The following is a 57671-nucleotide window of genomic DNA, read 5'->3' as shown; positions in this document are numbered from 1 at the left end:
GCGATATCGCTTCCACGACATCACCCGCCCGTTCGCCCGCGAGAAGTTCGTCGAGGAGGGCCCCGAACAGCGGCGGGCCGCTCTCGAACGCTGGTTCGGCGCGCTGCTGGCGCTGGCCGGTGAGGCGCACCGCCGGGAGTACTCGGACGACGTCCTCGCCCCGAACAGCGGGGCCAGCCGTTGGCCGCTGCCAGCGCCGTTGATGGACCGGTTGCTGGCGGATCCGCTGGCCTGGTTCGAGCAGGAGCGCGCCACCATCGTCGCCGCCGTCGCCCAGGCCGCCGCCAGTGGGATGGTGGAGCACGCCTGGGACCTGGCGTTGACCGCGGTCACGCTGTTCGAGTCCCGCTCGTACCTCAACGACTGGCGGCAGACCCACGAGGTCGCGCTGAACGCCGCCTGCCGCGCCGGCGACGTGCGGGGTGAGGCGGCGATGCGCTACTCACTCGGCTCGCTGCACATGTTCGCCCAGCAGAACGCACCGGCGGCCCGGCAGTTCACGCGTTCCTACGCCCTCTTTGAAGAGTTGGGTGACCGGCTCGGCATGGCACAGGTGCTGCGGAACTCGGCCTACCTCGACCGGGTCAACGGCGACCTGGCCTCGGCCCGCGACCGCTGGGGCCAGGCGCTTGAGGCCTTCCAGCTGCTCGGCGACCGGATCGCCGAGGCGCACGTGCTGCACAACCTGGCTCAGATCCACCTTGACTACGGCGAACAGGACGCGGCCTACGAATTGCTGGTCCGGGCCGGGCAGATCTGCGAAGAGCTCGGCAACCGTCGGGTCGGTGCGCAGGTCCGGCACCGGCTGGGTGAGCTGCTGCTACGCCGGGGGGACCTTGAGGCAGCCGGGGTGGCCTACCGCGGGGTGCTCGACTCGGTGCGGGCCGCCGGCGACCAGATCGGTGAGTGTTACGCCATCCTCGGGTTGGCGGCGGTCGACCATCGACGTGGCGACCTGGCGTCCGCCGCCACACGGCTGGCCCGGGCCCAGGCGCTCGCGGTGGCCGCTGGTGACCGGATGGCCGAGAGTCGGGTGGCCCACGCGCTCGCCGACGTCGCGTTGGATGCAGGGGAGCTGGGTTCGGCCGCCGAGCACGCCGATCGCGCGGTGCGGATCTTCGGTGAGATAGGGGCCGCGCTGCTCGGTGCCAGCGCGATGGCGTTGCGCGGGCGGATCCACGTGGCCGCCGGTGAGCGGGCCGCCGCCCGGGCCGGTTGGGAGTCCTCCAAGGCGGTGCTGTCCGGGCTCAGCCTGCGCGGTGCGGTCACGCTGCAGGCGCAGCTGCGGCGGGATTTGTCCGCACTGGGCGGCGCGGATGCCGATCGGCCCGTCACACCGGTTGGATCAGGCGGTGTTCACGCCGGCCGGCCCGCCGGCGGCGAGGAGGCGACCGGGTCCGGGCCGGCCCCACGGGCCTGAGAGCGCCGCCGCGCCGGGATGGTCGTCCCTGACCATCCCGGCCATCCGGTCTCAGCCCCAGATCGTGTTGCGCTGCGGATCCGCGGGCGGGGTGGGAGATGCCGTGGGCGCTGGCTCCAGGGGTGCCGTGGGAGGTGCCGACGGGGCGGGCTGGTGACCGTGGCCGGGATCGGCCGAGGTGATCGGAGCGGCCCAGGACAAGCCGACGTATGCCACCGGTCCGGCCGCCACGGCGCCGAGGAGCACGACGCCGGCAAGGAACCTTCGGGAAACGTTGAACGCCATGGGTACCAACTCTCTGTGCGATAGCCGGCGTTGCCTACGACGGCTCGAACTGGATTGGCTCAGACGCTAGAAAAGCTGGCTATGGTTTCGCTAAAGGCCGGTTTTCGGTCCGGTATCGCCGCCGGCGTTGGTGCCATAGCCCACCAGGTGACGCCACTGGCTGAGGTTTGGCGCCGTCCCCACGACCAACCCAACATTCCATGAGGGACAACGAACGGCCAGTTTCTGTCGTCCACCCGGGTATCGATAACAAATCGATGAGCGAACGATATCGGCGTAACCGACCATCGTCCCTGCGGACGCCACCGGCGGCCGACCGGCAGCCGGACCGGCTGCCGGCAACGAGAGGTGGTCATAGCTCATGGTGCTCTCCGTCGAGGTCGTCGACTGTTCGTTCGGCATGGCCGCCGCAGACGTGGGCGTCGTGCTCACCCGGCAGGTCGGGCTGCGGTGGCGAGACCTGGCCAGTGGCCGCACCGGAACCGATGGTCGGCTCGCCATCTGGACCGAGCCGACCATCGACGCCGGCATCTACCAGCTGGCGGTCGACCTGGACGGCTACTACTCGATCCTCGGCGCCGTACCGCTGCACCCGAGAGCGGTGGTGGAGTTCCGCGTCGCGGACCCGGACGCCGACCTGCACCTGCCGCTCATGGTCACCGTGAACTCGTACCTGAGCTATCGGGGCTGCGGCTGACGGTGCCGGCGCCCGGACCGGCGCCGCGGGTCGCGGTACCGGTCCGGCCGTGCTCGACGTGGCGTCGCCGGAGTGGTCGCCGGTGCTCAGCGACCGGCCGGTGCCGGGCCCTGGCCGGGAAAGAGCGCCGGCTCCGGTACGACGGTGCCGGCGTCATCGAGGCTGCCGAGGCGGGCCTGTGGATCGGTGACCGAGCGTCGCACGGTCTCGGCGATCACCCGCAGGGCCCGCACGACCGCGTCCGCGCCGAGCACGTCGGGATCGACCCGCAGGGTGACGCCGATCCACTGCTGCCCGTCGCCGTGCACCCGGGCGTAGAACGGATGCCCGGCATTTCGCGGCGGAACGTCCCAGCTCAACTCAGCGGTACCGGCGGAGCGGGCGTCGTCCGGAACCTCGCGCGGCGGCTCGGAGATGTAGTTGAACCAGCAGTCGTGCGTGAACCGGGTGCCGTCCGGGCTGCCGATCTCCTTGGCCAGTTCCTCGGCCCGGTCGACGTCGTAGCTGCCGCTGCGGTAGGCCAGCATCGCGTTGAAGTGGGTTCGCTTCAGGTACTGCGCCAGCGTGCTGTCCGGATCGACCCGGCAGACCAGCGGGACCAGTTGGTTGAGGGTGCCGATCAGCGGCTGCCACTCGGGATCGAACCGGTTCGCCGACATCAGACTCATCATGATCCGGTCCCGGTCGACGAACTGGGCGAGCGCGACGGCGGTCGCCGCCATCACCACGCTCTGCTGCGAGACACTGTGCGCCTTCGCCGCCTGGGCCACCAGCACAGCGAGGTGGTGTGATCGGAGGGTGGCCTGGATCCGTCGCTCGGCCGCGCGGCCTGCCGGCGGTGCGGGCAGGTTGCGTACGGGGCCGTCGGTCAGCAGCCGCCGCCAGTAGGTCTCGGCACGTCGGCGACGGGACTGCCAGGAATCGCTGCGCTGCGCCAGGGCCAGCTCACGGCTGCGCGGCGCCGGTGCCGAGCCGGCACCGGGGTCGGTCACGACGGCCCGGAACTGCTGCTCCAACTCCTGGATCGCCCACAGGTCGACGACCATGTGCGACAGCGACAGGGCCAGGAACTGCGGCTGCCCCGCCACGCTGACGAGCCGGCCGTGCCAGCCGGGATCGTCGAGCACCGGGAACGGCAGCTGGTGCAGCGCGCGCAGGGTGGCGGCCGGGTCCGCCGGGTCGCGTACGGCGTGGTCGACCTGCTCGATCCGCAGCGGCAGCTGGTCGTGGATCCGCTGCACCGGCTGGTCGTCGACGACGTGATAGGTGGTCCGTAGCGACTCGTGCCGTCGCGCCAACGCGCCCAGCGCGCCGAGCACGGTGTCGGCGGTGAGCCCCCGGACGTCCCAGGTCGCCGAAACGTTGACCTCCATCAACCGGTCGGTGGCGAACGTCTCCATCGACCGCCAGGTCGACAGCTGTCCGTAGGTGAGTGGAGCGTCGATCGCCACGGTGACTCCTTCGAGGTCGGGGGTGGCCGCGCCCGGTCGAGACCCGGGCCTCGCCGGGCGCGGCGACGAGGTGCGACGGTCACCCGGCGAGGCTGGGCGACCGTCAGGTGCAGACGACCAACGACCGGTGTCCGGCACTGCGCATGTTCATCACCTCCTCCGCGGTGATCCGTGTCCGGGAACCGGACCGGCCACTACGGCCGGCGGTATCCCATCGGCGGTGCGATACGCATGTTAAGACCTACTCATAAGGCATTTGGTCAGGTCAACAGCGGCGCTCTGGCAGCTTGTTACCGTCGCTTAATTGCCACTCGGAACAAGGCTGTACCAGCCTTGACGCCCACGCTGGCGGAGCAGACGATTCAAGCGCGTCTTCCAGGTCGGAGAACGGCCGGCGCGAAACATCTCCTCGGTATGACCGGATCGGTGCGGCGTTCCTTCTGGCCGTAAATCGGAAACGAACCGGGGCGGTGGCTGTTCACGAATGCACTGCGACGGGTGGGTGAGCGGATGTCTTCCTCGGTCAGCGGATCTGCGGCCATGGAGCCGGTGGCCGTCATCGGTATGTCCTGCCGGCTGCCTCGCGCCGCGGACGCCGACCAGTTCTGGCAGCTGCTGCGTGCCGGCGGGGACGCCGTCGCCGACGCTCCGGCGCACCGCTGGGCCGAGCAGTCCGAGTTCCGCCGTGGTGGCTTCCTCGACGAGGTCGACCGGTTCGACGCCGGCTTCTTCGGCATCTCGCCGCACGAGGCGACGGCGATGGACCCGCAGCAGCGCCTGATGCTCGAACTGTGCTGGGAGGCGCTGGAGCACGCCCGGATCGCGCCGAGCGTGCTGCGTGACGCCGCCGTCGGAGTCTTCGTCGGTGCCATCGCGGCGGACTACGCGAACCTGCACGACCGGCTCGGTGCCCGTACCCTCGGCCCGCACACCCTCACCGGCACCCAGCGTGGCCTTATCGCGAACCGGCTGTCCTACCTGTTCGGACTGCGCGGGCCGAGCCTGACCGTCGACGCCGGTCAGTCGTCGTCGCTGCTCGCCGTGCAGTTGGCCTGCGACGAGCTGCGCCGCGGCGGTGCGACGGTGGCGATCGCCGGCGGGGTGAACCTCAACCTGCTGCCGGAGACCAGCGCGGTGATCGGCCGGTTCGGCGCGCTCTCCCCGGACGGCCGTTGCTACACCTTCGACCACCGCGCGAACGGCTACGTCCGCGGCGAGGGTGGTGGGCTGGTCGTGCTCAAGGCGCTCTCCGCGGCGCTCGCCGACGGCGACCCGGTGCACTGCGTGATCCTCGGCGGCGCGGTCAACAACGACGGCGGCGGTGCCGGGCTGACCGTCCCGAACCCGGTCGCCCAGACCGAGGTGATCCGGTTGGCCTGCCACCGGGCCGGGGTGGCCCCGGCCGACGTGCAGTACGTGGAGCTGCACGGCACCGGCACCCCGGTCGGCGACCCGATCGAGGCGGCGGCCCTGTCCGCCGCGCTCGCCGCCGACCGGCCGGCCGACCGGCCGCTGCTGGTCGGCTCGGTCAAGACCAACATCGGTCACCTGGAAGGCGCCGCCGGCATCGCCGGCCTGCTCAAGACCATCCTCGCCATCAGCCACCGACGACTGGTGCCCAGCCTCAACTTCGAGGCCCCGCACCCGCTGATCAAGCTCGACGAGCTCAACCTGCGGGTGGTCTGCGCCGAACGCGACTGGCCCGCCGCCGACCGGCCGCTGGTCGCCGGGGTCAGCTCCTTCGGAATGGGCGGCACCAACTGCCATCTGCTGCTGGCCGAGGCACCGCCCCGCCGCGCGGTGCACTCCGACCGCGCCCCGAGCGCCGACGCGCCGTGGTTGCTGTCGGCCCGTACCGCACCGGCGCTGCGCGCCCAGGCCGCCGCGTTGTCCGGCCACGTCACCGCCGACCCGTCGGTCGAGCCGGCCGACATCGCGTACTCGCTGGCCCGCACCCGGGAGCGGTTCGAGCACCGGGCGGTCGTGCTCGGCGCCGATCGGCACGAGCTGCTCGCCGGCCTCGATGCGCTCGCCACCGGCCGCCCTGCCGACGCTGTCGTCGCCGGCCGGGTGGCCGCCGGCCGGCGGGTGTTCGTCTTCCCCGGCCAGGGCTCGCAGTGGCCGGCGATGGCCCGCGAACTGCTCGCCGACTCGCCGGTCTTCGCCGACCGGCTCACCGCCTGCGCGCAGGCGCTCGCCCCGTACGTCGACTACCCGCTGCTCGACGTGCTGCGCGAGGTGCCCGGCGCGCCGAGTCTGGACCGGGTCGACGTGGTGCAGCCCGCGCTCTGGGCGGTGCTGGTCTCGCTGGCCGAGCTCTGGCGCTCGCACGGGGTCGAGCCGGACCTGGTCGTCGGCCACTCGCAGGGCGAGATCGCGGCCGCGACCGTGGTCGGCGCGCTGTCGCTGGCAGACGGGGCGCGGGTGGTCGCGCTGCGCAGCCGGGCCATCGCCGCGGTCTCCGGCGGCGGCGGGATGGCCTGGATCGGCGCCCCGGTCGACCTGCTCGTCGAGCGGCTGCGGGCCACTCCCGGGGTGAGCCTGGCGGCGGTGAACGGGCCGCGCTCGGCGGTCGTCTCCGGCGACCTGCGACAGATCGGGCGGCTGCGCGAGACGATCGAGGCGGACGGGCACCGGACCAGAGACGTGCCGGTGGACTACGCCTCGCACTCGCCCGCGGTCGACGGTCTGCGCGACGAGATCGTCGAGGCGTTGGCACCGATCCGGCCGCGCTCCACCACCGTCCCGTTCGTCTCCACCGTGACCGGCGAGCCGATCGACACCGCCGAGCTCGACGCCGACTACTGGTTCCGCAGCCTGCGCCAGCCGGTCCGGTTCGACCAGGCGACCAGGACCGCGCTGCGCCTCGGCGGCGCGCTGTTCATCGAATGCAGCCCGCACCCGGTGCTCACCGCCAGCATCGAGGAGACCGCCGAGGAACTGGAGTCCGACGCACTGGCCGTGGGCACCCTGCGCCGCGACGACGGCGGCCAGGCCCGACTGCGGCACGCGCTGGCCCGGGCGTACGTCGGTGGGGCCGAGGTCGACTGGGACGCGTACTGCGTCCGGCCCGACGCCCGGCCGGTCGACCTGCCGACGTACCCGTTCCAGCGGGAGCGGTACTGGCTCGGCGACGCCGCGCGCCCGATTGGTGAGGACGTCGCCACGGTGGTGCCGCAGACCGCCGCGCCGGCCGGGACAGCACCACCCGCGGGATCCCGGCGGGAACTGCGTGACCTGGTACTGGCGACGGCGGCGGCCGTCCTCGGGCATCGTGACGCCGCCGAGCTCGACCCGGTACGCACCTTCAAGGAGCTGGGTTTCGACTCGGTGAGCACGGTCGAGCTGCGGCACCGGCTGCGCGCCGCGACCGGGCTGCGCCTGCACACCACCGTCGTCTTCGACCACCCCACCCCGAACCGGCTCGCCGAACACCTGCACGCCGCGCTGGGCCAGCCCTCGGCGGGCACCGGCGGAGCCCGGGTCGACACCGGCCACCGCGCCGGACGCGACAGCGAACCGATCGCCGTCGTGGCCATGGGTTGCCGCTACCCCGGTGGGGTCAACTCCCCCGAAGAGCTGTGGCGGCTGATCTCGACCGGCACCGACGCGATCTCCGCGCTGCCCACCAACCGGGGCTGGGACCTGGACACCCTCTACGGCGCCGGTCCGGAGCGGCCCGGCACCTGCGCCACCCGGTACGGCGGCTTCCTGCACGACGCGGACCTCTTCGACGCGGCGTTCTTCGGTGTCAGCCCCCGCGAAGCGCTGGCCATGGACCCCCAGCAGCGGCTGCTGCTCGAGGTGGCCTGGGAGGCGTTCGAGCGGGCCGGCATCGACCCGGCCGACCTCGCCGGCTCGTCGACCGGGGTGTACGTCGGCGCGATGGCCACCGACTACGGTCCCCGGCTGCACCTGCAGACCGGGGCCGCCGAGGGGCACCTGCTCACCGGGACCGCGCTGAGCGTGGCTTCCGGCCGGATCGCCTACACCTACGGTTTCCAGGGCCCAGCGGTCACCGTCGACACCGCCTGCTCCTCGTCTCTGGTCGCCATCCAGCTCGCGCTCGAGGCGTTGCGTCGCGGCGACTGCCCGCTCGCCCTGGCCGGCGGGGTGACCCTGATGGCTAACCCGGGCAACCTGGTGGAGTTCAGCCGGCAGAACGGGCTGGCCACGGACGGCCGGGCCAAGGCGTTCGCCGCCTCGGCCGACGGGACCGCCTTCGCCGAGGGCGCCGGGGTGCTGCTGCTGGAACGGCTCGACGACGCACGCCGCAACGGGCACCCGGTGCTCGCGGTGCTGCGCGGTGGCGCGGTCAACCAGGACGGCGCCAGCAACGGGCTGACCGCGCCGAACGGCCTGGCCCAGGAACAGGTCATCCGGCTGGCACTGGCCGACGCCGGACTCGGCGCCCAGGACGTGGACGTCGTCGAGGCGCACGGCACCGGCACCGTGCTAGGTGACCCGATCGAGGCGCACGCTATCCAGGCGACGTACGGCGAGAACCGGACCGGGCAGCCGCCGGTCTGGCTCGGCTCGGTCAAGTCGAACATCGGGCACACCCAGGCCGCCGCCGGGGTGGCCGGTGTGATCAAGATGGTGCAGGCGATGCGGTACGGCGTACTGCCCCGCTCGCTGCACTGCGAGGAGCCGACCACCAAGGTCGACTGGGACTCCGCCGGGGTCAGGCTGCTGACCGAGCAGCGACCCTGGCCGGCGACGGGGCGGCCGCGGCGCGCCTCGGTGTCGAGCTTCGGCATCAGCGGTACCAACGCGCATCTCATCCTGGAGTCGGTCGAGCCGGCCGAGCACCCGGACGAGGCCGGGCCGGCGACCGGCGACCCGCTGCCCTGGGTGCTCTCCGCGCGGACCGGTGACTCGCTGCGCGCGCTGGCCGAGCTGCTGCGCGGGTACGCCACGGACGCCCCGGACGCGGATCTCGGTGCCGCCGCCGCCGTACTGGCCGGCCGCGTCGCCTTCCCGCACCGGGCGGTGGTGTTCGGCGCCGACCGGCCCGGACTGTGCGCCGCGCTGGCCGATCTCGCCGCCGGTACGCCGAACCCGGCGGTGCTGACCGGCGTCGCCACGAACCGTGCCGGGCCGGTCGCGGCGGACGGCCAGCCAGCCGAGGCCGAGCCGGGCGTCGACGGGACCGGTTCCGCCGCCCTCAGCGCCGCCGCCCGGGCCTGGGTCGACGGCGAGCCGGTCGGCTGGGCGCGGCTGCTCGGTCTTCCGACGCATCGTCCCGAGCTGCCGAGCTACCCCTTCGAGCGCCGGCGCTACTGGCTCTCCGACGCGGCCCAGCCGGCCACCGAGACGCTCCGGCACCCGCTGCTCCGCTCGGCGGTGCCGGTGGCCGAGAACGGCGGGCTGCTGCTCGGTGGGCGGCTGTCCGACACCGACACGCCCTGGCTGGTCGACCACATGATCGCCGGGCGGGTGCTGCTGCCCGGTACCGCCTTCGTGGAGTTCGGGCTCGCCGCCGCCGCCGCGGTCGGCGCCGACCGGCTCGCCGAGCTGACCCTGCACGCCCCGCTGGTGCTGGCCGAGGCGGCAGCCGTGGAGCTGCAGATCTGCCTCGGCGAGGCCGAGGCGGACGGTCGCCGTACGCTCAGCATCCACTCCCGGCCGGTCGGTGAGGCTGAGGCCGAGTGGACCCGGCACGCCAGCGGGTCGGTGGCCCCCGCGACCGCCGACCCGACGTCCGAACCGCTCACCGTCTGGCCGCCGGCCGGTGCCGAGCCGATCGATCTGGCCACCGCGTACGCCGACCTGGCCGCGGCCGGGTACCAGTACGGCCCGGCGTTCCGGGGACTGGTCGCCGCCTGGCGGTGCGGCGCCGACCGGTACGCCGAGGTCCGGTTGCCCGATGTCGGCGGCGCGCGTGACTACCGCATCCACCCGGCCCTGCTGGACGCCGCCCTGCACCCGCTGGTGCTCGACACCGGGGCCGGCGACGGCGAACTCCGGCTGCCGTTCGTCTTCTCCGACGTGCGGGTCACCGGAGCCGGCGCCGACCGGCTGCGGGTCCGGCTGAGCCCCGGCGCGGACGGCGCCGTCGCGCTGACCCTCCACGACGGCACCGGCCAGCGGATCGGTGCGGTGGCCGCGCTCAGCATGCGCAGTGTGCCGCCGGGCACCGAGCTGACCGCACCGGGCGCCTTCGGGCCGGGCCTGCACGACCTGCGCTGGGTCCCCGCCGGTACGCCGCAGGCGCAGCTCGCCGGCCGGAGCTGGGCGGTGCTCGGCGACACCGGAGCGGCCGACGCGATCCGCGCCGAGCTGGACGCCGCCGGGGTGACCGTCTCCCGGCACCACGACCTCGCCGCGCTGGCCGGGCCGGACGCCGGTACGGTGCCGCCGGTCGTGCTGGTGCCGCTGCCCACCGGCGACGACGAGGACGACCTCGATCCGGCGGGCCAGGCCCGGACCCACCTGCACCGCGTCCTCGGGCTGCTGCGCCAGTGGCTGGGCGAGGCCCGGTTCACCGGCGCCCGGCTGCTCATCCTGGCCGGGCACCGGTCGGTGGGCACGGCCGCGGTGTGGGGGCTGGTACGGACCGCGCAGGTCGAGCACCCCGGCCGGTTCGTGCTGGCCGACCTGCCCGGCGGTGGCGGCTCCGCCGGCCGGTGGCAGCGGCTGGCCGCCGCGTTGGACGCCGGTGAACCGCAGTTCGCCGTGGCCGACGGCGCACTGCTGGTGCCCCGGCTCGCCCGCCGGGAGTCCCGGCCCGGCCCGCTGGTGGACCTCGGCTCGGGGACGGTCCTGGTCACCGGGGGCACCAGCGGCCTGGGCGCGCTCGCCGCGGCCCGACTGGTCGAGCGCCACGGCGTGCGCGACCTGCTGCTGACCTCCCGTCGGGGCGAGAGCACCGACGGCGTCGCCGAGCTGGTACGGCGGCTGACCGGGCTCGGTGCGTCGGTCCGGGTGGCGGCCTGTGACGTCGCCGACCGGGCGGCGTTGACCGGGCTGCTGGCCACGATCCCGCCGCGGCGGCCGCTGGTCGGCGTGGTGCACGCGGCCGGGGTGCTCGGTGACGCCACGGTGGACCGGCTCGATGCGTCCGCGCTGGACCGGGTGCTCCGCCCGAAAGTCGACGCCGGCTGGCTGCTGCACGAGCTGACCGCCGAGCTGCCGGTACGGATGTTCGTGCTTTTCTCCTCGGTGGCCGGCCTGTTGGGCAACGCCGGACAGGCCAACTACGCCGCGGCCAACGCCTTCCTCGACGCCCTGGCCGGTCACCGGCGCGACCTCGGCCTGCCGGGTACCTCGATCGCCTGGGGCCTGTGGGGCGTCCGGACGCAGATGACGGAGGGTCTCTCGGCCGCCGACGAGGCCCGGCTCGCCCGCGCGGGTCTGGCCGGCCTGAGCCAGCGGCAGGGACTGGAACTGTTCGACGCCGCGCTGCGCGACGCCGGGCAGGGCGACCCGCTGGTGGTCGCCGCCCGCTGGGAGCCGGCCGGCCTGCGGGCCCGGCTGGACGCAGGTGGCGAGTCACCGGCGATCCTGCGGCAACTGCTGGGTGCCGGCCGTCGGGCGGCGCCCGCCAGCCCGGCCGGCACCGTGCTGGCGGGTGCCGCCGGTGTCGTGCCCGGCGCCACCGGCCCGGCGGCCGCCGCCAGGCTGGCCGACCAGCTGGCCGGGCTGGACCACACCGAGGGCCGCCAACTGGTGCTGGACCTGGTCGGGCGGACCGTGGCGCTGGTGCTGGCCTACGGCCCGCAGGACACCGTCGAGGCCGACCGGCCGTTCACCGAACTCGGACTGGACTCACTGTCCTCGATGGATCTGCGCGACCGGCTCGCGGCCGACACCGGTCTGCCGCTGCCCGCGACGCTGGTCTTCAACGAGCCGACCACCGAGGACGTGGCCGACTGGATCCTGCGGGAGCTGATGCCCGCCCCACCAGCCGCCGACGAGCTGCTGCGCGAGGCGCTGGACCGGGTCACCGCCCGCCTGGCCGACGCCGACCCGGACGAACAGGACCGGGCGACGGCCGTGCTGCGGGCCGCGCTGCACCGGTTCGACGGCGGGCGCGAGCAGGAACCGGACACCCCGGCCCTGGCGCCGGTACTGACGTCGGCCCGTCTGGGCACGGCCTCTGACGAGGATCTCTTCAATTTCATCGACAGCCAGCTCTGAAACCACACCGGACACACGAAGAAGGGGAGGGACAGCCATGGCGATCGAAGACAAGCTCCGTGACTATCTCAGGCGGGTCACCGCTGATCTGGCCGATGCGAAGCAGCAGCTGGCCGTGGCCGACGAACGGCACCACGAGCCCGTCGCGGTCATCGGCATGGCCTGTCGCTACCCCGGCGCCGTGACGACCCCGGAGCAGCTCTGGGACGTCGTCGCCGGCGAGGTGGACGCCACCGGCGAGTTCCCGACCGACCGTGGCTGGGACCTGGAGAAGCTCTACAACCCGGACCCGGACGCGTACGGCACCTCGTACACCCGCCGGGGTGGCTTCATCGACGACCCGGCCGGCTTCGACGCGCCGTTCTTCAACATGAGCCCCCGGCAGGCCCTGGCGACCGATCCGCACCACCGACTCTTCCTGGAGATCACCTGGGAGGCGTTCGAGCGGGCCGGCATCGACCCTGCCACGGTGCGCGGCGACCGGGTGGGCATCTGGTCGGGGATGATGTACGACCACTACTCGACCCAGTTCCTCGGTGACATGCCGACGAGCGTCGAGGGCACCCTGATGGTCTCCAGCGTGCCGAGCGTGCTCTCCGGCCGGGTGGCCTACACGTTCGGGCTGGAGGGCCCGGCGGTCACCCTGGACACCGCCTGCTCGTCCTCGCTGGTCGCGCTGGACCTGGCCGTGCAGGCACTGCGGTCCGGGGACTGCCCGATGGCGCTCGCCGGTGGGGTCACCGTGATGGCGGTACCTGACCCGTTCGTCGAGTTCTCCCGCCAGCGGGCCCTGGCCACCGACGGCCGGTGCAAGGCGTTCTCCGACGACGCCGACGGTGCGGTGTGGGCCGAGGGAGCGGGCGTGCTGCTGCTCGAACGGCTCCGCGACGCGCGACGCAACGGTCGCCGGATCCTGAGCGTCATCCGCGGCATCGCGGTGAACCAGGACGGTACGAGCAACGGGATGACCGCCCCCAGCGGGCGCGCCCAGGAGCGGGTCATCCGGCGGGCGCTGGCCGACGCGCGGCTGGAGCCGGCCGCGATCGACCTGGTCGAGGCGCACGGCACCGGCACGCCGCTGGGCGACCCGATCGAGGCGACCGCCATCCTCGCCACCTACGGGCAGAACCGCCCGGCCGACCGGCCGCTGTGGCTGGGCTCGTTGAAGTCCAACATCGGGCACAGCCAGGCCGCGGCCGGCGTCGGTGGCCTGATCAAACTGATCATGGCGATGCGGCACGGCACGATGCCCCGGACGGTGAACGTCACCGAGCCGACGCACCACGTCGACTGGAGCTCCGGCGCGGTGGAACTGCTCACCGAGGCGCGGCCCTGGGCCCGCCTGGACGAGCAGCCGCGCCGGGCCGGGATGTCCTCGTTCGGGATCAGCGGGACCAACGCGCACGTGATCCTGGAGGAGCCCACCGAGGCGCAGGCGCCCGCACCGGCAGCCGGGCACCCAGGCCCGCACGCCTGGGTGATCTCCGCCCGCACCCCGACCGCGCTGCGCCGGCAGGCCCGGCGACTGCACGACCGGGTGCTCGCCGACGCCGCCGTACGGCCTGCCGACATCGCCTTCTCGCTGGCCGACACCCGAGCCCGTTTCGACCACCGGGCGGTGGTCGTCGGCCGGGACCGGGCCGAGCTCGTCGACCGGCTGGCCGGGTACGTCGACGGCCGGCCCGGCGCGGTGGTACCGGCCGGCGTCGCCCGGGGCCAGGTGTCGACCACCTTCCTCTTCACCGGGCAGGGTGGCCAGCGCCCCGGCATGGGCCGGGACCTGTACCGGGCGTTCCCGGTCTTCGCGGCGGCCTTCGACGAGGCCTGCGCGGCGCTCGACCCGTACCTGGAGCGGCCGCTGCGCGAGGTGATGTGGGCCGAGCCGAACACGGCCGGCGCGGCGGCGCTGAACCAGACCCTCTACACCCAGCCGGCGCTCTTCGTCTACGAGGTGGCCGCCTTCCGGCTGCTCACCTCGCTCGGGGTACGCCCGACCAGGCTGGCCGGGCACTCCGTCGGCGAGATCGCCGCCGCGCACGTGGCCGGCATCTGGACGCTGGCCGACGCCGCCCGCCTGGTCGCCACCCGGGCCCGGCTGATGCAGAACCTGCCCGCCGACGGCGCGATGGTCGCGGTGGCGGCACCGGCCGCCGAAGTACGCGCCTCGCTGGCGGGGCTGGAGCACCTGGTCGGGATCGCCGCGATCAACAGCCCGGGTGACGTGGTGGTCTCCGGCGACGAGCAGTCCTGCCTCGCGGTGCAGGCGCACTGGCGCGCGCTCGGCAAGCGCACCGGACGGCTGCCGGTCAGCCACGCGTTCCACTCGCCGCTGATGGAGCCGATGCTCGACGAGTTCGCCCGCGAGCTGAAAGCGACCAGTTTCGGCGCGGCCCAGCTGCCCTACGAGACCAACCTCGGGCCGGAGCGGTCCTGGACCGACCCCGACTACTGGGTGGACCAGATCCGCCAGACCGTCGGCTTCGCACCGATGATCGAGCGGCTGGAGGCCGCCGGCACCGACGTCTACCTGGAGGTCGGTCCGTTGCCGGTGCTCTCCGGGATGGCCGGCAACTGCCTCACCGACCAGCGGGCGGTCGTGACCGCCACCTACCGACGCAAGCAGGAGGAGCTGGAGGCGCTCCACGGCTGCCTCGCCGAAGCGTTCGTGGTCGGCGTGCCCGTCGACTGGACGGCCCTGGCGGCCGGTGGTCGCGCCGTCGACCTGCCGACCTACGCCTTCGAGCGGGAGCGCTACTGGCTGATCCACCGGCGCTCCAGCGCGGACGTCGCCTCGGCCGGGCTGCGCCCGGTCAACCACCCGCTGCTGCGCGCCGCGGTCGACGTCGCCGACGGTACCCGGGTGGTGGTCACCGGCCGGGTGTCACTGACCGAGCTCCCCTGGCTCGCCGACCACGCGGTCGGTGGCGGGGTGGTCGTGCCCGGCGCCGCCCTGCTCGACGTGGTCGGCCAGGTCGGTGCCCAGGCCGGACTGGCCGAGGTGGTGGAGCTGACCTTCGAGGCGCCGCTGGTGCTGCCCGCCGACGGCGGACTCTCGCTACAGGTGGTGGCCGACGGTGACGACGGCACGGTGGGCGTCTACGCCCGCGCCGACGGCGACGACACCTGGGTACGACACGCCAGCGGCATCCTCGCCCCGGACGGCGGCGGCACCGACAGCCGGTGCGGCTGGGCGACCTCGTGGCCGCCGGCGGGTGCCGTCCCGATCGCCTTCGACGGCGCGTACGACCGGCTGGCCGAACTCGGCTACGAGTACGGTGACGCGTTCCGCGGCGTGCAGGCCGCCTGGCGGGCCGACGACGCGCTCTACGTCGACGTCGCCCTGCCGCAGGCCGCCGAGACCGAGGGCTTCGGACTGCACCCGGTCCTGCTGGACACGGCGTTCCACCCGTACATCTTCGAGGGTGGTTCGGACGAGCTGCGGTTGCCGTTCGTCTTCCGCGGGGTCCGGCTGGCTGGCCACGGCGCCTCGGCGCTGCGGGTCCGGCTCAGCTCCGACGGCGCGGACAAGCTCGCGGTCGAGGCCGCGGACGCGGACGGCCGGCTGGTACTCGCCATCGAGGAGCTGCGGGTCCGGCCGGTCTCCATCGCCTCGATGGTCACCGCGATGGGCCGGGCCACCGGGCCGGCCGGGTTCTTCGGCCTGGACTGGGTGGACCTGCCGGTTGCCGACGCCGACGAGGCGCCGACCTGGCGGTACCTCGGCGAGCCGGTGGCCGGGCTGCCCGGTCACCCGACGGTGGCCGCGCTGGCCGCCGCGGTGGCTGGCGGCGAGCGGTGCGACTTCGCGGTCTTCTCCGGCGCCGGCACCGAGCCGGACGTGCCGACCGCCGCCCGCGAGCTGACGGGGCGGGCGCTGGAGGCCATGCAGCAGTGGGTCGCCGACGAGCGGCTGGCCGGATCCCGGCTGGTCTTCCTGGCCGACCCGCTGTCGGTGCGCACCGGCGCGGTGTGGGGACTGGTCCGCGCCGCGCAGGTCGAGCACCCCGGCCGGTTCGTGCTGGCCGACCTGCGGGCCGACGCCGGTGACGCGCCGTGGGGCCGGCTGGCCGCCGCGGTCGGCAAGGGCGAGCCGCAGTGCCTGGTCGAGGCGGAGAAGATCCTGGTGCCGCGGGTCAGCCGACGCTCGCCCGCCCCGGTGGACGAGCTGGACCTGGCGGACGGGACGGTGCTGGTCACCGGCGGTACCGGCGGTCTCGGCGCACTGGTCGCGACCCGGCTGGTGCAGCGCTTCGGCGTACAACATCTGCTGCTGACCTCCCGGCGCGGTCCGGCGGCCAGCGGCGCGGCCGAACTCGTCGCCCAGTTGGAAGGCCTCGGCGCCTCGGTCCGGGTCGCCGCGTGCGACGTCGCGGACGCCCCGGCGCTGGCCGAACTGCTGGCCTCGGTGCCGGCGGACCGGCCGCTGACCGCCGTGGTGCACGCCGCCGGGGTGCTCGACGACGCGTTGCTGGAGGGGCTCACGCCGCAGCGGCTGGAGTCGGTCTTCCGGCCCAAGGCCCAGGCCGCCTGGCTGCTGCACGAGCTGACCGCCGACCTGCCCCTGCGGGCTTTCGTGCTGTTCTCCTCGATCGCCGGGGTGCTCGGCAACGCGGGGCAGGGCAACTACGCGGCGGCGAACAGCTTCCTCGACGCGCTCGCCGCCCACCGACGGGCGTCCGGGCTGCCGGCGCTCTCCATTGCCTGGGGCATGTGGTCGATGTCGACCGGGATGGCCGCGGAGCTGACCGCGGCCGACGAGGCCCGGCTGTCCCGGGCCGGCGTGGCGGCCATCTCGGCCGAGCAGGGCCTGGACCTGTTCGACACGGCGCTGCGCGAAGCCACGACCGGCGACCCGCTGGTGGTGGCCTCCCGCTGGGACCTGGCGGCGCTGCGCTCGCGGGCCGAGAGCGGCGACGACATCCCGGTGGTGCTGCGCGGCCTGGTCCAGCCCGCCCTGCGACCGCAGGGCGGCAGCGCGGCGAGCGCCTTCGGCCCGGTCGCCCGGCTCGCCGCACTGCCGACCGACGAGGCCCGGGCGGAGATCGTGACGGCGCTGCGTTCGCACGTCGCCCGGGTGCTGGCCCACGGCTCGGCCGCCGCAGTGGAGATGGACCGGACCTTCAGCGAGATGGGCTTCGACTCGCTGACCGCGGTCGAACTGCGCAACCGGCTCAACTCGGAGCTGGGCATGCAGTTGCCGGCGGCGTTGGTCTTCGACCACCCCACCGTCGACGCGCTGGCCGACTACCTGCTCGGCGAGCTGGCGCCGGCGGCGCCAGCGGTCAACGACGTGCTGACCGAGACCCTCGACCGGATCACCGCGCAACTCGCCGACGACGACACCGGGGAGCGGGACCGGGTGGTGGCGACGTTGCAGGCGGCCCTGCTCCGGCTCGGCCTGGGGACCAGCGCGGAGGCGTCGAAGGCGCAGCTGGATGCCGCCTCGGACGAGGAGATCTTCCAGTACATCGACACCCAGCTCTGACGATCCAGCTTCCCACCACCCACGCGCTAGGACAGGGGATTTGACAGATGGCAGCCGAGAACAAGCTCCGCGAATATCTCAAGCGGGTCACCGTCGACCTGACTGAGGCGCGCCGGCAGCTCGCCGAGGCCGATGCCGGCCGGCACGAGCCGATCGCCATCGTGGGCCTGTCCTGCCGGTTGCCCGGCGCGCAGAACGTGGACGCCTACTGGGAACTGCTCCGCGACGGGCGTAGCGCGGTGCTCGACGACGCGCCGGACGGCCGGTACGACCTCGACCCGTACGTCGCCGACCACGGCGTCTACACCCGTCGCGGAGCATTCCTCTCCGACATCACCCGCTGGGACTCCGAGTTCTTCGGCTCGCCACCCCGCGAGGCGCTGCGGATGGACCCGCAGCAGCGGCTGCTGATGGAGCTGACCTGGGAGGCGCTGGAGGACGCCGGCACCCCGCCGGCCCGGGTGGCGGGCAGCCGCACCTCGGTGATGATCGGCTTCTCGGACACCACCCAGTACGGCCGGTTGCAGTCGGAACTGCAGGGCGCCGCCGCCTTCACCGACCCGTACGCTGGGCAGGGCAGCTCGGCGAGCGTGGTCGCCGGCCGCCTCGCGTACCACTTCGACCTGCGCGGCCCGACCGTCACCCTGGACACCGCGTGCTCGTCGTCGCTGGTCGCGGTGCACCTCTCCAGTGCGGCGCTGCGCCGCGGCGAGTGCGACCTGGCGGTGGCCGCGGGCGGCTTCCTGCTCATCCAACCCGACCTGTACGTCAACGCCTGCGCCACCTCGATGCTCTCCCGGGACGGGCTGAACAAGACCTTCGACGCCGACGCCGACGGTTACGTGATGGGCGAGGGCGCCGGGGTGGTGGTGCTGGAGCGGCTCTCCGACGCGCTGCGCAACGGCCGTCGGATCCACGCGGTGATCCGCGGCTCGGCGGTCAACCAGGACGGTCACAGCAACGGGATGACCGCGCCGAACCGGGGCGCCCAGGTGGACGTCATCCGCCGGGCGCTGGCCGCCGCGCGGACCAGCCCGGACGAGATCTGCTACGTGGAGGCGCACGGCTCCGGCACCCGGCTCGGCGACTCGATCGAGCTCGGCGCGCTGGGCGACGTCTTCGGCGGCCGGTCCCCGGCGACGCCGCTGCACGTCGGGGCGGTGAAGACCAACATCGGGCACACCCAGGCGGCGGCCGGCATCGCCGGGCTGATCAAGACGGTGCTGGTGCTCAAGCAGGGTGTGGTCCCACCGAACCTCAACCTGGTCAACCCCTCCGAGGCGGCCCTGGCCAGCGACACCGTGCGGCCGGCGACGACGACGCTGGACCTGCCCGAGCAGGACCGGCCCCGGCTGGCCGGGGTCAGCTCGTTCGGCTGGTCGGGCACGAACGCGCACCTGGTGCTGGAGGCCGCCCCGCAGGCCGAGCCGGTCGCGGAGGCACCCGGCCCGTACCTGCTGCCGGTCTCCGCGCACCACCCGGCGGCGTTGCGTGAGAAGCTCGGCGCGCTGGGCGGCGCGCTGGACCGCTGCACCGTCGCCGACCTGGCGTACACCCTGCAGAGCGGGCGGGCCGAGCACCGCTTCCGCCGGGCGGTCCTCGCCACGGACACCGCCGACGCCACCGGGCGGCTCACCGCCGCGGCCGGCGCGGCCGGTGTGCGCAGCCTGCGTGACCGGCCGCGGGTGGCCTTCCTGCTGCCCGGCTCCGGTGCCGGTCACCGCGGGCTCGGGGGCGGGCTCTACCGGCGTGAGCCGGCCTACGCGGCCGCGGTGGACAGCTGCGTCGAGATCGCCGCCGAGCATTGCGGGCTGGACCTGCGGCCGTTCCTCCACGCCGGACCCGGTGCCGAGGCCGACCGGCCGGAACTGGCCGAGTCGTTCCACTTCGTCGTCCAGTACGCGCTCGCCCAGCTGCTGCTGCACCGCGGGGTCCGGCCGGACGTGCTGGTCGGCCAGGGGATCGGCGAGCAGGTCGCGAACTGCCTGGCCGGGGTGCTCACCCTCACCGACGCGCTTCGGCTCACCAGCCTGCGGGTCCGGCCGACCGACGACACGGCGAGCGGCACCGAGGCGGCCGAGGTGCCCGACCCGGTGACCCGGCAGGCGCCGGCGATCCCCGTGGTCAGGGTCGCGACCGACGGTACCGACCTGGCCCGGCAGTTGCCGCGGGACGTCGACGTCCTGGTGGAGTTGGGCGCGGGCACCGTACTCGGCGACCTGCTGGCCAGCCAGCTTCCCGATCAGCCGGACACCGTCCTGCTCGGCACCCTGCCCGCCGGGGCGACCGGCGGGGACGCGGCCGACGTGGCGAGCCTGCTGGACACCTGCGGGCGGCTGTGGGAGATCGGGGTGACCCTCGACTGGTCCGCGCTGCGCGGTGGTCCGGCCCGGCTGGCGGACCTGCCGACCTACCCGTTCCAGCGGCAGCGGCACTGGTTCGAGCGACCGGCCGGCCCGGCCGTGGCCCGGCCGGGCACCGAGGCGGTCGAGGCCGAGCCCGCCCCGGGCGACGAGCACGTGCGGTTGCTGACCCAGCAATGGCGAGCGGCGCCCACCGGTGCCGCCACCGTCCCGACCGCCGGGCGGTACGTGCTGCTCGCGCCGGCCGGTGCCGGTACCGCCACCGAGGTAGCCGACGAACTCGCCACCCGGCTGCGCCGCTCCGGCGGCGACGTGGTGCTGGCGACCTGCCCCGGCGACCTCGTCGCGCTGCTCGGCACCGGCCCGAACACGGTGGTCGACCTGTCGATGACGCAGCCGGTGCCGGCCGACGCGGCCGCCGCCGCGGTGCACGGCGCATCGGCGGTGCTCGCCGCCTGCGGCGGTAGCGGCCACAGCGGTACCCGCGTGATGGTGGTCACCCAGGGCGGCCAGGCGGTGCCGGACGGTGCCGGGGTGACCGTCGGTGGCGCCGCGCCGGCCCAGGCCGCGGTCGCGGTGCTGCCGGTGGTCGCCAATCAGGAGTACCTGGACCTGGAGAGCGTCAACGTCGACCTCGACCCGGAGTACGGCCCCGGCGCGATGGCCGACGCCCTCGCCGCCGAGCTGGGCCGCCGCTCCGACGAGGTGCTCGTCGCCCACCGGGGCGGCACCCGGTTCCTGCCGACGTACGAGGCACCGGCGACGCCGCTGGAGACCCACCCGGTGGCCAGCGGCGGCACCTACCTGATCACCGGCGGTCTCGGCGACATCGGTCTCACGATCGCCGGGCACCTGGTGCGCAACGGCGCGGCCGGGCTGGTGCTGACCAGCCGGCGTGGGCTGCCCGACGACCCGGCCGACCCCCGGCACGCCGCCGTGGCGGCCCTGCGCGCGCTCGGCGCGACGGTGCGCACCCCGCGCGTCGACGTCACCGACGAGTCGGCCATGCGGGCGCTCTTCACCGACGTCCGGATCGACGGCGTGGTGCACGCGGCGGCTGACGCCGGCACCGACACCTTCGTGGCACTGCGGGACCTCGACGGGGCCGCGGTGGCCCGGCAGTTCGGGGCCAAGGTGGACGGCGCCCGGGCGATCGCCCGGATCGTCGCCGGACTGGACGACCGGCTGGTACCGGACTGGTGCCTGCTCTTCTCCTCCACCTCGGCCCTGCTCGGCGGGGTGACCTTCGGTGGCTACGCCGCGGCGAACGCGGCGCTGACCGCGCTCGCCCACGCCGGCACCGACGGACGCAGCCGGTGGATCTCCGCCGGCTGGGACACCTGGGCCTGCACTTTGCAGCGGCTGCGCGACGGGATCGGCGCGAGCATGGCCAGCCACGCGATGAGCGACGCCGAGGCCCTGGCCGCCTTCGACCGGCTGGTCGGCACCGCGCTGCCCGCCGTGGTGGTCGCCGCCGGCGGCCTGGACGACCGGCTGCCCCGCCTCGGCGGCGCGACCGTCGAGCCGGTCGGCGGAGACGCGATCCGCCACCCGCGCCCGGATCTGCCGCAGCCCTACACCCCGCCGCTGACCGGCACGGAGCGGGCGCTGGCCGAACTCTGGTCCGACGTGCTCGGCATCGAGCCGGTCGGCATCCACGACAACTACTTCGACCTCGGCGGCACCTCGCTGCTGGTGCCCCGGCTGCTGGGGCTGGTCAAGAACCGGTTCGCGGTGGCGGTACCGACCGTGTCGCTGTTCGAGGCACCGACCGTCCGGTCCTTCAGCGCGCTGCTCGAGCAGCAGCGTGGCCCGGCCCCGGCGGTGCCGGCCCGGACCGGAGAGCCGGCCGTCGCGCCGGCCGCCGTCGCCGCGCCGGTGGCACCCGTGTCGGTCGCCGCACCGGCCGCGCCCAGCGGCGCCGAACTCGTCGTGGCGGCATCGACCGCGCCGGTGCTCGACGGGGAGCAGCTGGACCGGCGGATCGCCATCGTCGGGATGGCCGGGCGGTTCCCGGGCGCCGAGGACGTGGCCGCCTTCTGGCGCAGCCTCTGCGCCGGTGAGGAGCTGATCAGCTTCTTCACCCCGGAGGAGCTGGTCGAGGCGGGCGTGCCGGCCGAGCTGGCGCACGACCCGGCCTACGTACCGGCCCGCCCGATCCTCGACGACATCGCCGGCTTCGATGCCGGGTTCTTCGGCATCAGCCCGCGGATGGCCGCGCTGACCGACCCGCAGCAGCGGCTCTTCCTCGAGGTCTGCTGGGAGGCGCTCGAACAGTCCGGCTACTGCCGGCCGGAGCACCGGGGGCGGGTGGGGGTCTTCGGTGGCACCAACATCAGCACCTACCTGCTCGGCGCGCTCGGCCAGCTGAGCATGCACGAGGACCTGAGCGAGTACGAGCTCATCATGGGCAACGACAAGGACGCCCTGACCACCACCGTGTCGTACCTGTTCGACCTGCACGGCCCGAGCGTCGCGGTGCAGACCTTCTGCTCCACCTCACTGGTCGCGGTGCACCTGGCGGTCCGCAGCCTGCGCAGCGGCGACTGCGAGATGGCGCTGGCCGGCGGCGTGTCGATCCGGGTGCCGGACAAGCAGGGCCACCTGTCCACCCCGGGCGGCATGGAGTCGCGCGACGGGCACGTGCACACCTTCGACGCGCAGGCCAGCGGGACGATGTTCGGCGACGGCGCCACCGTCGTGGTGCTCAAGCGGCTGGACGCCGCGCTGCGCGACGGCGACCACGTCTACGGAGTCATCCGCGGCTCGGCGATGAACAACGACGGCGCGCTGAAGGTCGGTTACACCGCGCCGAGCGTCGCCGGGCAGGCCCGGGTGATCGCCGCCGCGATGGCCGACGCCGGGGTGAGCCCCGAGGAGATCAGCTACGTCGAGGCGCACGGCACCGCGACCGAACTGGGTGACCCGATCGAGGTCGCCGCGCTGACCCGGGCGTTCGGCAGCACGGAGCAGCGGCAGTACTGCCCGATCGGCGCGGTCAAGACCAACGTCGGGCACATGAACCACGCGGCCGGTACCGCCGGCCTGATCAAGACCGCGCTGTCCCTGCAGTCCCGGGTGATCCCGCCGACCCTGCACTACACGCAGGCCAACCCGGCGATCGACTTCGAGAACAGCCCCTTCTACGTCAACGTCGACCTCGCCGATTGGCCGGCCATCGAGGGCCGGCCCCGCATCGCCGGGCTCAACTCCATCGGGATGGGAGGCACCAACGTGCACGTCGTCGTGCAGGAGCCACCGGTACGCCCGGAGGTGCCGGAGACCGACGAGCTCACCGGCCCGGCGCACACCCGCCGGTACCAGGTGGTGCCGGTGTCGGCCCGGACCGCGAGCGCGGCGGACCGCGCGGTGCGGCGCCTCGGCGAGCACCTGGACTGCCAGCCGCACGCCAGGCTGGCCGACGTGGCGTTCTCGTTGCAGGTCGGACGCAAGACCTTCGAGCACCGGCGGGTGGCGGTGACCGCCACCCTGGACGAGACGGTCGGTACCCTGACCGGACGCGACGGCGCCCCGCCCCCGATGGGCCGGGTGGAGGCGGTACAGGGCCGACCGGTGGCGTTCCTGCTCGCCGGCGTCGGCGAGCAGTACCCGGGACTGGTCGGTGAGCTGTACCGGCGTGAACCGGTGTTCCGCGCCGCGCTGGACGAGTGCCTGGCCCCGATCGCCGCGGCACTGCCCGAACTGGACCTCACCGACCTGCTGACCGGGCCCCGCGGCGGCGGCTCCGACCTGGCGGCGCTGCTCGGCCGGGGCGGCGGCACCGATCCGCGTACCGCCGCCCTGCGCCGCACCGAGGTGGCCCAGCCGCTGCTCTTCGCCGTGGACTACGCGCTGGCCAGCACGTTGTTGGCCTGGGGGCTGCGGCCGACCGCGATGCTTGGTTACAGCCTCGGCGAGTACGTCGCGGCCTGCCTGGCCGGGGTGCTGTCGCTGCCCGACGCGATCGCCCTGGTGGTGCACCGGGCCAAGCTGATCGGGGCGCTGGAGACCGGCTCGATGGCTGCGGTGCCGCTGGCCGCCGACGAGCTGCGCCGCCGGTTCCGGCTGGAGCAGCGCGGGCTGGACATCGCCGCGATCAACGGGCCGGAGACGGTGGTGGTCGCCGGTCCGACCGCCGCGCTCGACCAGCTCGCCGCCGACCTGCGTCAGGCCGAGATCCCGTGCCGGCCGCTGGAGACCAGCCACGCGTTCCACTCCCGGATGCTGGCCGGGATCAGCGACGAGCTGACCGCCTGGGTGGCCGCCAACATCCGGCTCGACCCGCCCCGGCTGCCCTACATCTCCAACGTCACCGGCGCGCTGGCCGACGCCGCGCTGGTGCGCGATCCGGCCTACTGGGCCCGGCACATGTGCCAGCCGGTGCAGTTCGAGGCGGGCGTGCAGGTGCTGCTCGCCGACCCGGAACTGGCCCTGGTCGAGATCGGCCCCGGCCAGTCGCTCGGCGCGCTGGTGCGCTCCGCCGGCTGCCCGCCGCAGCGCTGGCCGTTGATCACCGCGACGCTGCCGGCCGGCAGCGACCCGCGCCCCGCCGACCTGGTGCTCACCGACGCGCTGGCCCGGCTCTGGCTGACCGGCGTCGAGATCGACTGGGCGGCACACCATGGCCGCGGCGACGGGGCCACCCCGGTCTACCGGGCCGCCCCCGGCCGGATTCCGTTGCCCACCTACCCGTTCGAGCGGCAGCGGTACTGGATCGAGCAGACGCCGATGACCGCCGGGCGGGAGGGCGGCGCCGAGCTGCCGGCCGAACCGACAAGCCTGGCCGAGATCGGCCGGATCCCGCGGCTGCCCGAGGAGCAGTGGCTGCACCTGCCGGTGTGGCGGCAGACCGCAGCCCCGGCCTCCGACGAACGGCAGCCCGACTCGTGGCTGGTCTACGCCGGTACCGGCGCCACCGCCGACGGGGTGCTCGCCGAGCTGGAGCGGACCGCGGCGGCCACCGGCGCGCGGTTGACCGTGGTGCGGGCCGGCGCGGAGTACCACGCGGCCGCCGACGGCTACACCGTCCGGCCGGGAGACCCGGCGGACGCGCTCACCATGCTGCGCGCCCTGCGGGCGGCCGGGGTCGGACTGGACCGGGTGGTGCACCTGTGGACCGTCGGCGAGCTGCCGGACGAGGACCGGACCGTGGCGCTGGGCCTGCACACCCTGGTCGCACTGGCCCGTGCGGCGGCCGAACTCGGCCTGGACCGGTGGGCTCTGGACATCGTCAGCACCGGCTCACAGCAGGTGCTCGACGGCGCCGAGGCCCGGCCGGCCAGCGCCACCGTGCTCGGCCCGGCCCTGGTCATCCCGCTGGAGTATCCGTCGGTCAGCACCCGGCTGGTCGACGTGGAGCCGGCCACCCCGGCCGGCGCGGTCGTCGCCGAGCTGCGTCGCCCGCGGACCGAGCCGACGGTGGCGATCCGCGCCGGTCGGCGCTGGGTGTGCGGCTACGAGTCGATCCCGCCGGCCGACCTGGACACCGCCCGCCAGGTGCTCCGCGACGGCGGGGTGTACCTGATCACCGGTGGGCTGGGCGGCATCGGGCTCGGCCTGGCCGCGCAGCTGACGCAGGACTGCCGGGCCCGGCTGGTGCTGTTCGGGCGTACCGGTCTGCCGGCGGCCGAGCGGTGGGCCGGCATCCTGGCCGGCTCCGACAAGGTGGACGAGGGCACCCGCAGCCGGGTGGAACGGGTCCAGGCGCTCGTCGAGGCCGGGGCCGAGGTCGAGATCGTGGTCGGTGACGTTGCCGACCCGACCGACGTCCGGCGGGCGGTCGACGTCGCCCGGGAGCGCTTCGGCGCGCTGCACGGCATCCTGCACACCGCGGGCGTACCCGGCACCGGGTTGATGCAGTTCAAGCTGCCCACCGACTCCGACCTGGTGCTCGCGCCCAAGGTCGCCGGCACCCGGGCGATCGTCGAGGCGCTGCGGGTCGGTGCCGACGACGAGATCCGGCTCGACTTCCTGGTGCTCTTCTCGTCGATCACCTCCGCCACGGGTGGTGGCCCCGGCCAGGTCGACTACTGCGCCGCGAACGCCTATCTGGACCGCTACGCCAACATGCTCACCGCCGCCGGACGACCCACCCTCTCGGTGAACTGGGGCGAGTGGGCCTGGAACGCCTGGGACGGCGGGCTGAGCGGGTTCGACAGCGAGGTGCAGGCGTTCTTCTCGGCGAACCGGGCCCGCTTCGGCATCACCTTCGAGGAGGGCTGGCGCACCCTGCTGCGGGCGCTCGCCTCGGGGGAGTCGCAGTTGGTCGCGGCGACCCAGGACCTGGCCACCATGGTCCGGTTCAGCCGGTGGTTCAACGTCGAGGCGGTGACCGCGCCGAACGGCACGGCCAGCTCCGAGGCACGGCACCCGCGGCCGGAACTGGTGACCCGCTACCAGGAGCCGACCGGGCCGACCGAGCTGGGCGTGGCCGAGGTCTGGTGCGACTCGCTCAAGCTGGAGCGGGTCGGCGTCGCCGACAACTACTTCGAACTCGGCGGCAACTCGCTGCTCGGCATCGCGCTGCTCAACACGCTGCGCCGCCGGTTCACCGAGGCGGAACTGCCGCCACACATCCTCTACGAGGCACCGACGGTGGCCGCGCTCGCGCGAGTCATCGACGGCACCGCCGCCCGGGCCGCCGCCGCGGCCGAGGACGACGGTCAGCTGCGGGCGCAGCTGCGCCGGTCCGGTCTGAAGACCGCGGCGGCCCGCCGCCGCGCGTCGTGACGACGGTGTCCGTCTCCGCCAACCAGCGTTCGCGACCCGTCGGCGGCGGGTGCTCGGCAAGTTCAGTCAATCAGGGTACGGAAAGGGAGAAGTCATGACCGTCATCGGCGTAGTCGGCGCCGGCGTCATGGGCGTCGGAGTGGCACAGAATCTGGCCCAGTACGGGTACGAGGTCGTCCTGGTCGACCGGACCGAGGAGATCCTCGCCGGGGCCCGGGCCGTGATCGCCCGCAACTGCCGGATGAGCCGGCTGATGGGCGGACCGGCGCTGGACCCGGACGCCATCCTGGCGAGGATCACCACCGCGGTGGGGGTCGAGGCGTTGGACAAGGCCTCGGCCGTGATCGAGAACGTCACCGAGAACTGGGACATCAAGCGCGAGGTCCACCAGCGCCTCGACGAGGTGTGCCCGGCGGAGACGGTGATCATCGTGAACACCTCGGCGATCCCGATCACCCGGGTCGCCGCGGTCGGCAAGCACCCGGAGCGGGTCATCGGGGTGCACTTCATGAACCCGGTACCGGCCAAGCCGGTGGTGGAGATGATCCCCGGCTTCCACACCTCGGCGTCGACCATCGAGCGCACCCGGGAGCTGCTGAGCGGGATGGGGAAGAAGGCGGTCGACGTCAAGGACGCCTCCGGCTTCGTCTCCAACCGGGTGCTGATGCTGACCGTGAACGAGGCGGCGTTCCTGGTCCACGAGGGCGTCGCCACCGCCGAGTCGGTCGACGAGGTGTTCCGGGGCTGCTTCGGCCACCCGATGGGTCCGCTGGAGACCGCCGACCTGATCGGCGTCGACACGATCCTCTACAGCGTCGAGGTCCTCTACGAGCACTACGCGGACAGCAAGTACCGCCCGTGCCCGCTGCTCAAGCAGATGACCGACGCCGGACTGCACGGCCGGAAGACCGGCCGTGGCTTCTACAACTACGAGAGCTGAGGACGACACCATGTCGGAGACGGTCAACATCCAGATCCTGTCCTTCATCCAGGGTCGCTTCCCGCAGGCGCAGATCGGCGAGACCGACGACATCTTCGCCTGCGGCTACATCAACTCGCTCTTCGCGATGGAGCTGGTGATGTTCCTCGAGAAGACCTTCGAGTTCACGATCCCGAACGACGAGCTGAGCATCGACAACTTCCGTACCGTCAGCGCGATGACCGCGCTGGTGGACCGGCAGCGTCGCGGCGTGACGGTCGGGTAGTGCGGCGATGACGAGTCTCATGCAGGCGCCGCTGTCGCTGACCGGACCGGTAACCCGGGCCAGCACCCGTGCCTTCGTCGACGAGCACATCTCTCCGTACGCCGACGCCTACGACCGGGCCGGCGCCATCCCCGAGGAACTGCTGGAGCGGATCGGCGACGCCGGGCTCTGGGCGCCGTTCCTGCCCCCGACGGTCGGCGGCGCCGGGCTGGACCTGGTGACCCTCGGCGAGGTGCACGAGGAGGTGGGCCGGGGCTGCTCCTCGGTACGCAGCCTGCTCACCGTGCACACCATGGCCTCCTGGGCGGTGCAGCGCTGGGGCGACGCCGAGCAGTTGGCGCGCTGGGGGCCGGAGCTGGCCAGCGGGCGTACCCTCGGGGCGTTCTGCCTCTCCGAGCCGGGCGCCGGCAGCGACACCTCCAACCTGGCCACCACCGCGGTCGCCCGGGGCGGCGACTGGCTGCTCAACGGGGTGAAGACCTGGACCACCGGTGGCCAGCGGGCGGACCTGTTCCTGGTCTTCGCCCGGACCGCGTCGAGCATCGTGGCGCTGCTGGTGCCGCGGGACACCCCTGGGGTGTCGGTGCGGCCGATCCACGACATGCTCGGCACCCGGGCGTCGATGCTGGCCGAGATCACCTTCACCGACGTGCTGCTCGGCCGGGAAGCCCAGCTCGGCCCGAGCGCCTTCGCCTCCGGGATGGTGCTCACCGGCACGCTGGACCTCGGCCGGTACAGCGTCGCCACCGGCAGCGTCGGCATCCTCCAGGCCTGCCTGGACGCCTGCGTCGGCTACACCTCCCGCCGCAGGGTCGGCGGCTCGCCGCTGCGCGACCTGCCGCTGATCCAGGCGAAGATCTCCGACATGGTGACCGACGTCCGGGCGGCCCGGATGCTGGTCGCCGAGGCCGGCCGGCTCAAGGACGCCGGTGACGCCTCGACCATCATGGCGACCTGGGTGGCGAAGTACTTCGCCTCCACCGCCGCAGCGCGGCACGCCGCCGAGGCGGTCCAGGTGCACGGCGCCAACGGGTGCAGCCCGGACTACCCGGTCGCCCGCTACTACCGGGACGCGAAGGTCATGGAGATCATCGAAGGCAGCAACGAGATCCAACGGATGACCATCGCCGGCGAGGCCTACCGGGGGTGGGCGGCATGAGCGTGCTGGCGCAGGCCCCGCCGACCAAGCCCAAGCAGGGCCGCATCAAGTGCGTGGTCTGGGACCTGGACCACACCGTCTGGGACGGGGTGCTGCTGGAGGACGGCGAGGTGACCGTCCGGCCGGCTGCGGTCGAGCAGATCCGCGCGCTGGACGCGATGGGCGTGCTCAACTCGGTTGCCAGCAAGAACGACCACGAAGCGGCCATGGCCAAGCTGCGCGAACTCGGCCTGGACGAGATGTTCGTGTTCCCCCGGATCGGCTGGGACGCCAAGTCCGAGTCGATCCGGCAGATCGCCGCGAAGCTCAACCTGGGCCTGGACGCGTTCGCCTTCGTCGACGACCAGGAGTTCGAGCGGGCCGAGGTGGCGTACGCGCTGCCCGAGGTGACCTGTGTGGACGCCGCCGACATCGAGCAGGTGCTGACCGGGGTGGAGTTCCGGCCGCGGTTCATCACCGACGAGTCGGCCCAGCGCCGGGGCATGTACCAGAGCCAGCTGACCCGCGACGAGGTGGCCGCCGACTTCGTGGGGACCAGCGAGGAGTTCCTCGCCACCCTGGACATGACCTTCACCATCGAGCCGGCCCGGCGGGAGGACCTGCAGCGCGCCGAGGAGTTGACCGTCCGCACCAACCAGCTCAACTCGACCGGCAAGACGTACTCCTACGATGAGCTCGACGCGCTGCGCGAGTCACCGGACCACCTGCTGCTGGTCGCGACGCTGACCGACCGGTTCGGCTCGTACGGCAAGATCGGCGTCGCGCTGGTGGAGAAGAGCAAGCCGGACTGGCGGCTGCACATGATCCTGATGTCCTGCCGGGTGATGTCCCGGGGCGTCGGCTCGGTGCTGCTCGGCCACATCATGAGCCAGGCGAAGGCGGCCGGGGCCGGCCTGCGGGCGGACTTCGTGGAGACCGGCCGTAACCGGATGATGCAGATCACCTACGCGTTCAGCGGTTTCCGGGAGGTCAGCCGGGACGGTTCGCACCTGGTGCTGGCGGCGAACCTGGACAACCTGCAGGAGCCGCCGGACTACGTCCGGATCGAGGTGTTGCGGTGACCAGGACGGTCGACGACACCCGGCTGCGCCGTTGGCTGCCGTTCGGCATGTCCGACGGCGACGTGCGGCTCTACTGCCTGCCGCACGCCGGCGGGTCGGCGTCGGCGTACCGGCCCTGGTTCGGCCGGTTGGGGCCGGTGGCGGTCTGCCCGGTGCAGCCGCCCGGCCGGGAGACCCGGCTGCGGGAGGAGCCGTTCACCGAGGTGGAGGCGCTGGTCGGCGAGCTGGCCGAGGTGGTGCTCACGGAGGACGACCGCCCCTGGGCGGTCTACGGGCACAGCCTGGGCGCGGTGGTCGGGTTCGAGCTGGTGCGCGAGATCCGCCGGCGCGGCGGCCCGGACCCGGTGCACCTCTTCGTCTCCGCCAGCCCGGCACCCGGCACGCCGGACACCGACCCGCAGGTGACCGGCCTGGACGACGAGCAGGTGGTGGCGATGCTGCGCCGGCTCGGCGGTACACCGGACTGGATGCTGGCCGACCCGAGCGTACGGCGGATGATCCTGCCGCCGTTCCGCGGCGACTTCGCGCTCAAGGAGAACTACCGGTACCGGACCGAGCCGCCGCTGCGGGTGCCGATCACCGCGATCGCGGCCAGCCACGACCCACGCGCCAGCGCGGTGTCGATGCACGGCTGGCGCGAGGAGACCACCGGGCGGTTCCGGGCGCACAGCATCGGTGGTGGACACTTCGCTGTCCTCGAACAGCCCTCGGTGACCCACCGGTACATCGGCGCGGCGCTCGGTATGCTCGCCGGCGCCGGGCCGGTGGGAGGGACCCCGTGAGCACCGTGCAGATCGCGACGCGGCCGCCGCTGCCCGAGCGGTCGATCGACGATCCGCCCCGGCCGGCCCCGGTGCCGGCCGGGGCGCCGCCCCGGGTGCTCGCCGAGTGGTTCGACCGGGGGCTGCGGATCGACCCGACGGCCGAGGCGCTGCGGGTCGACGGGCACACCTACAGCTACCGCTGGCTGCACGAGCGGGCGTTGGCGCTGGCCGGCGACCTGGTCACCACGGCCGGCGCGGCGCCGCGCCGGGTCGGACTGCTGGCCAGCCGCACCCCGCAGGCGTACGCCGGTCTGCTCGCCGCGGTCTACTCCGGTGCGGCGGTGGTGCCGCTGCACCCCGACTTCCCGGCCGAGCGGACCCGGCAGATGATGGCGGCCGCCCGGGTGGACACGCTGATCGTGGACGAGCACGGCGAGCGGGTGCTGCCCGAGTTGGCCGCCGAACTCACCGACGTGGTGGTGGTCCGCGAGCCGGGTGGCACCCCGCTCGCCGCGCCCCGGCAGGTCGGTGCCGACGAGATCGCCTACATCCTGTTCACCTCGGGCTCCACCGGCCGGCCCAAGGGCGTACCGGTGCTGCACCGCAACGTCGACGCGTACCTGCGGTTCGTGCACGACCGGTACGGCTTCACCGCCGCGGACGTCTTCTCCCAGACCTTCGACCTGACCTTCGACCTGGCGATGTTCGACCTCTTCGCGGGGTGGGGCAGCGGCGGCACGGTGGTCACCGTCCCGCCCACCTGCTACGCCAACCTTGCGGAGTTCCTGACCGAGCACCGGATCACCGTCTGGTTCTCCTCGCCCAGCGTGGTCGCGTTGGCCCGCCGGCTGCGCCGGCTGGCGCCCGACGCCTTTCCCGGCCTGCGCTGGAGCCTGTTCTGCGGGGAGCCGTTGCTCGCGCACGACGCCGCCGACTGGCAGGCCGCCGCACCGGGCAGCCTGGTGGAGAACCTGTACGGCCCGACCGAGCTGACCATCTCGTGCAGCGTGCACCGGTGGGACCCCGACTCGTCGCCGGCCCGCTGTGTCAACGACGTGGTGTCGATCGGCACCATGCATCCGGGCATGCGCCATCTGATCCGACCGGTCGCCCGGGAGGCGGCCGACGACGCCGGGATCGAGCTGCCCGGCGCCACCGCCGGTACCGTCGGTGAGCTGTGCGTGACCGGGGACCAGATGTTCCCCGGTTACCTCGACCCGGCCGACGACGAAGGCCGGTTCCTGCGCCACGGCGGCGAGCGCTGGTACCGCACCGGTGACCTGGTCCGGCCGATCGGCGGCGGCGAGCTGGCCTACCTCGGCCGGGTGGACCACCAGGTCAAGATCCGTGGGGTACGGGTCGAACTGGCCGAGATCGAGTGCCGGTTGCGCGCGCTGGACGGCGTCCAGGACGCGGTCGCGGTGGTGGTCGACGACGTGCTGGTGGCGTTCTGCGTGGGGGTTCGCCGTCCGGCCGCCGTGCTGGCCGGCGAACTGGCCGCCACCCTGCCGCGCGCACTGCTGCCCCGGCGGTTCGTCTTCCTGGCCGAGTTTCCGCTCAACACCAACCGCAAGACCGACCGTCGGGCGCTGGCCGCGACCGCCGCCGAGCTGGCCGGCAGCTGACCCGGCGAGCGAGGGGGCACCGGCAGACCGCCGGTGCCCCCTCGCTTGGTTCAGCCTGACTGTTACTGATCCTGCCCGACCAGGGCGGCCAGCTGGCGGACCGTCGGGTACTCCACCAGCGCGGTGACCGGCAGCTGCGCCGAGACGTTGCTGCGCAGCTTGGTGGCGAGCGAGATGGCGATGAGCGAGTGTCCACCCAGCTCGAAGAAGTTGTCGGTGGCGCCGACAGTCTCCAGGCCGAGGGTGGCCGCCCAGATGTCGGCGATCGTGCGCTCCACCCCGGTCTCCGGTTCGACGTACGGGGTGGCCAGCGTGGGCCGGGGATGGCGCTCGCGTTCGACCTCCTCGGCACCGCCGGCCGCCGGGTCGTTGGTGACCCACTGCGCGATCCGGGCCTCGATCGGGCCTGTGGAGATCACCAGGTGGCCGACGTGCCCGACGGCGGCGAGGGCCCGACCGAAGACGTCGACCCCCTCGGCCGGCGACATCTCGTACTCGCGGACCGTCTGCCCGGTCATCCCGTCCGGTCGGCTCGGATCGATCGCCCAGGTGTCCCAGTCGACGGTGATCCAGCGCCCCTCGCCGCGCAGCCGGGCCACCCGGGCGTACGCGTCGAGGCCGGCGTTCGCCGCCGAGTACGGTCCCAGCGCGATCCCCCCAAGCACGGCGGAGACCGAGGACAGCGTGATGCGCCGGTCCGGGGCGTGCTCACCGAGCACCGCCTGGAGCACGTGGAAGCCGTGGATCTTGGCATTCAGGTGCGCGTCGCAGGACGCCCGGTCGGAGAGGTGGGCCAGCCCGAAGTACTCCGGGCTCTGGATGCCGGCCGCGTGCACCACCACGTCGATGCCGCCGAACTCGGCCACCGCGGCGTCGACCACCTCGCGCATCCGCGCCTCGTCCCCGACGTCGGCGGCTGTCGCCAGCACCGCGGCGCCCTGCCGCTCCAGGTCGAGGATGTTGCGGATGTGCCGGGCGACCCGGTCGTCGCCGTCCTTCCGCGCCGGCCACTGCTCGCGCGGCGGCAGCGCGGTCCGGGCGGTGAGCACCAGTCGGCAGCCGTAGCGCTCCGCCAGGTGCCGGGCCAGCACCAGTCCCACGTCGCCGAGCCCGCCGGTGATCAGCACGGTGTCACCGGCGCTGACGATCGGCCGGTCCGTCGTCGGGGCGGGCAGCGGGTGCGGTCGGTAGTGCCGGGACCAGGCGTCGCCGTCCCGGACCGCGACCGGGCCCTGGTGCGGGTGCACGCTGGCGGCGAGCGCCTGCTCGACGTCGACGGTGCCGGCCACGTCGACGTGCCGGCAGGCCAGGAACGGGTTCTCCTGGGCCAGGCTCGGCGCCAGCGCGGCCAGCGTGGCGTGCTCGGGGTGGCGCAGATCGGCACCGAGCACCCCGAGCGCCCCGGAGGTCAGCAGCACCAGCTCGGTCGGCGGGGTGTCCGGGTCGTCGGCCAGCGCCCGCACCAGGGCGAGCGCGGAGCGGAATCCCCGGTCCTGCTCCCGCTCGAAGTGCTCGCCGCCGGTGCCCTCGGGGGAGCCCAGGCTGAACCCGTGCACGATGGTGCGCGGGGCGACGAACAGGGCACGGACCAGCTCGGCCAGGTCGTCCGGCGCGTCGGCGCGGACGGTGAAGTCGCCGGCCTCGTCCTGCTCGAACGCCTCGCCCGGCCGGGCCGCGCAGACCTCGGCGCCGGCCTCGACCAGTCGGGCGAGCAGCGCCTCGCCGCGCTCGTCGGCGGCGAGCACCAGCCACGGGCCGGCGGCGCGCAGCCGCTCGTCCAGGTCGGCGGTGTCCAGCGGGCGCGGTGTCCAGGTCGGCAGGTAGGTCCACTCCGCCGGGTCGTCGACGCGGCCCTCGACCGGCCGGGCAGCAGTGGCCTGCGCCGGGCGGGGCTTGACCCAGTAGCGGCTGCGCTGGAACGGGTAGGTCGGCAGCTCGACGCGCCGGCCGGCACCCAGGTGCAGCGCCGCCCAGTCCACCGTCGCCCCGGCCAGCCAGACCTGGGCCAGGGTGGTCAGGACCCACTCGGCGGCGACCTGGTCCCCGGGGGCGACGAGCACCTCGACCGGGCTGGCGGAGCCGGCCGGCTCGCCGGTCAGCACCACCCCGAGCCGGGCCAGCCCGGTGCCGAGGTCGGCCAGCACGCTGTTCCGGTCGGTGCCACGCGCTGCGCCGTCAGCCGGCAGCAGCGGGCCGACCGCCGCGGACAGCTCGGCCCACCAGGCGTCCGGTACGCCGTCACCGGCGCGTAGCAGCACCGCCGGATCGCGCCGACGGGTCTCGCCGTCGATCCACCGGCCGGCGTCGGCCAGGGCCGCGATCGCGTCGTCGCGGTCCCGGCAGACCACCGCCCTGCGCAGCGCGAAGCGCCCACGGGACACCTGCAGGGTGTACGCGACGTCGGCGAGGTCGGCCTCCGGGTGCTGCACCAGGTGCTGGCGCAGCCGGTCGGTCAGTGCTTGCAGCGCGGTCGGGTCAGCGGCGGAGAAGGTCAGCAACTGCGGACCGGCCGCCGCCCGGGGGGTACGCGTCGGCGCCTGCTCCAACACCACGTGCGCGTTGGTGCCGCCGAGCCCGAACGAGCTGACCCCGGCACGGCGCGGATCGGGCCCGGCCGGCCAGGGGCGGGGCTCGGTGAGCACGGTGAACCGGTCGGCCGCCGCGGCGAGCGTCGGGTTCGGTGCGGTGTAGCCGGCGACCGCCGGCAGGATCTCGTGCCGCAGGCTCAGCGCGGCGCGCATCAGGCCGGTCACCCCGGCCGCGCGGTCCAGGTGCCCCACCGACGGTTTGACCGAGCTCAGCACGCACGGGGTCGGCGGGGTCGCCTGGAACACCCGGCTCATCGCCGCCAGCTCGATCGAGTCGCCCAGCGGCGTGCCGGTGGCGTGGCACTCGACGTAGCCGATGGTCTCCGGCTTCACGCCGGCGACGGTCAGCGCCGTCTCGATCACCTCGGCCTGGCCCTCGACGCCGGGCGCGGTGTAACCCACCCGCTCCGGGCCGTCGTTGTTGACCGCCGAGCCGAGGATGACCGCGTGGATGACGTCGCCGTCGGCGAGCGCGTCGGTCATCCGCTTGAGCGCCACCACCCCGACGCCCGAGCCCATCACGCTGCCGTTGGCCGCCGCGTCGAAGCTGCGCACCCGGCCGTCGGGGGAGAGGATCCCGCCCTGCTCGTAGCGGTAGCCGGCGGGCTGGGGCAGCGGCAGGAAGGCGCCACCGGCGAGGGCCACGTCACAGTCGTAGGTCAGCAGGCTCTGGCAGGCCAGGTGCACCGCGACCAGCGAGGTGGAGCAGAACGTCTGCACGGTCACGCTCGGCCCGCGCAGTCCGAGCTTGTACGAGACCAGCGAGGTGAGCGAGTCCCGTTCGTTGCCGACCGCGAAGAGCAGGCCCTCGCCGGGCTCGTCGACCATGTGCGCGACGTTGTTGATCATGTAGTCCGGGAACGCGCAGCCGGCGAAGACACCGACCCGGGCGCCCGGGTCGACCGGCTGGTAGCCGGCGGCCTCCAGCGCCTGCCAGGAGCACTCCAGGAAGAGCCGGTGCTGCGGCTCCATCGTCTCGGCCTCGCGCGGGCTGAAGCCGAACGCGCCCGCGTCGAACAGGTCGAGGTCGTCGACCGGGCCACCGACGCGTATGTAGTCCGGGTCGGCGGCCCGGGCCGGGTCGACACCGGCGCGGGTCAGCTCCTCGTCGGTGATCGGCCGCAGCCCGGGCACCCCGTCGCGCAGATTGCGCCAGAGTTCGCCGACGTCGGCCGCCCCCGGAAAGCGCCCGGCCATACCGATGAGCGCGACCGCGGAGTCGTAGTCAGTTTCAGTCACGATGACCTCCAGGTACACCGGATCGGGGGTTCGGACGGATTGCTCGGGTGCCGCTCACATCAGCCGGCTGCGGCCCCAGCCCCGAGCGAGCCGCCAGGAGGCCAGCCCCCCGGCGACGAGGGCGATGCCCAGGCAGACCAGTGCCGGGCGGAGCATGCCGGCGGGGTCGCTGTCGACCGCGGCACGCAGCATCGACATGGCCCAGTAACCGGGGGAGAGCGGCGCGACGTGCTGCGCCCAACCGGGCATCAGCGACACCGGTACCAGCGCGCCGCCCAGCGCGCTGACCATGATCGCCCCCAGGTCGGAGGCGACGCTCAGTTCGCCGCGGCTGCGTACCACGGTGGCCAGGGCGGCGCCCACCGCGAGCAGGGTCAGTCCCCAGATGCCGACCGCGAGGGCCAGGTAGCCGACCGCGGACGGCCGGGGCAGCGGCAGCCCGACGACCAGGCAGCCGAACGCGAACAGCACGGCCTGCTGCAACAGCAGCAGGACGAGCACCGGACCGGTCTTGCCGAGCAGCAGCTCGACTCGGCCGGCCCGACTGGCCCGCAGCCGGTCCCAGGTGCGCCACTCCCGCTCGACGAGGATCGAGTTGCCGACGATCGACAGCGCGAAGACCGAGAACATCACCAGCGGCCCGGTCACCGCCTGCAGCGTGCCGCTGTCCAGCGCCTCCTCGTAGAGCGGCTTGAGCACCAGCATCAGCACCATCGGCAGGGCGATGTAGCTGATCAGCTGGGCGGGGTCGCGCAGCCGGAGCACGGCGTTGTGCCGGACCAGCAGGCCGGTACGGCGAAGGGCGTCAGTCGACATCGGTTACCGCCAGCGAGTGGTAGAGGTCGTCAAGATCGGGACGGCGCAGCTCGACGGACTCGACCTGACGGTCCGTGCCCTTCAGCAGCTCCACCAGGGCGGTGGTGGGGTCGGTGGTGGAGACCTGCACCACCTCGTCGGCGAAGGTCACCCGGACCTCGCCAGGCAACCCCTCAAGCAGCTCCGCGCTGCTGCCGCGGGCGATGATCCGGCCGCGTCGGGCGACCGCGATACTGGCCTGCAGGTCGGTGAGTTCGTTCAGGTAGTGAGTGGTGTAGATGACCGCTGCCCCCTCGCCGGCCCGCTGCTTGACCACGTTGAGCAGCGCCTGCCGGGTCTCCGGATCGGCACCCGCGGTCGGCTCGTCGAGCAGCAGCAGCGACGGTCGGTGGATCAGGGCCACTGCGGCCTGGGTCCGGCGTTGCTGCCCGCCGGAGAGCACCCCGACCGGCCGGTCCAGGAACCCGGTCAGGTGCAGGCCGGTGGCGAGGTCGTCGATCTCGGTACGCAGTGCCTGGCGCCGCAGCCCGGCGATGCCGCCGAAGAGCCGCAGGTGCTCCCGGACGGTGATTGGCGGGTACAGCGCGATGTGCTGCGGCGAGATGCCGATCCGCCCGCGCGCCTGGGTGGGTGTCCGGCCGTCGACCAGCACCACCCCGCTGTCCGGCCGGATCAGGCCGGAGACCACCTCGACGAAGGTGGTCTTGCCGGCACCGTTGTGTCCGACCAGTCCCACGATCTCGCCCCGGGCGACAGTCAGACTGAAGCCGGCCAGCGCGGCCACCTCGCCGTAGCGCTTGGTGACCTCGATCGCCTCCAGCGACGTCCACTCCTGATCCTGGTGCCGTGCCGGCGACCCGACCGGATGCGCCTTGATCGTGCTCACATCAGCGTCCCTTCCCTGAGTCATTGGTCCTCCGCCATGCCGCTGGCCAGCCCGAACTGGTGCTGCCGGAACGGGATGCGGCCGACCGCGACCCGGTGCTCGGGATGCCGGTCGTCCCGACGCGGCGCCCGGGTGTCGGGCACCAGCTGCGCCGGCCGGCTGCTCATCCGGTGCACCGCACTCAACGAGCGCAGCGTGATCGCCCGCCAGTCCAGGGCGCCGAGCTGGTCGAACGCCTCCAGGGCCACCTCGTGCCGGGCCGCGGCATGGTCCAGCCGCTGCTCGCAGAGGTCGAGCCGGCCGAGCCCGTACAGCATCACCGCCTCACCGAGTCGGTCCTCGGCCCGCACCGCGGCCTCCAGGGCGCAGAGGTTGCTCTCCCTCCACTCGCCGAAGCGGGACTGCGTCTCGGCGAGCGCGGCGACGGCGGCGGCGAGGTTCCAGCAGTAGGCCACCTCGCCGGCGCGGGCGGCCTGCCGGACCGCGGCCAGCAGCGCGGTGCGTTCCCGCTCGTACCAGGCCAGCGGATCGGTCAGCGCCGCGTCGACGACCGGCTTGGCCAGCGGCCAGACGGCCGCGGCCGAATGGCGGGCGATGCGGTGGCCGCCCTGCCGTACCCGGGCCTCGTCAGCCAGGAGGAGCCACCCGCCGAGCATCCGTCGGATCGCGGCGGCCCGGTCGGCCGCGCTGCTCTCGGCCAGCGACAGGTCGCGGGCGTGCAGCCGGACCAGGTCACGCAGTCGGTAGCGGGTGGCCCCGCCGGTGCCGCTGAGCACGTCGACCAGCCGGGCGTCGATGAGGGTCTCCAGTACCTCGGCGGCGGAGTCCGCGTCGAGCTGCAGCAGCGGGGCGGCCACCCAGGCCGCGAAGGTGTCGGTCTCCAGCTCGCCGAGGTGCCTGAACAGCAGCTGTGCCACCGGCGGCAGGGCGTCGTAGGTCCCCCTCAGCCCGGCCCGTACGTCGAGGCCCTGGTGGACCAGCCCACCCAGCCGCTGCCCGGGCTCGACGAGCCGGGCGGTGAGCTGTCCCAGGCTCCAGTGCGGCCGGGCGGCGAGCCGGTTCGCGGCGATCCGCAGCGCCAGCGGCAGACCACCGCAGAGCTCGACCAGCTCGAGGGCCTTGCTCGGCTCGGCGGCGACCCGGTCCCGGCCGACCATGGCGGCCAGCAACTCGATGCCGTCGTGGGCGTCGAGTCGGTCGATCTCGAAGACGTGCGCGCCGGGCAGCCACGCCCGGCGGGCCCGGGTGGTCACGATCAGCCGACAGGCCGGCGTACCGGGCAGGAGCGGGCGGGCCTGGGTCGGGTCGGTGACGTCCTCGATCACCACCAGCATCCGCCGGTCGGCGAGGGCGCTGCGGTAGAGCGCCTCCCGGCCGTCGAGGGTCTCCGGAATGGCCGACCTGGTGAAGCCGAGCGACCGGAGGAACCGCTCCAGCACCTCGGCGGCGCCGTCCGGGCCGGGCGGCATCCGGGCGTAGAGCTGGCCGTCGGGAAACTCGCCGGCCAGCGCGTGCGCGGTCTCGATGGCCACGGTCGACTTGCCGACCCCGACGAAGCCGGTGATCACCGCCACGTCGAGCGAGTGGCGGTCGCGCCCTGTACCGGTTGCGCCACCGAGCCGGTGACGCAACAGGTGCAGCATCTCCGCGCGGCCGGTGAAGTCCGGCGTCCGGGCTGGCAGCATCCGGGGTACCGGCATCCGCAACTGCGGCCCGGGCCCGGCCGCCACCGGCGTCGCCAGCTGGTCGGCGCCGGTCAGGATGGCCAACTCCAGCCGGTGCAGCGCCGGGCTCGGTTCGAGCCCCAGCTCGTCCACGAAGGTCTTGCGTACCGCCTGGAAGGTGGCCAACGCCTCGGCCTGCCGGCCGGACCGGTGCAGCGCCCTCATCAACTGGCCGGCCGGTCGCTCGCGCAGCGGGTACTCGGCGACCAGGGCCCGGATCTCGCCGATCACCTCGTGGTGCAGGCCCAGGTCGAGTTCGGCCTCGATGCACTCCTCGAGCACCTCGACCCGCCGTTCGGCGATCCGGACCAGCTTCGCCCGGACCGCGTCGCTGTCCACGTCGCAGAGCGGCTCACCGCGCCACAGGGCCAGCGCGGCGCGGAACGCCGTCCGCGCCGCCTGCGGATCCCGGGCCACGCCGGCGGCCCGGCCCCGGGCGACCAGGTCGGCGAAGACGTGCAGGTCGAGTTCGCCCGGCGTCAGGTCGATGAGGTAGCCGGTGCCCTGCATCCGGATGCGCTCGCCGAGCCCGGCCCGGGCCAGCGACCGGCGCAGTACCGACACGGCGGTCTGCACCTGGGCCCGGGCGGTGGTGGGCGGCGTCTCGCCCCACACCGCGTCGATCATCGACTTCAGCGCCACCACCTGGTTGGGGCTGAGCAGCAGCAGCGACAGCACGACGCTCTGCCGGCGCGCCGTCACGGTGACCGGCTCATCGCCCTGCACCTGCAACGGCCCGAGGACCCGGAAGCAGAGCGGGCCGCGCTCGTCGTCTTCCTGCCTGACCAATTGATCCACCTGCCTCATTCAGCGGTACTGCGACGACGGTTCGGAGTGTCGGGCTGCGGCGGCGTGCGGGCGCGCGTTCAGAGCAGGACCTCGATCGGCGGTGGATGGCCGAGGAACGCGGTCGGGCTCGCGGTCAGGCCGTACGCGCCGGCCTGGAAGATCGCGATCAGGTCGCCGGGCTCCGCCCGGGGCAGGGACACGTCGTTGCCGAGCAGGTCCAGCGGGGTGCAGAGGCAGCCGACCACGGTGACCGTCTCCTCCGGCGCGGCGTCGAACCGGTTGGCCACCGCGAGCGGATAGTTGCGCCGGATCACCTGGCCGAAGTTGCCCGACGCGGCGAGCTGGTGGTGCAGCCCGCCGTCGACCACCAGGAAGGTCTTGCCGCGGGAGGTCTTCCGGTCGACGACCCTGGTGAGGTAGACACCGGCCTCACCGACCAGGTAGCGGCCCAGCTCCACGGCCACCCGGGCGTGCGGCAGGTTCGGGCGGATCCGGGTGTCGAGCAGGTCGGCCAGGTTCTCGCCGATCGGAGCCAGCTCCAGCGGCTGGTCCCTGGCCGAGTACGGGACACCGAAGCCGCCGCCGAGGTTCAGGTAGCGGATCGGTGCCGGGGTCAGCTCGGCCAACGTGAGGATCATGTCGACGGTGCGACGCTGCGCCTCGCAGATGTTCTCGGCGTGCAGGTTCTGCGAGCCGGCGAAGACGTGGAAGCCGTGGAAGTCGATCTCGTCGACGGCCAGCTCGGGCAGCAGGTCGGGGACGGCCTCGACGTCGACGCCGAACTGCTGCGGACCGCCGCCGAGGCGCATGCCGGAGGCGCGTACCGCGAAGTCGGGGTTCACCCGCAGCGCCACCCGGGGCTGGATGCCGAGGGTCCTGCCGACCTTGCGCAGCCGGGCGAGTTCGCCCGCCGACTCCAGCTCGATCAGGACACCGGCGGCGACCGCCCGGGTGAGTTCGTCGGTCGTCTTGCCCGGCCCGGCGAAGCTGACCTGCTCGGCCGGCATCGGGGTGTCCAGCGCGTGCCGCAGCTCGCCGGCGGAGGCCACGTCGAAGCCGTCGACCAGGCCGCTCAGGTGGTGCAGCAGCGCGGGCATCGGGTTGGCCTTGACCGCGTAGCTCAACCGGATGCCCGGCGGCAGCGCGGCGCGGACCGCCGCGACCCGCTCGGAGACCAGGCGGCGGTCGTAGGCGAAGAACGGCGTGCCGCCGACCCGGGCGGCCAGCCGCTCCACCGGTACCGTGCCCACGGTGAGCTGGCCGCCGGTGGCGGTGAACCCGACCGGCGCGCTCACGAGCCGGCCTCCACCAGTCGGCGCAGCTCGACCCGGTCGAACTTCCCGTTGACCGAGCGGGGCAGCTGCGGCAGTACGACGGTCCGCTGCGGCAACATGTACGTCGGCAGGTCGTGCGCCAGCGACTTGCGCAGCACCTCGGTGTCGCAGTCGCCGCCGACGACCAGCACCACCTCGTGCCCGAGCCGTTCGTCGCCGACGCCCAGCGCCACCGCCTCGCTCACCAGCCCGGTCGCGTAGGCGGCCTCTTCGATCTCGGTGGGGCTGACCCGGTAGCCGGAGGTCTTGATCATGTCGTCGGTACGCCCGACGAAGTACAGGAAGCCCTCGGCGTCGCGGAAGACGGTGTCACCGGACCAGACCGCGATCTCCGGACGGATCGCCGGATCGGCGCCGGGGGCCGGCCGGAAGCGCAGCGTGGTGCGTGCCGGGTCGTTCCAGTAACCCTGGGCCACCAGGGCGCCCCGGTGCACCAGCTCACCGTGTTCGCCCGGCGCGCAGTTCGTGCCGTCCGGCCGCACCACCAGGATCTCGGCGTTGCCGATCGCCTTGCCGATCGAGTCCGGTCGACGGTCCACCTCGTCGGGGTCGAGGTAGGTGGAGCGGAAAGCCTCGGTCAGCCCGTACATCAGGTAGGGCCGCGCGTTCGGCAGCAGCGCGCGCAGCCGGGTCAGGGTGGCCAGCGGCATCCGGCCACCGGTGTTGGCGAAGTAGCGCAGCCCGGCACCGGCCTCCGCCGGCCAGTCCACCGCCGCCAGCTGCATCCACAGCGGAGGTACGCAGGTCAGCGCGGTCACCCGGTGCCGGGCGCAGAGCCGCACCACGTCCCGCGGTACCAGGTAGTTGGTCAGCACCACGTGCGCGCCGACGATGAACGAGGTGGTCAGCTGGCTGAAGCCGGCGTCGAAGCTGAGCGGCAGTACCGCCAGCACCGTGTCGTCGGCGGTGTGCCCGAGGTAGCCGGCGACACTCGCCGCGCCGGCCAGCACGTTACGGTGCGACAGCACCACTCCCTTCGGGCCGCCGGTGCTGCCCGACGTGTAGAAGATGGCCGCGATGTCGGTGTCGATCACCACCGCGCCGTCCGGTACCCGGTCGGCGGCGGTCGCCGCCAGCCGCTGCCAGTCGGTGATCCGCCAGCGCCCGGCGGGCCCGGTGACGGCGTCGGCGCCGACGAGCACGATGTCGGTGACCGAGGTGCTCTCGCTCAGCGCGGCGCGTACGGTCTCGAACCGCTCGGCCGTCGTGATCACCACGCGGGCCGTGCAATCGGCCGTGACGTGCGCCAGGTGCCGCGCCTTGAACAGCGGGTTGACCGGGACGAACACCGCGCCGGCCGCCGAGATCGCCAGCATCGCGACGACGGTCTCGATCCGCTTCTCGGCGTACACGGCGATCCGGTCACCGCGGCGTACTCCCAGCTCGTGCAGTCCGCGGGCGACCCGGGCGACCCGGTCGGTCAGCTCGCGGTAGTCGATCGTCTCCGACCTGAAGGTGACTGCGGGCCGGTCCGCCGCGCCGTACCGGGTCAGCTGGTCGACGCGGACCAGTGGAGTGCCGGGAGCGGCGGTGACCAGCTCACTCACCGGTGACCGTCTCGACGGTGACGAACTCGGCGACCGTCGTCCACAGCGACCCGACCGTCGCGAACGTCTCCTCGGTCAGCCGCTCGTCGGGCATCTCCAGGCCGTACCGGTCTTCCAGGTCGGCCAGCAGCTGGACCACGCCCATCGAGTCGAGGCCGAGGGCCGTGAGGTCGTCGGTCGGGGCCAGCTCGCCGCCCTCGGCGTACGGAAGGTGGGGGAGCAGCGTCTCCTGGAATGAGCGAGGCATGTCCGCGTTCGTCACCGTGGTCCCTCTCGATCGCTAAGCGTCGTCGCGACGCGTCGGCCGGCCACCTGCCTGGACCGGATGGCGGGCCTGGCCCGCCGACGGAGGAACCTCATCACGGCGCTCTCTCAACCTGCCATCGTCCGGCTCTTGGTCCGGCTGTCGTCGTGGGTCGTCCGGTCGCCCCGGTGGTGCCGGTGATAGCGGGATGAGAGCGACGGTGCCGCACGGCCGGGTCGCGCGGTGCGCGAGTGAGGTTGGCGTGATTGCCGCTGCTGTCACCGTGGAGCCCGCGGCGGTGAACCGCCGGCGGAACTCGGGAAACATGACCGGGAGGCAGCGGATGTCGACAGAGGCTCTGTCGCGGTTCAGTTGGACGCCCCGCTTCGGCGGACGCCTCGTCGAGGACGACGGCATCGACGCCCAGGATCGCGCGAACGCGCAATGCATCGAAGTGTATCACTATATAGTGCGACACGGCGCGATTGCGCCGTCCGGGTTCGACCGGGTGGCGGTGGAACTCGGCTGGACCGGACACGAAGTGGTCTCGACGATCATGCAGCTCGTCGAGTTGCGCCTGTTACGTACCGACGGCGCGGTCGGCGGCCGGTTGGTCCCGGTCGACCCGCAGTATGCCGCCACCCTGCTGGTCTCACCTATCGAACGCGCGATCTACCAGCAGCGGGAGCTGGCCGACCAGCTGCGCGAGCGGATCGACTCGATCGCCGGCGCAAGGGACTCCGCCGTGGTGCCCGGCGGCTCGATCGACCGGCTCGAAGGCGTGGCGGAGCTGCGCGGCCTGCTCAAGCAGGCCGCTGACGTGTGCCGCGACGAACTCGTCGTGCTGCGGCCGAGCCACGACGACGACGAGGTGCTCGACCGGCTCCTCGAGGCCTGTCACGGCGTGCTCGACCGGGGCGTCTCCGTCCGGATCATCTCGCCGCACCGCAGCCGGGCCGGTTTCGCCTCCCGGGCCAAGTCCCGGCGGTTGATCGACGGCGGCGCGGCGATCCGGACCATCAGCCAGGTCCCGCAGGCCTCGGTGGTCTTCGACCGCTCGCTCGCGGTGGTGTTCGGGACGTCCGCCGACGGACTGCTGCCCACGGGGCACCGGGTCCGCGACGAGAACGTGGTGCGGTACCTCATCGAGATGTTCGACCAGCTCTGGGAGGGCGCGGCACCGCTGGCCGCGGACGAGGCCGGCTACGCCGACGAGGTCGCCGACGACCTGCAACGCTCGATCGCGCTGCTGATGGCCCAGGGCCTCACCGACGAGGCGGTGGCCCGCCGGCTCGGGATGTCGGTGCGCACCTGCCGCCGACACATCGCCGCGCTGCTGCGCAGTCTCGGCTCGGTCAGCCGCTTCCAGGCCGGCGTGCAGGTGGCCACCCGCTTCGCCACCGGGTCCCCGCTCGGCACCTGATGCCCGCCGGGCCGGCGCGGGGACCGGCTCAGCCCACCCGGGTCAGCCGGGCTGCCAGCGTCCGCAACGGCCGGGCGCTGGCCAGCTGATCCGGCGAGATCCCGACCCAGCCCCGCTCGCGCAGCGCGGACAGGGTGCGGGGCACCCGCAGAGCCCGGCCGCCGGCGGCCGTGTAGCTGTCCGAGCCGTCCACGGCGGCCAGCTCGTTGACCAGGGCGACCACCTCGGTGAGCAGCTCCTCGGCGGGCCCGGGCGACCGGCCGCCGACCGTCGTCGCCGGGCGATCGAGGTCGGCGTGCGAGTCGGTGTCGACGTCCCCGTCCCCGGCGTCGACGAGCTCCAACCGGTCCGGGCAACGCACCGCCGGCCGGTCGTACATCGTGCCGAGGACATGCGTGCGCAGCTCGGCCGGGGTGAGCGGAGCCCGGGTCCGTACCCGGGCGACCAGCTCGCCCGTGCGCACCTGCACCCGCGCGTCGACCACCGCGGGATGCGAGCGCAGCGCGGCCCGGGTCGCCTCGACGCACACCGCGTCCGACCCGACCCGGACCAGTTCGCGGTGGGCCGGCGGGGCGAATCCCAGCTCCCGGGCCACCTCGCTGACCCGCAGGTCCACCGAGGGGTCGCGGTGCGCCTCGATCAGCCGGACATGACCGCGCAGGAACCGCTCCACCGCCTCGGCGGGCAGCACCGCCGACTGGGCGTGCAGGGCCACCGTCACCCCGTCGCGCCACTCGTAGATTCCGAGGTAGCTGTCCGAACCGGCCTGCGCCCAGGCCGCCGGCGGGGTGTTCCAGGCGAACCGGTCCCGGCGAGCCCCGCAGGAGCGCGGGGCGTAACTCAGGAAGTTCACCTCCGAGGCGATCCGCACCGGCTGGCCGCGCCGGAAGCTCTCGGCCGCGATCAGCTCGGTGATCTCGTCGTACGGCACGTAGGCGTGCCGCTGCGCCTGCTCCACCCGGTCCGCCGTGCGGCGCAGCAACTCGCTGAACGGCGGATCGTCGGCCAGCTGCACGGAAACCACCGTCGGGGAGAACATGCACGTCATCACGGACATGTGCTGGCTGGCCTCACGGTGGCTGGTGAGCCAGCTGAACGGGACCGACGCCTCGCCGGTGTAGCCGGCGGTGAGTATCGCGTAGCAGGCCAGGTGGACGGCCGACGGCCAGCAGCCGTGCCGCGCCGCGATCTCCCGGCAGGCCGCCAGCAGCCCCGGTGAGGTGATCGACGCGCTGAACGCGGTGCCCGGCCCGGGGGCGGTGGACCGCCGGGAGGCGAAGACGTCCGCCGGCAGCCGCTCGATCTCCCGGCGCCAGTGCGCCAGCTCGGCGGCGTTCGCCGCGCCGTCGCGGTTCGACTCCTGCCGGGCGAGGTCCACCGGCTGATGCGCCACCGGCGGCAACACCGCCCGGCGGCGGGCGGTGATCGCGGCGAGCATCGCCTCGAACTCGCGACGGAAGGTGTTCAGGCTCCAGTCGTCGAAGGCGATGTGGTTGAGCACCACCACGAGGCGCCGGGGCCGGCCACCGGTGGTGACCACGCAGGCCCGGATCGGCCAGTCCCGGGTCAGGTCGAAGTCGGCGACGGTCAGCTCCGCGACCACCGCGGCCGGGGCCGGGGTGCCGTCCGACTCGGTCGACACCAGCCGTACCGGCAGTGGCGCGGGCGGTTGGACCCGCTGCTGCGGCCAACCCGCCGGATCGGCGAGGATGACGGTACGCAGCGCCTCGTGCCGGCGGACCAGGTGGTTGATCGCGGCGCGCAGATCGGCGACCGAGATGCCCTCCGGCAGCGGGCAGTTGGCGACGATGTGTGCGTCGTGCCGGGCCCCGGCGGGTACGTGCTGGTACCGGAGCCAGTGGTAGCGCTGGCCCCAGCAGAGATTCGCGCTCTTCTCCACAGAATCTGACTCCTCTTCCCGCGTTCGTCCGCCCATATGATCGGGTCGCCGGAAATGTTTCGGCTAGTCAGTGCCGGTGACAATAATTGACGGCAAAGAGCTGCCATCGGGCGGCGGCGGGCAGTTTCTCCGACGCTATTGACACCGGGTGGCCTGGTCGGCAAATCTCTGCGTACCGATCCAACAGGCTCGGGAGACTGGTTCAGCAAAACCCGGATAAGGAGTGATTACCATGGCGAAGATCGCTGCCAAGGCCGCTGCCAAGGCTGCCGCGAAGGCCGCTGCGAAGGCCGCTGCGAAGGCTGCCGCGAAGGCCGCTGCGAAGAACTCCCTCTAAATCTCAGAGGGTTCGGTGGCATGGCCGGTGAGCTGCCTGAAGGTGGCTTCGCCGGCCATGCACCATCAATCCGCACAAGGGAAGGATCAGGTCAATGGAACGTTCGGAGATCATCGAGCACCTGCGGATCTCGCTGTCGGTGGTGCTCAACCGGGAACTGCCCGAGCTCTCCGCCGAGACGCAGATCCTTGAGGACCTGGAAATCGACTCGATTCGCTTCATTGAGCTGATAATGAGCCTTGAGGACACCCTCCAGCTCGACGTCGATCCCGAATCGCTGGAGCCGGAGGTGTTCCAGTCGGTCGGTTCCTTCGCCGACTACATCCAGACCCGCCTGCAACAGGTGGACGTCGCCCGTTAGCCGTTCGCGGCAGGCACAGGAGGACCGCATGCGGGACATGATCGACGAGTGCGAGCAGACGGCGTACTCCGCCGGGCTGGCCGCCGGGCTGGCCGTGGCGCTCGCCGCGGCGCCGGGCATCACGCCGCCGGGCCGGGTCGCCGCCGTTCCCACCGCCGCCCTGCCCGCCGGTTGGGCGACCACGCCCGCCTCGACGGTCGGGCATCGGATGGCCGGTCAGGAGGGCATCAGCTTCGCCACCACCGACGACCACCCCGGCCTCGCCGACGGGCAGCTCACCCAGTTCTGCGCGCACCTGGGCGCGGTCCGGCTGGGCGTCACCCGACGGTTGCTGGAGTGGGCCGTGGAGTACCTCTCCGGCCGGACGGTCGGCGGGGAGCCCACCATTCGCAAACAGCTGGTGCTGGGCGTACTGGCGGACGTGCAGACCGCCGTCGAGGCGGCCCGCCGGTCCTTGCGGGTCTCCGGCACGGTCCCGGCCGCGGTGCTCGACGTGCACGACCGGGTGACCACCCTGGACTGGGAGGCCGCCAAGCTGCTGGGCGCCAGCGGATACGTCGCCGGCACCCCCACCCGCGGCGCGTACGTGGCCCAACTGACCGCGAACTGCTGGCTCCCCCGGGAAGGTGTCTCATGATCGAGCTGGATCCGCCACTGCGCGCCCTACGGGACCAGTGCCGGGACGCGGCGACGGACCTGCGCTCGCGGGCCCTGTCGGTCGACGTCGACCCGGAGGACATGACCGGGCACCTGGACTCGCCGGCGTTGGCGATGGTCCGGGCGGCCAGCACCCCCAAACGCTTCCAGGACCCGTCCGGCTGGCAGGGCGAGTACACCGACAGCTGCCTGTCCCGCGCGGTGGCCAGCCTCGAGCTGGCCTGCGGTGACGCCGGCCTGCTGACCGCCAACACCGGCCCGGCGCTCGCCGGCATCGCCGTGGACGCGCTCGGCAGCGAGGCCCAGCAGCAGTTCTTCTACGAGTCCATCGCCGACGGCCGGACCTGGACCTTCTTCGCGATGACCGAGGACGCCCGCGGCAGCGACGCGACCGCGATGGAGACCCGCCTCGACGCGGACCCCGACGGCGACTACCGCCTCTTCGGCGCCAAGCGGTACGTCGGCAACGGCTCCCGGGGTGCGACCGGGGTGGTGTTCGCCCGGACCGGCCGCTCCCCGCTGTCGATCAGGGCGGCCATCCTGAGCTGCCCGACCCCCGGCTTCGCCGGCCACGCGCTGGAGATGACCGGGCTGCGCGGCGCGCGGATCAGCGAGCTTTCCTTCGACGGGGTGCACGTGCCGCGCGAGATGCTGCTCGGCGCCCACCTGCCGGCGTCCCGCCGTGGGATCTGGGGCGCGAGCCGGACCTTCAACGTGATGCGGATCCAGATCGCCGCGATGGCGCTCGGGGTGGCCTTCGCCGCCCGCGACTACGTCTGCGAACAGCGGCCGGGCTGGTCCGGGCACGAGCTGACCACCGCCCGGCTCGCGGCGGCGCGGGCCCTGCTCTACGACGCCGCGAACGAAGTCGACCTTTCGCCGGACGACCGTCGGACGCCGTCGATCGCCAAGCTGCACGCCACCGACCTGGCCGTCCACGTCACCGGCTGGGCGGCGAACGCGCTCGGCCCGGGCTCCCTGCTGCTGCACCCGCTGCTCGAGAAGTGGTGCCGTGACGTGCGCGCCTTCGAGTTCATGGACGGCACCAGCAACATCCTGCGCCTGCACATCACGCACGGCATCGCCACCCGGAGGCCGACGTCATGACGATGACCGCGACGCCGCTGGACGGGGTACGCACACCGCGCTGGTCCACCCGGGCCTTCGCCGAGGCGGACCGCGACCAGGTGCTGGGAATGTTCACCGAGCCGGACTTCTACTTCCGCACGGCCCAACCGGACACCCGCGGTGAGTGGGAACTGCTCGATCTGCTCGGCACCGAGACCGAGGTGCTGCTCGCCGACGGTGAGCCGGTGGGCCTGTTCGCCACCGAAGCGGTTGGCGCCGAGCACGGCTGCCACTACCAACTGCACCTGCGGCTGCGTTCCGGCGCCCCGCCGAGCTGGTGGTGCCAGGCCTACGACGAGGCGGTGCGGGCGCTGCGCTGGCGGCGCGAGGTGGTCCGGATCTCCGTCCTGGTGGGCGAGTACGACCAGGCCGGGCTCGAGGCGGCCCGGGCGGCCGGGCTGACCGAGGAGGGCACCCTCGCCGACGTGGTCGTGCACGAGGGGCGCCGGTACGGGTACGTCTTCTTCTCGCAGATCTGGGTGCCGACATCATGACATTGCGCGGGTACCGCAGTACCGACCTGCCGCTGCTGACCGGGCCGTGGCTCGCCGGCGAACTGGTCGGCATGCCGCTGGAGCAGGCACCGGCGATGGTGATGCCTGCGGCGGTCGAGGCGCCGAAGGACAACACCGTGGAGCTGTGCGTGCTGCCGGGAGCGGCCTTCGTCCGCTTCGCCGAGCTGGACTGGGTGCACCGCCGGGCCCGGTTGGAGATCGGCGTGCAGCCGGGCGCCGAGGACCTGGTCCCGGCGCTGCTCAAGACCGCCGTCTCGCACGGCTTCCGGGTGCTCAACCTGCACCGGCTGTACGGCTGGGTGACCCCGGCGGCGGCCGCGCCGGTGGACCTGTTGCAGGACGCCGGGTTCATCGGCGAGGCGACGGTCCCGGCCGGCCGGTGGTTCGCCGGCCGTCCCGTCGACCGGCAAATCTGGGGAGCGGTACGCCATGACTGAGATTCAGCGACTCGACACCGCAGCCGCCGCCTCGGCGCTGGCGGCGGTACCCGGGGCGGCCCGGGGTTTCCTCGGCGTCGACCCGGTCACCCAGAACCACGCCCTGTTGGTCCGCGAGCTGACCCGGCTGGGCGCGCAGGTCTTCCGGACCGGTGACACGCTGCTGGGCTACCTGCCCAACGAGGAACAGCCACGCCAGGCGTACGTGGCGAGCACCTCGCCCGATCCCGAGCCGCTACGCGCTTTCCTCGACTTCCTCGGCAACTTTCAGCGGTGCACCTCGTTCGTCGCCCTGGTGCCGGCGGACAGCCCGCCGGTGCTCGCGTTGCACGACTGTGGGTTCACCCGGGTCGGCACCTTGCGCGAGCACCGCTACCAGTCCGGCGCCTACCAGGATGTGTCGGTGTACTTCGTCCGTGGGGAGGACACGTGCCGTTCGTGACGGTCAGGCATCTCACCGAGGCCGACATCCCCATCCGGACCGCGCTGATGCGCGAGTCGCGGTTCCAGGCGAACCTCACCGACTACGCGGTCGTCACCGGCGACGACGCGCTGGAGCACCGCCAGCGGGTGGGTATCACCGAGGAACACGACATCAAGCGGCACTTCACCCTCTGCGGCCCGCGCGAGCAGGTGGTGGGGTTCGCCTGGATCACCACCATCGACTGGCGCAGCCAGTGCTGCGAGCTGTCGTTCGGGATCCTGCCCCGGTTCCGGGGGGCCTTCGGCGCCGCGGCGGTGGCCGCCGCGCACACCTTCCTGCGTACCGAGTTGAACATGCGGGTCGTGGTGAACCAGGTGCTCGAACACAACACCATGCTGCTGTCCTCGGAGAACCTGGCCGCGCAGCGCCGGGTGCGCTGCGCCTACGACTCGTACACCGTGGGGCAGTGGCGCACCGCCTGCTACTGGTCGGAGAACCAGCAGGACGCGCAGGCGCAGCGGTCCCAGGTCGAGGACCGCCGCGCCGCGGTCGCCGAGCGGATCCGCGCGATGACCCAGCGCGCCCGGTGAACACCGATGGCGCGACCGGAGGCTACCTGCGGTTCCCCACCGTCGCCGACGACACCGTGGTGTTCACCGCCGGGGACGACCTGTGGCGAGTGCCGTACGCGGGTGGAGCGGCGAGCCGGCTGACCGCCGGCGGCGCCGAGTACGCCCACCCCCGGTTGTCCCCGGACGGCAAGCTGGTGGCGTTCGTCGGCTCGGACGACGGACCGAGCGAGGTCTACCTGCTGCCGCTGGCCGGCGGCCCGGCCCGCCGGCTCACCTTCCAGGCGGCCCGGTGCGTGGTGGTCGGCTGGCACCCGCACCACGACGAGATCATCTACGCCAGCACCGCCGAGCAGCCGACCGGCTTCGGCTACCGGCTCTTCGCCGTCGGGGTCGACGGCGGGCCGACCCGGCTGCTCGACCACGGCGGGGCCAGCACCCTCTCGTACGGCCCCGGCGGCGCGCTGGTGATCGGGCGCAACCTCGCCGACCCGGCCCGCCGCAAGCGGTACACCGGGGGCGCCGCCGGTGAACTCTGGGTCGACCACGACGGCAGCGGCTCCTTCACCCGGCTGGCGCTGCCCGGCAACGTGGCCAACCCGTGCTGGGTCGGCGACCGGATCTTTCTGATCAGCGACCACGAGGGCACCGGCAACGTCTACTCGTGCCGGCCGGACGGCAGCGCGCTGACCCGGCACACCGGACACCGCGACTTCTACGCCCGTGGTCTGAGCACCGACGGACAGCGGCTCGTCTACCACGCCGGTGCCCGGCTGTACGCGTTGGACGCCCCTGGTGACGCGCCCCGGCGGCTCGACGTCTCACTGGCGAGCTCGCGCCACCAGCAGGCCCGGCGGATCGTCCCGGCCGCCGAGTTCCTCGACAGCGCCCGCCTCAGCCCGGACGGCACCAACCTGGCCCTCGTCGCGCGGGGCAAGGCGTTCACCATGGCGCACTGGTCCGGCCCGGTGCGCCGACACGGCACCGCCGAGGGGACGCGGCACCGGTTGCTGAGCTGGTTGGCCGACGGCCGCCGGCTGGTCGCGGTCGCCGCCGACGACCGACCGGACGAGCGGCTGGTGCTCTTCCCGGCCGAGGGCGGGACCGCCTCGGTGGAGATCCCGCTCACCGACATCGGCTGCGTCACCGAGCTGGTCGCCTCGTCGGCGTCCGGCCAGGTGGCCTTCGCCACCAACCGCCAGCAGCTGTGGCTGCTGGACACCGACAGCGTGCTGCCGACACCGCGGTTGCTGGACAGCAGTGCGTTCGAGCGGATCGAGGACCTGGCCTGGTCGCCGGATGGCCGGTGGCTCGCCTACACGTTCCCGGTCACGCCGCGCACCTCGGCGATCAAGCTGGCGGAGGTGGCGCTGCGGCGCTCGTTCCAGGTCACCCGACCGGTGCTGCGCGACAGCCGGCCGGCGTTCGACCCGGCCGGGCGCTACCTCTACTTCCTTGGCCAGCGCGACCTCACCCCCGAGCACGACCAGGTGCGCTTCGACGTCGGCTTCCCCTTCGGCAACCGGCCGTACCTGGTGACCTTGCGGGCCACCGAGGCGTCGCCGTTCGTGCCGCGGCCCGTCGACGGTGCGCGGCGGGGCACCGAGGCCGGAGCCGGACCGCCGTTCGTCGAGATAGACCTCACCGACATCGATCGCCGGATCGTCGGGTTCCCGGTGCCGGAGGGGCGGTACGCCAGCATCGTCGGACTGCCCGACCGGGTGCTCCTGCACACCGTGCCGGTCACCGCGCCGGACCCGGTCAAGCCGGACGCTGCCCCGGTCGGCATGGTCACCGTGGTCGACCTGCAGACCGCGGAGGTCACCGAGGAGCAGTTGCTCGGGGTCGACGACATCAGCGCCAGCCCGGACGGCGGCACGCTGCTCTGCCAGGTGCGTGACCGGCTGCGGGTGCTCGCCGCCGAGGAGGCGGAGGACGCCGACGACGACCCGTACGCCCGGTGCGCCCCGCCGACCCGGAAGAACGGCTGGATCGACCTGACCCGGCTGCGGGTGTCGATCCGGCCGGCCGCGGAGTGGCGGCAGATGTACCGCGAGACCTGGCGGCTGCAGCGGGAGAGCTTCTGGCACGCCGAGATGTCCGGGCTGGACTGGGACGGGCTGTACCAGCGCTACCTGCCCCTGGTGGATCTGGTCGGGTGCCGTTCGGAGCTCTCCGACCTGCTCTGGGAACTGCAGGGCGAGCTGGCCACCTCGCACGCCTACGAACACGGTGGTGACTACCGCCGGCCTGTCGAGCAGGCGCAGGGGTTTCTCGGAGTGGACTGGAGCGCCACCACCAGCGGGGTCGGCGATCCGCCGGCACAGTGGCGCATCCAGCGCATCCTGCGCGGTGACCCGTGGAACCCCGATGCCACCTCGCCGTGCAACCGGCCCGGTGTCGACCTGCGCCCGGGTGACGCGGTGGTGGCCATCGACGGGCAACCCGTCGGCCCGGCCGGGCCGGGGGAACTGCTGGTCGGCCAGGCCGACCGAGAGGTCGAGCTGACGGTGCTGCGCGACGGCGCCGCCCCGCGCCGGGTGTGCGTGCGGGCGATCCGGGCCGAGGGCCGGGCCCGCTACCGTGACTGGGTGGAGGGCAACCGCGCCCTGGTCGCATCCACCTCGCGGGGCCGGCTCGGCTACCTGCACGTGCCGGACATGTTCCGGACCGGCTACGCCGACTTCATCCGGGGCTTCCTCTCCGAGCTCGACCGGGACGGGCTGGTGGTGGACGTGCGCTTCAACGGCGGCGGACAGGTCTCGCCGTTGCTGCTCGACCGGCTTGCCCGGCGCCGTGGTGGCGCCGAACACGGGCGCTGGAGCGGCGCCACCCCGTACCCGGTCGAGTCGCCGCGTGGCCCGATGGCGGTGCTCATCAACGAGCACACCGGATCGGACGGGGAGATCTTCAGCCACATGTTTCGGCAGCTCGGCCTGGGGCCGCTGATCGGGAACCGGACCTGGGGCGGCACCATCGCCACCTGGCCACGCCACGAGTTGGTCGACGGCACGGTCACCACGCAACCGGAGTTCTGTTACGTCTTCGACGGCATCGGTGCCGGCCTGGAGAACCACGGCGTCGAGCCGGACGTCGTCGTGCCGGACCCGCCGCAGGGCGTGCTGGCCGGGGCCGACCCCCAGCTCGCCGCCGCCGTCGCGCATCTGCTGGCCGGCCTCGGGCAGCCGGCGTCGGCCCGGCCGACCGCGCGACCGTTGGCAGCGCTGTCGACCCGCTCCAGGTTGGTCGGGTGACCCAGTGACGGTCGGAGACCTCGGAGCACCGCCGGCGACCGCCGTGCTGCCCGCCGCGCCGGACGGCCCGCCGCCCGCTATCGTCCCGGGCCCGCCGAACGTGCCCGCGGCCGGACAGCCGCACACCTGGTGGGTGCCGGTCCGGCCAGGTGGCGGTCGCGTCGACCTGCTCGACCCGGCCGAGCGCCGCCGGGCCGAGGGCCTGCTCGGCTCGCCGGCGCGGGACGTCTTCGTGACCTCCCGCGCGGCCCAGCGCCGGTTGGGCTCCCGCTATCTCGGCGTACCGCCGGCCCAGGTGCGCATCGACCGCGACTGCCAGTACTGCGCGGGGACGCACGGCCGGCCCAGGTTCGCTGATCCCCAGGTCGACTACTCCGTCTCGCACACCGAGGACTGGGTGCTGCTGGCGGTGGCCGGAGTCGGCCTGATCGGGGTGGACGTCGAGCGGTCGAGCACGGACCGGGACACCGACGGTCTCGCCGCGGTCGCGCTGACCGCCAATGAACGGGCGCTGTTCGCCCGGGTGCCCCCCGCCGATCGGCCCGGCTGGTTTCTGACCGCCTGGACGCGCAAGGAAGCGGCGATGAAGTTGACGGGATTCGGGCTGCGGGCACCGCCCGGCCAGCTGGACGTGAGCGGGCCGACGGTCACGGTGGGCAGCGTTCCCGGCTGGCCGCGCATTCCTGTCCATCTGCACGACCTGCCTGCCCCGGCCGGTCACGCGGCGGCGCTTGCCAGCACCGTTCCGGTCCGCGCGGTGCGGTCCTTCCCGGTGGCCGGCGAGCGTGCTTTCCGGGCCACCGGATGACGACGGCCACGGTGGAGGGCGATCCGAACGGCGGGGCGGGGCAGGCGACCACCCGACGCCCGGCTGCCGTCCGGAAAGTCGGCGGCGCTTCTCCACGACGCCGAGGTGGCGGTGATTCCGGAGCTGGCCACGTGCCCTGGGTGGACGATCTGCCGACCTTCGTGGCCACCGCACAAGGCAGCACTACCGTCTCGATCGAAGGAACGACAGACGAGGCACATTTGCTCATCCGCAATCAGTGCGCTGAGGTGTCGCAGACCCTTGTGTCCTCGTCGGCCTGCACGAGACGAGCGATCGCCGGCACCGTGTTCCCGCCGGCCGAGGCGAGCACCACCATCGCCCGCCGTAGTCGGATCGGCGAGCCGGAACCTCTACGAGTAATCCTCAGCAGCTGCTGACCCTCCTGGTCACGGAGCCGCCGAACGCGAACGAGTTCTGCCACCGCCACAGCCTGACCACCACCGCACTACCGGCCTGGCATTCCAGACGGCGTGTCATCCGACGTCGCGAACGACGTGGGTCACCAGCGGCGGGTCACGGAGAAGTAGGGTGGGCGGTGATTTTCATCAGGAACCGGCGGTTCGGCTTGCTCTGGACCAGCACGCTACTGTCCAACCTGGGCAACTGGCTGATGATCGTCGCGGTGCCTGTCTACGTCTACACGATGACCGGGTCGACACTCAGCAGTGGGTTCGCCTTCGTCGCGCAGACCCTTCCCGCGATCGTCTTTGCGCCCCTGGCCGGGGTAGTGGCCGACCGGTGGGACCGGCGCGCGGTCATGGTCGGGGCGGACCTGCTGCGCATGGTCATCGTGCTGGCGCTGCTCGTGGTCGACGATCCGGGCATGCTGTGGCTGCTCTACACGGCGATGTTCTTCGAGAGCGCGATCGGGCACTTCTTCCAGCCGGCGGCCCGGGCGGCGGTGCCCGCAGTCGTCGGTCGGGGCGGTGACCTGGAAGCGGCGAACGCCTGGAACACGGTTGCGAGCGGCCTCGTCCGCCTCGCCGGCGCACCCCTGGGCGGCGCGCTCTACGCCCTCGTGGGTTTCGACGGCCTGGTGCTGATCGACTCCGCGACGTACCTGCTCTCCGCCGTGCTGATCTTCGGAATGGGCCCGCTGCGGGTGGCCGACAATGGGCGCGAGCCGGACACGTCCTCCTGGCTGGCCGCCTTCTGGGAGCAGGTCCGGGAAGGCCTGGCCTTCCTCTTCAGGCACTCCGTACTCCGCGCGACGCTCCTCGTCTCCAGCCTCTTCCTGTCGGCCAACGCCGCTCTGAACGTGCTTCTGGTGCCGTACGTCCTCGATGTCCTCGGCGGCGACGCCGGCGATGTAGGCGTTCTGATGGCGGCACTCGGCGGTGGCTTCCTGGCCAGCGCATACGCCGGCAACGTACTGTCCCGCAGCGGGCTCCTCTGGCTGTCGTTCACCGGTTGCCTGGCAGCGATCACCCTCTGCTTCGCCGGACTCTTCCTCATCCACCACTTCGTCGCCGCGCTGGTCTTCATCGCCCTGGCCGGTCTGCCCGGCGGCGCGCTGCTGATGCTGGTCCAGGTCCAAGTCCAACGCCAGACCCCGGACCGCCAACTCGGCCGGGTCGGATCCGCCTTCTCGGCCGCCGAGATGGCCGCGACCGTCGTCGGCGCCTCGGCGGGCAGCATCGCCGGACAACAACTGCCCCTCACCACCACCGTCTGGCTCGTGATCGGCGTGCTGGCGGCCAGCGCGGTGCTCGCCGCCGTGCTGCTACCCACCCGACCCGGACCGGCGGCAGCGAAGCCGGAGGCTGCAGCAGAACCGGCGATGGCGAAAACCGGTGACGATGGCTGAGCGGCATTCATTGCGGGTTCTCGCGTCGATCACCGCGACCCTCACACTGACCTACTGGTGGTCCCGGCTGGCTCTGGAGGACTCCCCCGCGATCGCCTTACACAGGCAGCTCGTCCAGCCTCCTGAACCTCCTGGTGACCGAGCCGCCGCACAGAACGGGTTCTGCCGCCACAGCCTGAATGCCACCACAATGCCGGCCTGGCGACCCAGACGGCATGTCAACCAACACCGTGAACGTTCGTGGTCATGGCACTAGCTGTCCCCTTGGCCGCCTAGACAAGAGGTCCTGCGGGGCACACAGGGGGCATAAGGCGCCGTGAAACGTTGCGAACCAGCAAGCAGTCGCGAGAGACCAGGACGCCGTGGGAGCAGGCGTCGGGGCTGTTGCTGTTGGTGGCGGGCTAGGGCCTGTGTCGAAGTCGGTTACAGCCACTCGTTGATCGCGGCGATGTGCACGGTGGCTTCGTAGCGGACGGC

32 protein-coding genes (1 of these 32 running past the window's edge) are annotated in these 57671 nt (G+C 73.2%); 23 read left to right on the top strand and 9 right to left on the bottom strand.

Going from position 1 to position 57671, the window contains the following annotated elements:
• Positions 1-1420 carry the final stretch of an AfsR/SARP family transcriptional regulator gene (locus ACPXCB_RS26135; RefSeq protein ID WP_425878302.1) on the top strand. The gene continues 1751 nt to the left of window position 1, outside the view, so only the last 1420 of its 3171 coding nucleotides appear in the window; the start codon falls outside the window, past its left edge; the stop codon is at positions 1418-1420.
• 646 nt (positions 1421-2066) lie between these two features.
• A complete protein-coding gene (locus tag ACPXCB_RS26130) occupies positions 2067-2402 on the top strand; it encodes a hydroxyisourate hydrolase (RefSeq protein WP_425878300.1) in 336 nt (111 codons plus the stop codon).
• Between the two features lie 86 nt (positions 2403-2488).
• Here the strand turns inward: ACPXCB_RS26130 and ACPXCB_RS26125 are convergent, their stop codons facing one another.
• Positions 2489-3853 carry a condensation domain-containing protein gene (locus ACPXCB_RS26125; protein ID WP_425878298.1) on the bottom strand — a complete coding sequence of 455 codons (1365 nt, stop codon included), beginning with the start codon at positions 3851-3853 and terminating at the stop codon, positions 2489-2491.
• A gap of 549 nt (positions 3854-4402) precedes the next feature.
• Here ACPXCB_RS26125 and ACPXCB_RS26120 point away from each other — a divergent pair.
• The 9 genes from ACPXCB_RS26120 to ACPXCB_RS26080 all read left to right on the top strand — a co-directional run bounded on the left by ACPXCB_RS26120 (position 4403) and on the right by ACPXCB_RS26080 (position 32386).
• A complete protein-coding gene (locus ACPXCB_RS26120) occupies positions 4403-11995 on the top strand; it encodes a type I polyketide synthase (RefSeq protein WP_425878297.1) in 7593 nt (2530 codons plus the stop codon).
• Positions 11996-12032: 37 nt separating this feature from the next.
• Positions 12033-17480: a type I polyketide synthase gene (locus ACPXCB_RS26115; protein WP_425878295.1), complete on the top strand. Its 5448-nt coding sequence runs from the start codon at positions 12033-12035 to the stop codon at positions 17478-17480.
• A 47-nt stretch (positions 17481-17527) separates the two neighbouring features.
• Positions 17528-26572 (top strand): beta-ketoacyl synthase N-terminal-like domain-containing protein, encoded by a 9045-nt coding sequence (locus ACPXCB_RS26110; RefSeq protein WP_425878293.1) that lies wholly within the window; start codon positions 17528-17530, stop codon positions 26570-26572.
• A gap of 94 nt (positions 26573-26666) precedes the next feature.
• The gene (locus ACPXCB_RS26105; protein WP_393169960.1) at positions 26667-27512 is read left to right on the top strand and encodes a 3-hydroxyacyl-CoA dehydrogenase family protein; all 846 of its coding nucleotides are present in this window, start codon (positions 26667-26669) and stop codon (positions 27510-27512) included.
• Between the two features lie 10 nt (positions 27513-27522).
• A complete protein-coding gene (locus tag ACPXCB_RS26100; protein WP_132234329.1) occupies positions 27523-27777 on the top strand; it encodes an acyl carrier protein in 255 nt (84 codons plus the stop codon).
• A gap of 7 nt (positions 27778-27784) precedes the next feature.
• A complete protein-coding gene (locus ACPXCB_RS26095) occupies positions 27785-28936 on the top strand; it encodes an acyl-CoA dehydrogenase family protein (RefSeq protein WP_425878290.1) in 1152 nt (383 codons plus the stop codon).
• On the top strand, positions 28933-29997 hold the full coding sequence (locus ACPXCB_RS26090) for an HAD-IIIC family phosphatase (protein ID WP_425878288.1): 1065 nt from the start codon (positions 28933-28935) through the stop codon (positions 29995-29997). The genes ACPXCB_RS26095 and ACPXCB_RS26090 overlap by 4 nt, the downstream gene beginning before the upstream one ends.
• Positions 29994-30779, top strand: coding sequence for a thioesterase II family protein (locus ACPXCB_RS26085; RefSeq protein ID WP_425878287.1), 786 nt, complete (start codon positions 29994-29996; stop codon positions 30777-30779). Before ACPXCB_RS26090 ends, ACPXCB_RS26085 begins: the two co-directional genes overlap by 4 nt.
• Complete coding sequence (locus ACPXCB_RS26080; protein WP_425878285.1) at positions 30776-32386, top strand: AMP-binding protein; 1611 nt, start codon at positions 30776-30778, stop codon at positions 32384-32386. Before ACPXCB_RS26085 ends, ACPXCB_RS26080 begins: the two co-directional genes overlap by 4 nt.
• Positions 32387-32448: 62 nt before the next feature.
• Here the strand turns inward: ACPXCB_RS26080 and ACPXCB_RS26075 are convergent, their stop codons facing one another.
• The 7 genes from ACPXCB_RS26075 to ACPXCB_RS26045 form a co-directional block, all read right to left on the bottom strand.
• Positions 32449-36213: an SDR family NAD(P)-dependent oxidoreductase gene (locus ACPXCB_RS26075; RefSeq protein ID WP_425878283.1), complete on the bottom strand. Its 3765-nt coding sequence runs from the start codon at positions 36211-36213 to the stop codon at positions 32449-32451.
• Positions 36214-36267: 54 nt separating this feature from the next.
• Positions 36268-37029, bottom strand: coding sequence for an ABC transporter permease (locus ACPXCB_RS26070; RefSeq protein ID WP_151452353.1), 762 nt, complete (start codon positions 37027-37029; stop codon positions 36268-36270).
• A complete protein-coding gene (locus tag ACPXCB_RS26065; protein ID WP_425878282.1) occupies positions 37019-37915 on the bottom strand; it encodes an ABC transporter ATP-binding protein in 897 nt (298 codons plus the stop codon). The genes ACPXCB_RS26070 and ACPXCB_RS26065 overlap by 11 nt, the downstream gene beginning before the upstream one ends.
• 20 nt (positions 37916-37935) lie before the next feature.
• Positions 37936-40428, bottom strand: coding sequence for a BTAD domain-containing putative transcriptional regulator (locus ACPXCB_RS26060; RefSeq protein ID WP_425878280.1), 2493 nt, complete (start codon positions 40426-40428; stop codon positions 37936-37938).
• Positions 40429-40505: 77 nt separating this feature from the next.
• Complete coding sequence (locus tag ACPXCB_RS26055; protein WP_425878279.1) at positions 40506-41723, bottom strand: pyridoxal-dependent decarboxylase, exosortase A system-associated; 1218 nt, start codon at positions 41721-41723, stop codon at positions 40506-40508.
• On the bottom strand, positions 41720-43309 hold the full coding sequence (locus ACPXCB_RS26050) for an acyl-CoA ligase (AMP-forming), exosortase A system-associated (protein ID WP_425878277.1): 1590 nt from the start codon (positions 43307-43309) through the stop codon (positions 41720-41722). Before ACPXCB_RS26050 ends, ACPXCB_RS26055 begins: the two co-directional genes overlap by 4 nt.
• Positions 43302-43556 carry a phosphopantetheine-binding protein gene (locus ACPXCB_RS26045; protein ID WP_132234315.1) on the bottom strand — a complete coding sequence of 85 codons (255 nt, stop codon included), beginning with the start codon at positions 43554-43556 and terminating at the stop codon, positions 43302-43304. Before ACPXCB_RS26045 ends, ACPXCB_RS26050 begins: the two co-directional genes overlap by 8 nt.
• 340 nt (positions 43557-43896) lie before the next feature.
• Here ACPXCB_RS26045 and ACPXCB_RS26040 point away from each other — a divergent pair, with 340 nt between their 5' ends.
• Complete coding sequence (locus tag ACPXCB_RS26040) at positions 43897-44976, top strand: hypothetical protein (protein WP_425878276.1); 1080 nt, start codon at positions 43897-43899, stop codon at positions 44974-44976.
• Between the two features lie 28 nt (positions 44977-45004).
• Here the strand turns inward: ACPXCB_RS26040 and ACPXCB_RS26035 are convergent, their stop codons facing one another.
• Positions 45005-46876: a condensation domain-containing protein gene (locus ACPXCB_RS26035; RefSeq protein ID WP_425878274.1), complete on the bottom strand. Its 1872-nt coding sequence runs from the start codon at positions 46874-46876 to the stop codon at positions 45005-45007.
• 431 nt (positions 46877-47307) lie between these two features.
• Here ACPXCB_RS26035 and ACPXCB_RS26030 point away from each other — a divergent pair, with 431 nt between their 5' ends.
• From ACPXCB_RS26030 to ACPXCB_RS25980, 11 genes are all read left to right on the top strand, one after another.
• Positions 47308-47574, top strand: coding sequence for an acyl carrier protein (locus tag ACPXCB_RS26030; RefSeq protein ID WP_132234309.1), 267 nt, complete (start codon positions 47308-47310; stop codon positions 47572-47574).
• A 28-nt stretch (positions 47575-47602) separates the two neighbouring features.
• Positions 47603-48211: an acyl-CoA dehydrogenase family protein gene (locus tag ACPXCB_RS26025; protein WP_393169937.1), complete on the top strand. Its 609-nt coding sequence runs from the start codon at positions 47603-47605 to the stop codon at positions 48209-48211.
• Positions 48208-49338: an acyl-CoA dehydrogenase family protein gene (locus ACPXCB_RS26020; RefSeq protein ID WP_393169935.1), complete on the top strand. Its 1131-nt coding sequence runs from the start codon at positions 48208-48210 to the stop codon at positions 49336-49338. Before ACPXCB_RS26025 ends, ACPXCB_RS26020 begins: the two co-directional genes overlap by 4 nt.
• Positions 49335-49853: a hypothetical protein gene (locus ACPXCB_RS26015; protein WP_425878272.1), complete on the top strand. Its 519-nt coding sequence runs from the start codon at positions 49335-49337 to the stop codon at positions 49851-49853. Before ACPXCB_RS26020 ends, ACPXCB_RS26015 begins: the two co-directional genes overlap by 4 nt.
• Positions 49850-50311 carry a hypothetical protein gene (locus tag ACPXCB_RS26010; RefSeq protein ID WP_425878270.1) on the top strand — a complete coding sequence of 154 codons (462 nt, stop codon included), beginning with the start codon at positions 49850-49852 and terminating at the stop codon, positions 50309-50311. The genes ACPXCB_RS26015 and ACPXCB_RS26010 overlap by 4 nt, the downstream gene beginning before the upstream one ends.
• Positions 50304-50753 (top strand): hypothetical protein, encoded by a 450-nt coding sequence (locus ACPXCB_RS26005; protein ID WP_425878269.1) that lies wholly within the window; start codon positions 50304-50306, stop codon positions 50751-50753. The genes ACPXCB_RS26010 and ACPXCB_RS26005 overlap by 8 nt, the downstream gene beginning before the upstream one ends.
• Positions 50750-51325 carry a hypothetical protein gene (locus ACPXCB_RS26000; protein ID WP_425878267.1) on the top strand — a complete coding sequence of 192 codons (576 nt, stop codon included), beginning with the start codon at positions 50750-50752 and terminating at the stop codon, positions 51323-51325. Before ACPXCB_RS26005 ends, ACPXCB_RS26000 begins: the two co-directional genes overlap by 4 nt.
• Positions 51322-54558 carry a S41 family peptidase gene (locus ACPXCB_RS25995; protein WP_425878265.1) on the top strand — a complete coding sequence of 1079 codons (3237 nt, stop codon included), beginning with the start codon at positions 51322-51324 and terminating at the stop codon, positions 54556-54558. Before ACPXCB_RS26000 ends, ACPXCB_RS25995 begins: the two co-directional genes overlap by 4 nt.
• A gap of 4 nt (positions 54559-54562) precedes the next feature.
• Entirely contained in the window at positions 54563-55366 is an 804-nt protein-coding gene (locus tag ACPXCB_RS25990) for a 4'-phosphopantetheinyl transferase family protein (RefSeq protein ID WP_425878263.1), read from the top strand.
• Between the two features lie 140 nt (positions 55367-55506).
• On the top strand, positions 55507-55764 hold the full coding sequence (locus ACPXCB_RS25985) for a hypothetical protein (protein WP_425878261.1): 258 nt from the start codon (positions 55507-55509) through the stop codon (positions 55762-55764).
• 158 nt (positions 55765-55922) lie between these two features.
• Complete coding sequence (locus ACPXCB_RS25980) at positions 55923-57194, top strand: MFS transporter (RefSeq protein WP_425878260.1); 1272 nt, start codon at positions 55923-55925, stop codon at positions 57192-57194.
• The last annotated feature ends 477 nt before the right edge of the window (positions 57195-57671 follow it).

It is taken from the genome of Micromonospora sp. DT62, from assembly GCF_049847285.1.
Lineage (GTDB): Bacteria > Actinomycetota > Actinomycetes > Mycobacteriales > Micromonosporaceae > Micromonospora > Micromonospora reichwaldensis.
Note: the sequence above shows the minus strand (reverse complement) of the source record. Positions and strands in the feature narration are given on the sequence as shown.

Bases quoted from the DNA above. Each gene is read 5' to 3' on its own strand.
- ACPXCB_RS26130 (WP_425878300.1), top strand. From the start codon at position 2,067: ATGGTGCTCTCCGTCGAGGTCGTCGACTGTTCGTTCGGCATGGCCGCC.
- ACPXCB_RS26115 (WP_425878295.1), top strand. From the start codon at position 12,033: ATGGCGATCGAAGACAAGCTCCGTGACTATCTCAGGCGGGTCACCGCT.
- ACPXCB_RS26110 (WP_425878293.1), top strand. From the start codon at position 17,528: ATGGCAGCCGAGAACAAGCTCCGCGAATATCTCAAGCGGGTCACCGTC.
- ACPXCB_RS26105 (WP_393169960.1), top strand. From the start codon at position 26,667: ATGACCGTCATCGGCGTAGTCGGCGCCGGCGTCATGGGCGTCGGAGTG.
- ACPXCB_RS26100 (WP_132234329.1), top strand. From the start codon at position 27,523: ATGTCGGAGACGGTCAACATCCAGATCCTGTCCTTCATCCAGGGTCGC.
- ACPXCB_RS26095 (WP_425878290.1), top strand. From the start codon at position 27,785: ATGACGAGTCTCATGCAGGCGCCGCTGTCGCTGACCGGACCGGTAACC.
- ACPXCB_RS26090 (WP_425878288.1), top strand. From the start codon at position 28,933: ATGAGCGTGCTGGCGCAGGCCCCGCCGACCAAGCCCAAGCAGGGCCGC.
- ACPXCB_RS26070 (WP_151452353.1), bottom strand. From the start codon at position 37,029: ATGTCGACTGACGCCCTTCGCCGTACCGGCCTGCTGGTCCGGCACAAC.
- ACPXCB_RS26045 (WP_132234315.1), bottom strand. From the start codon at position 43,556: ATGCCTCGCTCATTCCAGGAGACGCTGCTCCCCCACCTTCCGTACGCC.
- ACPXCB_RS26040 (WP_425878276.1), top strand. From the start codon at position 43,897: ATGTCGACAGAGGCTCTGTCGCGGTTCAGTTGGACGCCCCGCTTCGGC.
- ACPXCB_RS26030 (WP_132234309.1), top strand. From the start codon at position 47,308: ATGGAACGTTCGGAGATCATCGAGCACCTGCGGATCTCGCTGTCGGTG.
- ACPXCB_RS26025 (WP_393169937.1), top strand. From the start codon at position 47,603: ATGCGGGACATGATCGACGAGTGCGAGCAGACGGCGTACTCCGCCGGG.
- ACPXCB_RS26020 (WP_393169935.1), top strand. From the start codon at position 48,208: ATGATCGAGCTGGATCCGCCACTGCGCGCCCTACGGGACCAGTGCCGG.
- ACPXCB_RS26015 (WP_425878272.1), top strand. From the start codon at position 49,335: ATGACGATGACCGCGACGCCGCTGGACGGGGTACGCACACCGCGCTGG.
- ACPXCB_RS26010 (WP_425878270.1), top strand. From the start codon at position 49,850: ATGACATTGCGCGGGTACCGCAGTACCGACCTGCCGCTGCTGACCGGG.
- ACPXCB_RS26005 (WP_425878269.1), top strand. From the start codon at position 50,304: ATGACTGAGATTCAGCGACTCGACACCGCAGCCGCCGCCTCGGCGCTG.